The organism is Paenibacillus sp. IITD108 (assembly GCF_036541265.1).
Taxonomy (GTDB): Bacteria; Bacillota; Bacilli; order Paenibacillales; family Paenibacillaceae; genus Pristimantibacillus.
Genome location: NZ_JAZHCT010000035.1, coordinates 1 through 57,671 on the forward strand (window position 1 = coordinate 1; position 57,671 = coordinate 57,671).

Consider the following 57,671-nt stretch of genomic DNA (forward strand, 5'->3'; position numbering starts at 1 on the left):
TACTGTCGCGGGGTGGAGCAGCTCGGTAGCTCGTCGGGCTCATAACCCGAAGGCCGCAGGTTCAAATCCTGCCCCCGCAACCAAAAAAATGTTTTACCTTCGGACTTATCCGAGAAATGATGTGGAGCTGTGGTGTAGAGGCCTAACATGCCTGCCTGTCACGCAGGAGACCGCGGGTTCGAATCCCGTCAGCTCCGCCATTTATACCATCATCAGGCTCGGTAGCTCAGTCGGTAGAGCAGAGGACTGAAAATCCTCGTGTCGGCGGTTCGATTCCGTCCCGAGCCACCATTAAGTATGAAAGACATTGGAATATGCCGTTGTAGCTCAACTGGTAGAGCAACTGACTTGTAATCAGTAGGTTGGGGGTTCAAGTCCTCTCGACGGCACCACATGGAGGATTAGCGAAGTGGCCAAACGCGGGAGACTGTAAATCTCTTCCTAACGGTTCGGTGGTTCGAATCCATCATCCTCCACCATTTACCTAGGGGCATAGTTTAAAGGTAGAACAAAGGTCTCCAAAACCTTTGGTGTGGGTTCGATTCCTGCTGCCCCTGCCAGATTTACTTATATGTGTTCACATGGCGGTCGTGGCGAAGGGGTTAACGCACCGGATTGTGGCTCCGGCACTCGGGGGTTCAAGTCCCCTCGATCGCCCCATTTTAAACACATATGAAACTCCAGATTGTTGGGGCATAGCCAAGCGGTAAGGCAACGGACTTTGACTCCGTCATCCCTAGGTTCGAATCCTAGTGCCCCAGCCAGTGTGCGGAAGTGGCTCAGCGGTAGAGCATCGCCTTGCCAAGGCGAGGGTCGCGGGTTCGATTCCCGTCTTCCGCTCCATAAGTTTTGGCGCCATAGCCAAGTGGTAAGGCAAAGCTCTGCAAAAGCTTTATTCCCCAGTTCAAATCTGGGTGGCGCCTCCACAATCTTTAAAAATGTGCGCCCTTAGCTCAGCTGGATAGAGCGTTTGACTACGAATCAAAAGGTCAGGAGTTCGAATCTCTTAGGGCGTGCCACTTTTTCAACAAAGTGACATAGCAAGATCAATAATTAATATGCCGGTGTGGCGGAATGGCAGACGCGTTCGACTCAAAATCGAATGGGGAGACCCGTGGAGGTTCGAGTCCTCTCACCGGTACCACTAAAAAACAATGGTTCATCAGATAATTTCATCTGATGAGCTTTTTTTTATTCTAGGGAGATAGCTTAACTCCTAATAAAGAGAAACGGCGGTGCAGAAGCTTTTCTGTCCCGCCGTTTTTGTTTCTCCGCGAGTGAAGAAGCGCTGGGTCTATTGCCGACCTGACTTTTGATTGGAATGATGCAAGTCATGATAGTATTTTCTTGACTCGCTTGGTGTCATTTTGTACTCTTTTTTAAACTCCCGCGAAAAATGATTTCTTGTTGCAAATCCGTATTGATACGCAATTTCGTTAATGGAGGTGTTTGTTGCGCATAGCATTTTATAGGCCTCCTGAAGACGGATTTGCTTCCAATAGGCAATAGGCGACCTTTCGAATACTTTTTTAAATAATTGAAAAAGTGCAGTTCTGGACAAATGGAATCGGGATACAAGCGTATCCACATCTTCGGGATTACCTAAATTCTCGCTCATATAGGTTAGTATAGGCACAAGAATATTTGCTTCGTAAAAAAAATGTTCATGAAACTGATTCGGTTCGGAAATATCCAGCAATTCATTTAATATGCGATAGCCTATTTCTTTGCGTCTTGCTGCATATTTCCATTCAAACCCCTGCTGCGGGTGCATACAGTCCAACAATTGTTCTATCCATTCACCAAGAACGGCGCCCTTGGCTGAATCAGTTTTGGGAGGAAGCTGAAACAGCGCTGACAGATCAATCGTATCGCATATCATAAATTGAAGATGGGCGTAACGAAAATGCATAGGCGTTCCATCTTCAGCAGCATGATGGATAATTGATAATTCAATATCGGCTGGAGCTAGAAATGCTTCCGTCCCTTGCGTTACAATATGACCATTTTTGGATATAACCTCGTAACTGCCGTTAGTAGCTTGCGCTACAATGATAAACGGTATTCTTTTGTTATGAATCCATCCGCTAACCGGGATTCCTTCACCTGCTTCTACAAAGCGCAAATTCAATAATGAATCGAGCATGTTCAAGGCCGCCTCCTTCGTTTCTGTACGAATAGAACCCTATTCTGTATTGCTGGAGCTAGAACAACAACGAATTTTCCATATATACTCATATTAAGGTAACCTTTTGCAATTGTCATCAATGTATATGTTAAATTTCGAGGGAGGATTGCGGGCAATGGATCACGCCATACAGTTTACAGGGAAGGAACAAGCAGCGCTAGTTAAGCAAGCTCGTCCAGCTGCACCCGATAAGGGCCATATTTTAGGTACATCGCTGTTTTCGCTTATTAGTCCGGGCACTGAGCTGGAAGGCGGATTTTTGCGAGAACATGATCAAGCGGTGGAGACCGGTTATGCTACTGTGTTCCGAGTGGATCAAGTTGGTGAGGCGGCTGGAAATTTTCGGGCGGGGGATATAGTGTTTTGCAGCCGTTCGCACCAAAGTTATCAACATCTTCCGGCGAATGAAGCGATTTCCATTCCGGCTGAATTAGATCCTGCTCTGGCTGTATTGTCCAGACTTATGAATATTGGAATGACTGCTTTAATGACTACGCAAGCGAAGCCAGGTGATCATGTATTCATTACAGGAGCCGGACCGGTTGGCTTATTGGCAGCATTAATCTTCCAAAGATGCGGTTATAAAGTAATGTTATCCGATCCTAACGAAGCCCGTTTGGAATCGGCCAGAGCAGCAGGTATTATGTACACAAGCCCCAGTATCCCTGCTCACGACTCTCCATGGGTTGGGCAAACGGCTCTGGTGCTTGAATGTTCTGGTCACGAAACAGCGACGATTGATGCGTTAAAACTTATCCGCAAGGGCGGCGAGATCGTTCTGTCAGGCGTTCCATGGAAGCGGAATACAGAGCATTATTTACATGAGCTTTTATCGCTTGTATTTCATAAATATGCGATATTAAGAAGCGGCTGGGAATGGGAGCTTCCAATTACCCCGCAGGATTTTAGACCCTACAGCTTTTACGGCAATATTCAGACAGCGATGGATTGGTTGTCAGATGGAACAGCCCAGCTTGCACCGCTCATTAGGAAAGTGTCACCGCATCATGTGCAACAGGTATACGAAGAATTGGCGCAACGATCCATTCACGAGCTCTTTGTCATGTTCGATTGGAAGAAGGAGGTGGACCCGCAATGAGACTTGGCGGACCAGTAGTTTTTAATGACCCCGAGGAGTGGGTGAGGGAACATAGGCGGTTTGGCTATACGGCTGCATCTTGTCCGGAGCATTTGACTCTTGACCAATCTGAGGAAATTGAAGTGTATCGAAGGGCAGCGGCAGCGGCTGGGCTAATCATTGCAGAAGCAGGCGCTTGGAGCAATCCCCTTAGTTCCAATGAATCAACTAGAAAATCTGCGATTGCATATTGTCAGCAGCAATTGGCTTTGGCCGAAGAAATCGGCGCTCAGTGCTGTGTCAATATTACAGGCTCGAGAGGAGAGAAGTTTGACGGACCTGATCCGAATAATTTCTCTAATGAAACCTTTCAGCTGATCGTGGATTCGGTTCGTGAAATCATCGATGCCGTCAAGCCGAAGCGAACGTTCTACACGTTAGAGACAATGCCTTGGATATTTCCAAGCAGTGCGGACGAATACGTCAGGCTGATTCAAGCGATAGACCGGCCAGAGTTCGCCGTTCATCTCGACCCGGTTAATATGGTGAATAGTCCCCAAATGTACTATAATACGACTGATTTGTTGACGGAATGTTTCAATAAGCTGGGTCCGTACATTAAATGCTGCCATGCCAAAGATATTTTACTGTCTGATAAGTTGACCGTCCATCTTAGCGAAGTTCGCCCCGGGCTAGGCATTCTCGATTATCATCATTTTTTAAAGTTATTACGTGCGCAAAATCGGGAAATTCCGCTGATGATTGAACATTTGGAGAGCGCCGAGGAATACCAGTTGGCTGCGAAATATATACTGGGAATAGAAAACCAGCTATAAGTACAGGTTGAAATGAGAACTAATTTGAATAAAATGATTGTGAAAAAGACTTCCCCCTGTGAGACCCCCTGTGAGAAGTCTTTTTTCAATTGTTTAGGAAATTATGCATCAGATAAAATGTGGATAAGTATCGAGCTCGAATTGACCTAATGATGCGGACACTGATGTCCGTTAGCTGGAAAAAAGTTAAAGAATCAGACGGGATTTTCTTCTAAGGGTCATAAGTGTCCGCATACACAACAAAAAGACTGCTTTTTTGGTTCTAACGGTCATAGATGAACGCACCGCAAATAACATCGCATCGTTTGTTCTTTGCACACGATGACGGCAAGTTAGATCACCGATTGGTGATTTTGTTCTTTCCTTGCGCCAAAGTGCAGCTAGTTTTCTGGCGGCATATCTGTCGGAGTTGTTCTAAGCATTCCTGAGTGAGTCAATTTCACATTGACGTAAATGTTTTGAAGGGAATCCTGGCTGAGCAGGATTTGGTCTTTGGCACGAAGCTGCTTCCATGTGAAGTGGTGCTTTCGGTATAGGACATGCTTCAATGAATATAAATCGGCATTTTTTTTCAAGCCTGCCTCATAGGTGCTGCGCACTTCTTTTTCAATTTGTTTTTGCGCTTTTTCAACAAGCTCTGACTCTGATAACGAATCGATGCTTTCGATAATATTACCATTAATGTTAATGGTAATAGAGAAACGGGGCTGATCCTTGCTATTTTGAAATTTAATATCGATATCAGGCTTTCCCATTGAAATGACTGTATTAATTTTTCCATTCTCTTTAATAGATAATGGTGACCGAATGGTTTCAGTTTCCATCCAGCGCGAGCCATTTAAACTTTCCCGGCCAAACCAGCCTTTAAGAGATTGATTTTGAATGGCAAACACGCCATTAATAATTATTTTTCTTTCGTTTTTTTCATTTTTCTTCCACTGCTCTTTGTTTAAAGATATGGACGGGAGCAGAATCGTTTTATCGGGCTCTCTCGCTTCAGAAATAAACTCAACATATTTTATTGGCAGAATGAAGGAAGACTGCTCATAGTTCTCCATAGGTTCATTAAGAATGGTGCTTAGTGTAGTTAAATTAAAGAAACCAGGAGCAGAAAACAATTGTTCAATTGAATCGTGAGTTCCATATACCCAAGGCGTATAGCGAATGTCCCGAAAACGAAAAAAGGTATCGGTCATGCGGGTCGTTTCCTGCTCTAGATATGCTCTTGAGACCACGATAGATGTAATGTGGCTCCACAATGTTTTTTGCTGCATTGTGCTGTAGAGATCATTGATGGCGAGATTGATTGTTTCTCCGGTTCCCTTACCGACCCATTGTTGCGGCGGCTGACCAACCTTGCCCGACTCCTGTTTGGCAATCGAGGTAAAATCAAGCATTTGAGTGTAGATAATAAACTTTCCGTCCTTGTAGTCCAACCCGACTGAAGTGATGTAATTGATCGTTTGCAGATCTTTTATATCCCAACAGCCTGTCAACAATAGTAAAACAGCAAGACAAGCGGATATGCGCAATTTTTTCAAGATGCGTCCTCCTTCTTGCGGCTGGTATCGTTCGTATGCAAAATTTCGGGTCTCTTGTTCATATTATCGCGCGGAATTATTAGCAGCGCAGGCAGCAAATCGCGCAGCGACAATGGGGAGAGCGGCGCTAAGTAAGGAAGACCGAAGGATTCAAGTCTGGATACATACGTCACTAATGCGAGCAGGGCGATGCAAAATCCGTACATGCCAAAGACAGAAGAGCATACAAGAATAAACAGTCTGAATACCGAGACTGTACCACTAAGCGATTGATTGACTAGCGTAAATGTGGCCACTGCTGTAATCGCCGCTACAAAAAGCATAGTAGGTGAAGTGAGCCCCGCTCGTATAGCGGCATCGCCGACGATCAGTCCTCCGACAACAGTAACCGTTTCCCCAACTGCTTTTGGTAATCTTACGCCAGCCTCCCGGAATATTTCAAACAGTCCCAATATCAAAAAGGCCTCCATGGGCGAGGAGAGAGGGAGCCCTACTCGGGCATTGCTGACGGTAGCCAGCAACTGGAAAGGCAGCTGATCCATATCATAGGCGGTTAAAGCTACCCAAAGTCCGGGTGCAAAAATCGAAATGGAGATTCCAATCAGTCTAAAAAATCTTTCTAATGCAACATAGTAAAAAGGCATATGCATATCTTCAGGCGATTTAAGTAGAGCCGTTAGATTGATTGGCGCTATAATCGCCATAGGAGAACCGTCAATTAGAATGACAAATCGTCCTCGCAGTAAGCTGGAGCAAACGTGGTCCGGTCTGCCGATATAATCGAATAAGGGAAACAAAGAATGAGAATAATCAGCTAACCCTTCCTCTAGCTGTTCATTGCTCAGCAAGCCGTCAATATCTATTTTCTCAATGCGTTTACGCACTTCATCTATTACTTCCGGACGTGCCACATCATAAAGGTAAAGCAGCGATACCTTCGTTTGGCTTCTGCGGCCGACCCTGAACTGCTCGTGATAAAGTGACGGGGTTTTTAGCCTTTTCCGAATCAGTGCAATATTTGTGGATAATTCCTCGGTAAAGCCGTCTCTAGGACCTTTAATGGATACTTCCGTATTCGACTCTTCCGGTGTTCTTCCAGGAATATTAGCTACGTCAACGGAATACAACTGCTGCTGCTCTTCAAAAATAATGATCATATTACCTTCGAATAAATGATGCAGTAAATCCTGTCCCTCTTTTATTGAATGCAGCTGGAGAAGAGGAGTTTCTGTAAAGGAATCGTCTATTTGCTCGAAATTGATGAGCATTTTATTGAGCTGCGGGAGTATAACATCATTGATCTGCTTCAAATCAACCAATCCAATGCAATAAATCAAAATGCCTTTGAATTGCTGATTCGATCCATAGAAACAGGTCTGAATCGCAATATCCGCACTGAAACCGAACAATTGCTTGATGGTTTCTTCGTTCCACTTTTCCGGCAGCCAGCCCGAATAAACCGGCTCTTTCGCCGATTTGGATTTAAGAAATCGCTGTTGAAAATAGCGCTGAAAATTCAAGATTTCTTCCTCCTCCAGGTGCGTGATTTGAGAAATACAAGTCCTGCAAGCAGGCTTGAGGCAGCCAGCATGATAAACAGAGCGTACGGGTAGTAAAAACCTCTGATCCATTGTACGTATTTAATATCGCTGATAGGAGCGATAATGACCGCCATCAAGACAATAAAGAGCAGAGTAAGCAATGATCTTTTTGCTGCTTTGCGGTTTGGTTGAACCCAATCCAAAATAATATACAAAGCTAGAGCAATTCTTATAAATGCCCCTGACAGCCATTGGTACAGCGCAAGGAAATCAACATGGGCTATATATTTTCCGATTACTACAAGTCTCCATTGCTCGAATGCCGGGTATCTCTGATTGGCTGATTCAACGGGGCCGTAAGTGGCGATCGCTCCCATCAGAGGTCCTAATGTTAGCCCGCACAAAATAAAGGCGAGCAAAATCCAGGAGCGAAAACGAAGCGGCTTGGCAATATGCTGTCGGATAAATATGAGAATGAATGCCTCGGTAAATCCGCCGCCTGCATAAACCATTGCGTGCAAAATGGGGCTGACCCCTTGTGTAAAGATTGGAAATAACTTGGAATAATCTTTGTATGGAAAGTTAGCAGTCATGACAAAATAGCCAAGAACCCAGACAAAAGGCAGAAGAATTCCTGAAGTGATGGCAATGGATCTGATTCCAGAGCTGGCAATAAACAGGCATAAAAGTATAAAAGTTGCGGCCACTACCGTTTTTGGAGTTTGGGGCAAGTAGGTGATGTTTACCCAGTTGGTTGTCTCTTTAAGCGTAATAGCGGCAATTAAAAGCAAGTATATGGCAAATGGCCAAATAAATAAGCGTGCAGTCCATTTTCCAAAATTTTGTGTCAGCCAATCGGGCAATGAAAGCTTGCCAATCTTTTTAGCTATAAAGTAGGGGATAAAAATCCAAGCGTTAGACAGCAAGTAGGCACATATAACGCTAATCCAGGAGTCCCGATAGCCTATTTGCAGCAGTAGCGGAATAATCGTTACATGATTTGAAAATCCAACCGCCATTATTAAAATAAATAGTGCCTGGAGTACGCTTATTTTTTTAGTAACATTCATGCTAGCCCCTCCATAACTCTATAACATGCAAATGGTATTATATATTTTAACCAATTATGGAAAAGTATACTGAAAACTTGTGATAATTAATTTATACTTTAAGCAGAAGAATAGTCAGAGACGATTAGAGGTTGAAAAAAGTTTGCAGGAAGTGTTGCATATTCACTAATAAATATGTTACATTATAAGAGTCGCTTTACATGGAGGCTTAGCTCAGCTGGGAGAGCATCTGCCTTACAAGCAGAGGGTCAGCGGTTCGATCCCGTTAGCCTCCACCATATATGAATTGGGGCCCCGGAAAAGTATTCGGAGTAAGCATCAATGCCTATTCTTCACTTTTTTGGGTATAATGTCGCGGGGTGGAGCAGCTCGGTAGCTCGTCGGGCTCATAACCCGAAGGCCGCAGGTTCAAATCCTGCCCCCGCAACCAAAAAATGTTTTACCTTCGGACTTATCCGAGAAATGATGTGGAGCTGTGGTGTAGAGGCCTAACATGCCTGCCTGTCACGCAGGAGACCGCGGGTTCGAATCCCGTCAGCTCCGCCATTTATACCATCATCAGGCTCGGTAGCTCAGTCGGTAGAGCAGAGGACTGAAAATCCTCGTGTCGGCGGTTCGATTCCGTCCCGAGCCACCATTAAGTATGAAAGACATTGGAATATGCCGTTGTAGCTCAACTGGTAGAGCAACTGACTTGTAATCAGTAGGTTGGGGGTTCAAGTCCTCTCGACGGCACCACATGGAGGATTAGCGAAGTGGCCAAACGCGGGAGACTGTAAATCTCTTCCTAACGGTTCGGTGGTTCGAATCCATCATCCTCCACCATTTACCTAGGGGCATAGTTTAAAGGTAGAACAAAGGTCTCCAAAACCTTTGGTGTGGGTTCGATTCCTGCTGCCCCTGCCAGATTTACTTATATGTGTTCACATGGCGGTCGTGGCGAAGGGGTTAACGCACCGGATTGTGGCTCCGGCACTCGGGGGTTCAAGTCCCCTCGATCGCCCCATTTTAAACACATATGAAACTCCAGATTGTTGGGGCATAGCCAAGCGGTAAGGCAACGGACTTTGACTCCGTCATCCCTAGGTTCGAATCCTAGTGCCCCAGCCAGTGTGCGGAAGTGGCTCAGCGGTAGAGCATCGCCTTGCCAAGGCGAGGGTCGCGGGTTCGATTCCCGTCTTCCGCTCCATAAGTTTTGGCGCCATAGCCAAGTGGTAAGGCAAAGCTCTGCAAAAGCTTTATTCCCCAGTTCAAATCTGGGTGGCGCCTCCACAATCTTTAAAATGTGCGCCCTTAGCTCAGCTGGATAGAGCGTTTGACTACGAATCAAAAGGTCAGGAGTTCGAATCTCTTAGGGCGTGCCACTTTTTCAACAAAGTAACAAAGCAAGATCAATAATTAATATGCCGGTGTGGCGGAATGGCAGACGCGCTCGACTCAAAATCGAGTGGGAAACCGTGGAGGTTCGAGTCCTCTCACCGGTACCACATTAACTACAAGCAGTTCATTAGAGATAAATCTAATGAGCTTTTTTTATTTTGAAAACTTCACACATCGTGTTTGATAAGGTCGAATAATCGCTGTGTCCTAACCACTCTTGAACTTCCTTTTCACTTCTTAAAAGTGTATTGAAGATTTCGGCAGGGAAATGATCTGAAAAAGAAGAATTAACAAGAAAGTTAGGCTATGATAGTAGTATAGGAGTCTAGGGAGTTGATATGATGGCAAATGCTTGGAGTAAGAAGTACGTGCTGAAGCATAAAGATGTTGCGGTTGCGGAAATTGAGCTTGACGAAGCGACAGGTGCAATTTCGGATATTGGTAACGTCTATGATGAGCGCCATGTACCCGTTGGCATATCCGTCAAAAAAGGACGAATAGATCGTGCTGCACTCAATGAATGGTGGCGGGGCAGAGCAATTCCAGCAAGTCGAGATGGGATTAAAGAAGCATTGCTTGAGTTAAGGCTAGCGACTACGCAAAAATTACTAGATAAAAGCTTGGGACTTAGCTTGTCTGATCAATATTGGATTTGTCCACAAGGTTCGGATGCGAGATGGGGAAACTTGAATTTCTTTGACAATGATTTCTCTGAAGACGTGGGTAATATATTGCTTGGCAAAGGTGTCGCTAGCGAGGCGATTAGTTTAATGTCACCCGATAATACATCGGACGGTTGGTTGAAAAAGAAATGGGCAATCATCGAAGGCAAACGTTGCCTTGTTAAAGGTGGAAGCGGGGCGACTCAGCAGGAACCGTATAATGAAGTGCTTGCAAGCCGAATCATGGAGCGACTAGGTATTACCCATGTTCCGTATACATTAATGATACAAGAGGATTATCCATATAGCGTGTGTGAGAATTTCATTACACCGCAGACAGAGTTGGTTACAGCCTGGTATGTGATGCAGACCAAACAAAAGCAAAATCATATTTCAGTATATCAGCATTATGTCGATTGCTGTGAAGCGCTCGGTATATCAGGGATTGTCGATGCACTTGACCGTATGATTGTAGTCGATTACTTGATCGCTAATGAGGACAGACATCAAAACAACTTCGGTGTTGTGCGCAATGCTGAAACAATGGAATGGATTGAACCAGCTCCGATTTACGATAGTGGATCTTCACTATGGTTTTCCAAACCAACAACGCTTATTTCTGCAACAGGAAAACTAACATGCAAACCGTTCAAGCAGGACCATAATGAACAAATTAAGCTGGTTACATCCTTCGACTGGCTAGATTTATCCAAGCTGAATGATATTGAGAATGAGTTTCGGGACATTTTGAAAGGCTCTTTGTTTATTGATGAAACGAGACAAGATGTGCTCTGCAGTGCTTTACGTCAGCGAATTGAGATACTTGCCGAAATCGTCCATTCTCGGTCATCTAATGTTTGGGTAGACGATCGCAGCCATGATGTAACGGAGAATATTGCCTACAGTGGCGAGCAAGCTGGTGACGATTGGAAGCAAGAACCTTGAGCATTAGATTTGCATATTGATGTTCACTATTGATAGTAAACCAGCATGTGTTCCTTCAACTGTCTGCGTAAGCGAGAACGTTCAAAAAATAAAAATTTTTGAGAGATTTTTGAAAGTTTTGCTGGGTTGGAATTTTACAAAAAACCGCTCGAAACCTTGATTGTACAAGGTTTTGAGCGGTTTTTAAATTTCCTCTGACTTTGCGTGCCGTTGTTCGAGTCGGCTATGCTGATATTTGCTGCGTCGGTGTTATTGGCGATGAAATAATATCTGTCTGTAACCTAGCCATTCCTGAACTTCCTTTAAAGTAATTCCAAAGCATCAATTCTTTCATTTTTCTTTCATTGCGGCTTAATAGAATAGTTCCAGTACATTCATGAATGGAAAGGTGGAGGAAGATGTTACAGGAAGAATACAACAAATGGAGAAGGTATATTCGAAAAACCGGGATGATTGCACTCATGCTGTTGCTCATTTTGCCTCATATGCTAATGAACCCTGTATCGGAAGTATTTGCGGATGAGGCGGATTACGATATTTTGGATGTTGATGGAACGATAACGATCGTAAAGTATCTGGGAAATGATACGGACGTGGAGATTCCGGAACAGATTCAGGGAAAAGATGTTACAGAGATTGCTGCTCAGGCGTTTATGGGAAAAAAGTTGAATAAAGTTACGATTCCCGGAACTGTCACAACTATAGGAGCAGCAGCATTTATGTTATGCGAATTGGACGCTGTTATTTTAAATGAAGGATTATTAGAAATAGGAGCGATGGCGTTTGCAGGAAGTAAAATGGATAATGTGGACATACCCGGGACAGTGACTGCAATTGCTGAGGGAGCATTCAGTCAGGGAAACCTAAGTACGTTAACATTAAGAGAAGGTTTGAAAACAATAGCCGCTAAAGCATTTTGGGATAATGAGCTACGATCTGTAACGATCCCGCAAGGTGTAACTGCAATTGGAGAAGAGGCGTTTATTGATAACAAGCTAGAGGAAGTGACGCTGCCTGGCACAATTACTTCTATGGGCAAGTATGCATTTTTAGGAGAAGACGGTAAAAATAACATTCATACGTTAACCTTGCAAGAAGGATTAAGCTCAATAGGGGAAGGTGCTTTTAAAGATAACTTACTGGAGTCGGTTCACATTCCTGGCAGCGTATCGGTCATTGAAAAAGAAGCATTCATGGGAAATGCGCTGGAATCGGTTATCTTAAATGAAGGTGTGGAGGAAGTTGGCGAGCAAGCTTTTGAACAAAATAAATTGAAAGCAGTAGTAATTCCCGATACAGTGAAGCTTGTCGCAACAAAGGCATTTTTTCAGAACGAGATTAATACGTTAACATTGCCAAATAGTGTGGAAGCGATTGGCGATGCTGCATTTGCCTTTAATCCCTTAACAGAAGTAAAAGTATACAATGATGAGCTGATATTTGGGATGTGGCCTTTTATTCCAGCTCCACCTGCGACACCAGAGGATATAACGCTATTTGGTCGTAGTGGATCGACAACAGAGCAATTTGCAACGGCAAACGGCCACACTTTCCAAGTGCTGGAGGAGAGTGGTTCAGCGGCTTGTGGAGAAAATACCGATTTCGAATGTGTCGTTAATGAAGATGATACAACAATAACGATCACAGGATATACTGGCTCTGCCACGGATGTGCTCATTCCGGATACGATAGATGGTAAAGAAGTGACCATGATCGGTGAAGATGCCTTTTACGGGGAGCAATTAATAACGGTTGAACTCCCAAATAGTGTCATTAGCATTGGAAAACAAGCATTTTCTGCAAATGATTTAAATGCTGTAACCATCATAAATTATTTTGCCGGCATTGAAGGAAGCGCGTTTGAAGGGAATCAAACAAATCCAGCGGATCTAACGATCTATGGCTGTTTTGGATCTACTGCGGAAACACACGCTAACGATAAAGGTTATTCGTTCCAGGAATCATCCAAGGCCGAGTGTTTAGGAATGAGCTTGACGCCAAGTGAAACAAATCCTACAAACCAAGATGTGACGGTTTCTGTCAGCGTGAATAAGTTACCGGAAAGTATCAGGGAATTGAAATGGGCAAAAGGGAATCAAAACCTTGCTTATTTTCAAAATGGCAGAGGAGAGCTTGTTGTTTCCAATGCATTTACCGTTTCGGAAAATGATACGTATACCGTATATGTCAAAGACGTTCTCGAGAGAGAACGAATAGCAACGATACCAATCAGTAATATCGACAAACTCCCGCCTGAAGTTACTGGTGTGACGGATGGTGAAGTGTATGGTGATCCCGTAACGATCTCCTTCAATGAGGGGAACGCAACATTAAATGGACTCGCTTTCACAAGTGGTACGACGGTAGAGGTAAATGGCGAATATGAACTGATCGTTACTGATGCAGCAGGTAACGAAACAACTGTAATTTTTGAGATAAAACAATCAGATTATATCTATGTAAATAACGGAAGCGGTACTGTAAGAATCACAGGGTACAGGGGAACGGATACAAATATAGAAATCCCGGATACACTGGATGGGCAAACTGTTGCGGCTATCGGGAATTATGCCTTCAGTGAAAAGAATTTAGAGCGTGTGATTATACCAGATAGTGTTACGAGTATTGGAGAGTATTCATTTTATAAAAATACATTACAAGAAATTGAAATTCCAGGCAGTGTAACAACGATTGGCCGGAATGCTTTTGCTGACAATGATTTAGCTTCGGTCACCTTTTCAGAAGGGTTAGAAAGGATAGGGGCTAATGCGTTTTTGAAAAATAATATAACGGAATTGATCATACCAGATACAGTGACACATATTGATTACGGTGCGTTTGTACAAAATAACATAGCTGAACTAACTTTGGGTGAAAATGTTCAGACCATAGCTGAAAATGCATTTTGGATAGGTAATTTACAATCGGTAACTATACCGACATCTGTCAAGTTTATTGGTCGGGGTGCTTTTGGCAAAAATCAGATACGCGAATTTATCGTGTTGAGCAATGAGGTGAATATTGATCAGGGGGTATTTGATGGTGGGAATTCATCGTATCCTGAACCATTAACGATTCGCGGCTATTGTGGATCGACAGCAAATGAACTGGCAACCCAATGGGGGTATACTTTCGAGCAGCTCGAAGCGGATGAATGTGTCATGATCACACTAACCCCGAGCGAAACCGAATCGACGAATAAGGATGTAACAGTCTTAATTGATGTACTAAGCGATATAGCCAATGTAGTGGAGATGAAATGGGCAACAGGAAGTAAGGATATTGTTGATTTCCGTGATGGAGACGGTGACGATGTGACAGACAATCAGTTTACGGTTTCGGAAAATGGAACATACACCGTATATATAAAAGATAAGACAGGGAATGAAAAAGTCCAGAGAATAGCGATCAACAATATTGATAAATCCCTCCTAATCATTCATGTGCAAATAGTAGATGGGGAGACAATTACCCTTCATGCGTATGGCAGCGACTCAGTTCAGCAACTGAAACAAAAAATTCAAGATGCTGAGGAGATTCCTACTGAAAAGCAAAAAATAACTTTTGGAGGCACTGTATTAGAAAATGGCCGCACATTAGCAGACTATAATATTCCTGATCAAACAACACTGCAATTGACCGTTTTATCATCTGATGCAAGTCCAAACCCAGGATGGGGAGTTTATATACCTTCCAGTGACACAAGCTTGGACAGATTAGAAGCCATTGTTGATGGGGAAAATAGATTGTTATTTAATCCCGCTCAATTCGAATATGATTTGGGTGATACGGAAGCAGAAACTATAGAAATTATCGTGAAGACACATCATCCCAAGGCGAAGATCACATTAGATGGTGAAGGGTTTGTAGATAAGAGAACATTGCTATTAAACGAAGGCAAAAACATTTTCGATATTGTTACTGCCGCTGAGAACGGAAATAAACAAACTTATACGATTACAGTGAATCGATTGGAAAAGGTCCCATTCACCGATATTGCGGGACATTGGGCGGAAGGCTATATCAAGAAGACCCATTGGGAGAAAATGTTTTATGGTTATCCAGATCAAACATTCCGGCCGGATGACCAGATAAGCCGTATGGAGGTAACAAGTGTCTTTGCACGATTATTGCAATTGGATGAACAAAAGCAAGTGCCATTTACAGATGTTCAGTCGCTCGGGAAAGATGCCATGATGGAACTTGAAAAGGCATATGGAAATGGGGTAGCCAGAGGTTATCCAGACCATACGTTCAAACCCAATGCAAATATAACACGTGCTCACCTGGCCTTAATTTTTTACCGCACCTATGAGAGGGTAAACGGATCACCATACAAACCGAAACAGCCAGCTAATTTCCTGGATATCGCAGGATATGATCAAGAAACCCAAAATGCCATTGCGATGCTTGTTGATTTAAAAATTGCTGAGGGGTATGACGGGAATTTTATGCCTAACGAGCAAGCAACAAGGGCGCAGACAGCAAAAATGCTTGTACATTTTAAAGAAGTGTTAGGCCGTCTGGAAAAAAAGCAGCTATAGGAATGGAGACTCCCACAGAAATGGATATTTTGTGGGAGTTTTCACTTTCTAAAATATAAGAAAGCATAAGTTTTTGTATCCATATACTTGTTCTTATATTTCATCGGTAAACGCGCTCGTCCAAAGGACGGCGTAAGCCGTTTATCCTTGCCTTTAAAAACAAAGAAAGGAAGTGTTCAGGATGATATTCCTTGTTTGGGTCATTGTGTCTATCGTTGCTTTGGCCATCTTGGCCTGTCTTATTATCTCTTTTGTCGTGTCACTGAAACTAACGCGTAATCATGTAAGAAAACCGATAAACGAATCGCCAGAAGATTACGGTCTCGATTTTGATTTAATATCGTTTCAAAGCAGAGATGATATTTCTTTGGAGGGATGGTTTATTCCAGCGCAACAACCAAAAAACAAGACAATTATTTTTGCGCACGGTTATCGGGGAAATCGATTGGAACAGAAATTACCTGCATTAAAATTAGCAAAAGATTTAACGGAAAATGGTTTTCATGTTTTAATGTTCGATTTTCGCAGTTGCGGGGAATCCAGTGGTAATGTTGCTTCAATTGGTCTGTACGAACAAGAGGACCTATTAAGTGCAATTGCGTGGGTGAAAGCCAATCAACCTTCTTCGATCGGCCTGATCGGTTTTTCTATGGGGGCATCTACTGCTTTGCTTGCGGCTGCCCGCACGCCCGAAGTAGTTGGTGTAGTTGCGGATAGCCCTTTTGACGAATTATCTACCTATTTAACTGAAAAGTTTTACGTATGGACGAAGCTGCCCAGCTTCCCGTTTACACCACTCACGCTTGCCTTTATAAGAATGCATGTGGGAAATGCAAAGAAGGTAAATCCCAAAAAAGCCTTGAAGAAAATAAAACCACGCCCCGTATTATTTATTCATGGTAATCAGGATTATTCGATACCTTATGAAAACAGTATCCGTTTGCACGAAGCCTACAAGGAGCACTCGGAATTGTGGACGGTTTCTAATGCTGATCACGTTCAGGGGTACAGATTAAATAGAGAAGAATATACAAGGCGAGTTGTTCAATTTTTTGGTAACATAATGTAAAGGAATAACAATAGAAAGGAATAACAATGGATAATGCCATACTTTTTACAATGATTGTGTCAGCGATGATGATGTGCATGCTGCTCATCTATTCATTCTTACACTCGCAAAAACGTGGAGTCCGTTACTTTGCATGGGTCATGGTTTGTCGAGTTGCCTTTGGCTGCGGTGTCATTCTCGAATTATATAGCAATGATGTAGCTAGCAAGCTTTTTTTTCGACAAATAGAACAGACAGCACTTGCGATTACCGTCCCGTTGGTTATTCTTTGTGTGTTGGATTTATATGCTAGGGATGAGTGGCTAAAATGGTATAAACAGATCATATTGTTACTTTTATTTATCGGATGGTCGGTACTTATATGGACAAATGATAAGACCCATTTGATATTCGAAACAGCGACACTCATTAATGGCTACCTCGATGTGCCTAGGACCAGTCTGGCGATTGCATTTAATATATTCTGCTATTTCATTTTGCTGACCTGTGCTTATTTCTTTATTATGTATTTGCGAAAGGCAAGGCCGGAAGTTCGTAAACCAGGCATCCTCGTTATTTTACTTGCATCAACATCGGCTGTCATAGAAGTGGTTAAATTGGTATTCCCAGATTTATCGCAATGGCTGCTCCCCATTTCCGTTTATTGTGGTGTATTGGGCATTATTATGCTATGGGTGATCTACAAAAATAAAATATTTACCATCGTGCCAATGGCAAGGGATTTTATCGTTGATACGATCCGAGAAGGGGTTTTGACTGTCGATCAGAAAGGAAAGATCATTGACTGCAATATCTTTATACAGCCGTTGTTTGGCGAAAAAAACAGCAAATCAATCATTGGAAAAGACGTGTCTGAATTTCTAAAAGATTGGCCCGAGTGGCTGGATGCGTGCAACAGTATGGTAGAGAAGTCGATAGAAGTAAAGAAAGAAATGGATGGCGAAGGAAAATATTTTATGGTTAAAGTATATCCACTTTATTCCAAAGGCTTGCGATTACTCGGAACGGTCTCGATATTATTTGATATAACAGAAAAGCAACAACGACTAGAAGAAATTGCACATCTTAATTTTATGAAAGATCAGTTGTTTACTCTTGTTTCCCACGATATCCGCGAACCAATTGCTCTTCAGGTGAATTTGATAGAAATGCTGGAAGAAGAAAAGCAAATGTTTCCGCCAGAAACAGCGGAGCTGCTTGATTTTTTAAGTGCACAAATTCGTTCGACCTATATGACGGTTGGCAACGTGCTTGAATGGTTTCGCAATCAAAAAAATGACGTAGCGCTTAACCCTGAATCGTTGGCCTTAGTCGATCTTATTTATGAAGCTTATCGTATACTGTCTATTAAAAGTAAGGCGAAAGATATTGATATCGCTATTAAAGTTGACGAAGCTATCATTGTATATGTCGACCGAGAAGCGATTGTCATGGTACTTCGCAATATACTTTCCAATGCGATTAAATTTTCTAACCGGGGGGCAAGGGTTGAGGTTGCAGCCGAAAAGTGTCATGAAGGAAAAATCGTGATCACCATACGCGATCAAGGTATTGGCATGTCTAAAAAGTTATTGGAACAATTATTTAACGAAAAACAAGTCATCTCTACGATCGGAACCGAAGGGGAACGTGGGACAGGACTAGGTCTGCAAGTCAGTTGCCAATTTGCAAAGATGAGCGGCGGAGATTTATGGATTGACAGCATATTAGGGAAAGGCAGTGCCGTCTATCTTTCGTTAAGAGAAGGTGAAAAAAGTTGAAGGTGATCATCATCGACGATGAACAAGCGATGCTCGCAATTATGCAAAGAATGTTAAGAAGAATAGAAGATGTAGAAATAATTGGCGGATTTCAAAGTGTAAAGGACGCCCTGCTATTCACGAAAGATACATTGGTCGATATAGCATTTGTTGATATTATGATTGCAGACGAAAGTGGATTAGAGCTTGCTCGACAATTGCGCGCTGGACAAAAAAATATGGAAATTGTATTTGTGACTTCTCATCGAGAATATGCGGTGGATGCTTTCGATACATATCCGCTTGATTATATGGTTAAGCCGGTATCGCAAAAAAGATTGATCCAAACCATTGAAAGGGCAAGAGAGAAAAATAGTAAACCGCCTGAAAAGATGGATGTCAACCGATTAGTAGTGAAAGCATTAGGCGGTTTAGAGGTTAGCAGTGTGGAAGCGGGCAAAGTGAAATTCATTTCAAAAAAGAGTCAACAATTATTTGCATTTTTACTTCTTGGGCGAGGTCGGGCGGTTTCGAGGGATAGAGTTATTGACGAGATTTTTCCGGAAATGCCATTAGAGAATGCGGTGGCATACCTGAATACGGCAGTTTACCAGCTGCGCAAGGCATTGCAATCACATGGTTTAAAATCAATCGTCCATACTTTCGACGAACAGTATATGTTAGAAATGACTCATATAGATGCGGACTTTATTTCTTTCGAATCCTATGTTTACCGTGTTAAAGAATGGAATGAATTTACGGTGAAAGAAGCGCTTGAATGGGAAAAAAGATTTACTGGCGACTTGTATGAAAACAAATTTTATACGTGGTCCGTTTCAGAACAAGAAGGACTCGCAATACGCTATCGCGATTTTGCTATAAGGCTGGTTCGCTGGCTTCTTGCAAATAATCAGGTAACACAATCCATATTAATTGCCAGGAAGATCGTTTCGCGTAACGAACTGGACGAGGAAGCTAATATGTTTTTAATGAAGGCTTACCGTGCAGCAAAGGATTATCAATCGTTCCGAAGTCATTACGAGCATTTTATAAAAGTATATCAGAAAGAGATGGGAAGCCTTCCCGCCATTGGAGAGGAGAGTTTCCTCGATAAATAGATGATTTGGGAATACAGAACTTTTTGAGAGATTTATGCAAAGCCTTGCCGGGCTAAAAGTTTACGAAAAAAACCGCGAAAAACCTTGATTTATAAGGCTTTGCGCGGTTTTTAAATTGCTGCTGGATTTCACTTGCTTCCGACGAGTAACTGTTGCGACTGAAAATCGATCTGCAAACCGTAGAAGTATCGGGTCCTCTCATCTTTTCTTAAACGGAGCATAGCGATTTGCTGAAGGCCGAATCCTTTGACGAAAAAAAGCTTGTCACCACGATTCATAAGCGAGCGGAATATCAGAGAAATGGATTTTTTTATCCGGAAATGGCTATGTATTTAAAAAATCCACAACGAATAATGGGCAGTTTTTTTATTCGCCATCACTCATTTCGAGCGCGAATTGATGATGTAGAGCACAATCTGTCTGGATATTGTCAATACTATAAGCAATTCTATCAACAGGAGCAAGAATTACCGATTCGCAGTTTCCCGGAAGAGCTCGTAACCTAGCCAAATTCACGTTTAAGAAATCGGGTGAATTTATGAAAGCAATTATGAATATATTTGTCATTTTGGGGATAGCAGCTGTGCTAGTTTTTGCCTATAAATTATTCGATCAAGCACGGACCGAGCAGCAATCGTTAGTGCAGGCTGAGGCATATTTATTTAAGACGAAAGAAGATTTTATGGCGATGAAGAAGTCGAAAGCAGAAAGTATCGCAAACTTTGCGGCAGAGCATCACGAGCCTTTTGCTATTCTTGAAATTCCAAAACTGGAGAAATCGCTGCCTATTGTTGAAGGTGTAGAGGCAGATGATCTGAAAAAAGGGATAGGCCATATTTCAAACACTGCATATCCGGGCCAGGGGGAACAAATTGTCATATCTGGCCATCGCGATACGGTTTTCCGAGGGATTGGAGCTTTGGAAATTGGCGATCATTTTGTTGTAGACATGCCTTATGATACCTATACCTATGAAATCAGAGAGACGGAGATCGTCCCGGAGGACGACACGACTGTCATTAGGAGCATGGGGGAGGAAGTTTTAGTCGTAACAACCTGCTATCCTTTTAACTATGTGGGCAACGCCCCCTATCGATTTATCTATTATGCATATCCTCTCTAATAATTACTGGAGTTAATAGTTGTATTAATAAGCCGTTCGAATAGAACGGCTATTTTGCATTTCAAACCAACCATTTCAAAGTATCTTTTACAACGCTTTGCGACGGTTTTAAATTCCTCTTAATTGACCTAGATTCCAGTAGCAAAAGCTTAGGCAGTTCCGAAGAAGAGGGCTTCTATGATAGTATAATAGTATTTAGTCTACCGTAATGTCTCAGTTCGTAGAGCATGTAGTGTTTCTAGTTGTGATAATAAAATATTGTATTCCATAAACTGAAGTAGAAGAGAGGGTACTAGCATAAACATCCTAACAAAGCTAAAGCCAATCTCATATAAACAAAAGTTGATGCTTTTTGTTTTACTGATGAGCATCATTCCTGTCGTACTTCTAGGTATGTTTTCTGCATATTTTGCCTCAAACATGATTCAGCGGGAAGTTGATCATAATCATCAGATTATTCTTAGCCAAATAAAGTATCAATTCGATTCCATTATACGAAGTCTAGAAAAAAATTCAGTACAGCTGGCGAACAATACAACTATTGGCGAAACTGTAAAAACGACTCCTGATCAAAATATAACGCCCTTTTTAACTGCTATAGATTCTATACAGTGGCAGCGGGGACTTTCTGAGGTACCTTTTGATATTTCGCTAATTTCAAAACATTCCGGGAAAGTATATTCAACCATTTATGGCTATATTAACGAATCACAATTTAAATATAACAGCATGTTAAACAACACAAATATTAGCTATAACTCATCCATCGTTATTCCCCCAAACAGCAGCCAAGGCCAACACGAGCTATTGCTGCTCCGTCCGGTACCCGCTTTTTATAGTGATGAACCGGATGGGATTTTAGTTCTGCATGTTTCGCTAGAACATCTAACTAAATTATTTGAGCATGTACAGCTTGGAGGAAATCGCCAGCTGTTAGTTGTTGATAACGAAGGCAAAATAGTCATGAGTCAAAATCAAGATGAAATAGGAACTCGCTTGACAGTCTCCTCGGAGTGGTACGGGATTTGGGCTAATCCCGAAGGAGATTTAAAAAATATTACGAAGCAAGGTGTTTCTTACAGACCATCGATTCAAAAGTCTACATTTAATAATTGGACCTACATTGCGATGACACCTGACAAGGATTTAACGCGTCAAGCTCAAAGCATACAAGGGCTGACCTGGGTCGTAGTATTGTCTTTGATCGTGGTGTGGGGAATAATAGCACTATTTGGTTCTAATCGTTTATATATTCCAATTCAACGCCTATTGTATAAGTTTACAGGAGAATTTAAAGCAGATCACAACCACCGTGATGGTATAGCGGTGCTGGATACCTTTATTCAGCTAATGGTAAAAACGAACGAAAAGCTAAAATATGAGTTAAGTGAACAGTTGCCTTATTTAAAGGAAACGGTTTTTCAGCAAATGATCAGAGGCGAAATGTCCGAACAGGAAATTCATCGAAAAACGGAGCAATATGGATTTCCGCTCAAAGGAAGAGTATTTTATGTTTGTGTAGCGGATCTAGAGAGATTTGTTATATTTCAAGAGGAGTACAAAGAAAAAGATCGTTCGTTAATGATGCATGCTCTAAGAAGGATGATGGAGGAGCTGTGTGAAGAATCATTTTCTTGTGCTACTGCGATTCCTTTGCCCGGCCAAGTTGCCATGATTATCGGAATCGAAAAGCCGGGCGGGGCAACAGAGCGTGAGTGCGAGAGAATTGCTGGCCAAGTCCTAGTTAAAGCAATGGAGCTTTTCCAATTATCTGTTACCGTTTCATTAAGCTCTGTATATATTGGATATGACAAAATAAGCGATGCGTATCAGGAAGCAAATGAGCTGCTTAGCTATCGATTGCTGTTAGGCTCAGGCGACGTTATACTTCGGCGTACGATCGACCCTGTTACACGTCAATCGGGGCAGTCACTCGTGAAATGGCAGAAGAAAATTGTGCAAAGCCTCGCAATTGGTAATTTAGAGGAGGCCAAGGAGCATTTGGTGCAAATGCTTCGCTTAGTTCCCAAATATGCACATAATTCTGAAACCGTTTTGGGATTATTTGCTTATTTGTTAGGTGAAATTGACCATTTACTGCTAGAGTGGGGACAAAATGAGGCAGATAGTCAAGAAATCAGCTGGTATAAGGAATTGTATCAAATGAATTCTCTACAAGAGGTAAGACATTGGTGTGAAATGACTGTGTTTCCAAAGGTTATAAAGGCATTAGAGGAAGCGAATTTTCCAAAGCAGTCGAAGATTGTTCAGCAAGCGATCTATTATATTCATGAAGAATTTACGAAGGACTTGTCCTTGCAGCAGCTAGCAGATCGATTTGGAGTAACTCCTTCACAAATGAGCAGATTTTTTAAAGAAGAAACCTCGTTTACGTTTGGGGATTATTTAATTAAGGTACGTATGGAGCAGGCTCAAAAATGGCTTATTTATACGGATATGCCAATCAAAGAAATTGCTGACCGTTTGCGTTATACGTCAGTAACGAATTTCAATAGAATTTTTAAACAGTTTTCAAATGAACCACCAGGACAGTATCGTAAAAAAAATAGAGAAAATTCATAGCTGATAATGAAGGGCTGCAACAAGACCCTAACAAGACCCTATTGATAAGGCCCATATTGAGCGTATAAAAGATAACAATTCCGTGTATTTTGCGGGGTTGTTATCTTTTTATTCGGGAAATTATCTTTTTTCTGCTGTCTTGTATAAGAGATAATTGCCCTGCAATTTAAGTTGTGGAACTATTAGCTTATCGCTTAAAGAAAGAGAGGGGAACAATGAAACCATCAGAATCATTACAAGCGCTGCCAAGTGGAAAAATGAGAATGCTTACATCTATAAGAAAGCGTATGTGGAAGGATCGATACTTGTTAATCATTGCTCTGCCAGGTATTTTGTATTTTCTCATTTACAAATACTTGCCAATGGGTGGGTTAGTGCTTGCCTTTATCGATTTTAATCCATTCAAGGGTATGCTCAGCAGCCCATGGGTTGGATTTACACATTTTGAAAAAATATTTGAAGATAAAGAAGTTATCAGTGTTCTATGGAATACACTAAGTATTTCATTCCTTCAAATCGTATTTGCATTTCCAGCGCCAATCATTGTTGCATTAATGTTAAATGAAGTTAAAAATGCGTTCTTTAAACGTACGATTCAATCTATAGTCTACTTGCCGCATTTCCTTTCATGGGTAGTTGTTGTAGGGATCAGTGTTATTTTCCTTAGAGGAGAAGGGTTAGTTAACCGTTTTATTGTTGATTCCTTTGGATGGAGTGCGATTCCATGGTTAACCGATCCGGCGTTCTTCAAGCCATTAATCATTGGACAGGTCATATGGAAGGAGGTTGGCTGGGGAACGATTATTTTCCTTGCAGCACTAGCAGGAGTAAATCCTCAATTATATGAAGCGGCCATTGTGGATGGTGCGAATCGCTGGAGACAAATATGGCATATTACGCTGCCAGCTATTCGAGGAACGATCGTCATATTGTTAATTCTTCGATTGGGAAGTGTTATGGACGTGGGCTTTGAGCAAATATTTCTCATGCTGAATCCTTTTAATCGCAGTGTGGGCGAGGTTCTGGATACTTATGTCTATCTCAAAGGTATTGAGCAGTCGGATTATAGCTTTGCTACGGCAGTTGGATTATTTAAAGGCTTCGTCGGACTTATACTTGTAGTTGGAGCGAACTTCTTAGCTAAACGATTCGGTGAGGATGGTGTCTACTAATGAAAACAATCAAATGGTACCGTTCTCCCTTTTCGGTCGCTAACCATATTGCCTTATGCTTACTTTCTCTTGCTATGCTATTTCCATTCATGTATGTAATAAGTGTTTCATTCTCATCCTATGAAGATTTTCTTCGAAGTGATTTTATGTTTTTTCCAAAAACCTGGATTCTGACATCCTATGAGTTTATTTTAAACTCCAAGCCTTTTATTAGAGCGGTCTGGGTAACCGGGAAATTAACTGTGATTGGAACATTTGTTAACTTATTATTCACGGCTACGTTTGCTTATTCGTTATCAAGACCTATGATTGGGCGGCGTGTCATCATGCTTTTCGTAGTGTTTTCTTTACTTTTTACTGCAGGTATGATCCCAACCTATTTGGTCGTTCTGGAAACGGGGTTAATGAACTCGCTCTGGTCTTTAATTATCCCTGTTGCTATTAGTCCTTATAACTTGATCGTTATGCGTCAGTTTTTCTTGAGCATCCCTTCTGAATTGAATGAAGCGGCAACTATCGATGGCGCCAATGATATTCAAGTATTTACAAAAATCATTTTGCCGCTGTCTAAGCCTTCACTTGCAGCTTTTGGCCTTTTTTATGCCGTTGCTCATTGGAATAACTATTTCACCGGGGTTCTGTATTTGAACAATCCTAAGGACTGGCCTATACAAGTTGTACTCCGCCAAATGATCATTATTAACGAGCCGAATACGACACTAGGCATTTTGTCTGAGCATGCGCCGCCAGCGGAAACGATCCAAATGGCAGCCATTATTGTAGCAACATTGCCTATTTTGTTCGTCTATCCGTTTCTGCAAAAACATTTTGCCAAGGGGGTGATGTTAGGTTCAGTAAAAGGCTAACCGCCCAAAGCATGGGGAAGCAGGATAGAGATTCGACAATTAACTTAATGGGGTGAGCGTAATGTCATTTAAAAAGAAGGCGATTTCTGCGGCAGCAATGATTATGTCCGTATGCATGCTGGCGGCATGCTCCAGTAACTCGAACAATGGACCAGCTAGTCCATCTCCATCAACAGCACCATCTAACACAGCGTCTCAAGGAAATGCAACGGATGCAAGCTCTAAAAAGTTCACAATTACATCAATTGATTATCGTTATGCAGGAAATGTCCCGGCAGTTGACGGTAAAGGCATTAGTATGATTAACGAGAAATTTAATATCGACTTTCAGCCGCAAATCGTGGTTGTTACCGACTATCTTCAAAAGCTGAGCGCCGTTGTCGCTTCCAATGAGCTTCCAGATATTATTACACTAGAAAATCATCAAGATGCCAACTATGTAAAATGGGCGAAGCAAGGTGCGTTTTTACCGCTTGATGAGTACATGGATCAATATGAAAGCTTTAAAATGATTCCAGAGGATATTCGCAAGTCTGTAATGGTTGACGGGAAAATGTACGGTATTCCGCGTTACTCCCCAGAAAACTATTCCTTGACTCCAATGATCCGCAGAGACTGGCTGGATAATCTTAATTTGAAGATGCCTACTACTTACGAAGAGCTGAAGGAGGTTGCTCTTGCATTTACATTCAACGATCCGGACAAAAACGGTCAAAATGATACGTATGGTCTGGCCATGTCAAGCAACATTAACCCGCCATATTCTATGGGCGCCTATTATGATTTCCTTGCTTGGTACCATAAGGATGAAGAAGGCAACTATGTACCAGGCATCATTACTGATGTCAGAAAAGAATTGCTAATGTGGATTGCTGACATTTATAATCAAGGTGCAGCAACTCCTGACTTTGCAGTATTGAACTGGGGCCAAACCAACAATGAATTTTACGGTTCAAAAGCGGGTATCTTTATCGGGACACCTCGCGGTATGAGTGATACAAATTCACAGGCATTGTCAGATATTGCACCTGGGGCTGTTCTTGAGCCGATTCCCCCATTCGCAGCACCAGATGGCTCGCAAGGCTACACATCGGGCCCGGGCTTTTCAGGTATTACATTAATTAATGCAAAGCTTGCTAAGGAGCCAGAAAAATTGCAACGTATTTTTGAGTTCCTGGACTTCGGCCGTCAATTCTATACAAGCGACCAAAAGAATTCTTCTAACGCAGATTTTGACTGGATGCATGGCAATGAAGGTTCAGGCTATACAATTGAGGATGGCCAATTGAAGCTTGAAAGTGGCGAGTTGGGCTTGAAGCCTCGCGACTACTACCCGGATTCCAATGGTTGGGCGCCTAGTGATGAGGCTAACGAATATTCAAGCACCTATAAAGTGCCTATTTTGAAGGAAGCTGCTAAGAAGTTTGAAGAAATGCATGCAAGCACCCAGCATTACTTTAATCCAGTAAATGCAGTGTTCTCAGAAGTGAGACTTGCTAAGGAAGCTGAGCTTTGGAAATACATGTATGATGAGCAAACGAAAATGATTTATGGTCAACGCCCATTCTCAGACTGGGATAAGCTAGTTGAAGAGTGGAAGAGCAGGGGCGGAGCCGAAATGATTAAAGAAGTGAATGATGCGATTAAGGCGGCTGGCATTCAAGGATACATGAAGTAATTTGGATATTATGCAAATAGTAGGTGTTAGCCATGAAATTTTATGTTAGCGCAGATATGGAAGGGATTTCTGGAATTATGCTTCCGGATCAGCTATTACGCGGAGCACCGCTCTATGAAGAAGCGCGTCATTTACTAACAATGGAAGTGAATGCGGTTACTGAAGCGTTAGTAGAAGCCGGCGCAACTCAAATTATTGTCAAAGACGCACATGGCAGCGGCTTCAACTTCATTCCTGAGTTGTTGCATCCTGCAGCAGATTATGTAATGGGGGCAACTCGGGTTGAACAGCGCTTTCCAGGTCTCGATAGCAGCTTTGAAGGCGCTTTCTTAATCGGATACCATGCAATGAATGGAACTCGAGAGGCCGTAAGGGATCATACCATGACATCGCAAGGATGGCAATCCATACAATTGAACGGTCGAATGATTGGTGAGATTGGATTGGATGCTCTGATATTTGGGCTATGTGGAGTTCCCGTATCCTTAGTATCTGGTGACGATAAAACCTGTTCCGAAGCGGAAGATGAGTTGGGCGACATAGTTGTATATGCAACAAAAACAGCAACTGGCAGGCACTCCGCTATAATCAAGCCTCCTTTACGTTCTCGTCTAGAGCTGAAGGATGCGGTCAAGCAAGCAGTGCAGCATACTGCTTTCTGTAAGCCGTATTCATTACCTGGACCGTATGAATTGATGATGCGGTTTCTTCATACGGAACAGGCTGATGCTAGAAGATATGATAATGTGAATGCGCAACGAATGGATGGCTTGACAGCCGTGTACAGAAGTGAAAACTTAATCGATCTTTTGGCTGCAGCGTTTTAATAGGAGTACTGTAATTTATACATCGATTTATGAAAGTCATTGGAATGTTAATTCAGAATTAGAGGCTTGCTGATTGCAAGCCTCTTTTTTGAAAAGAACTCAAATGAAACTTTATTGAGATTGAAGCGGCAGGCTATTAGCCAAAGCAAATGGTTTTGGAAAGGATGCTTTGCAGCTCACGGTATCATTAATGGGATGGGGGACAATGGGAATGAAGCAAAAAATACTCCCGATTAGCGGGACATGGTTTGATTTTCATCATTGCAATCCTTATGAAGGAGATTATTGGAATCACGCTACAAACCAATTTACTGCCCAAGATTGGGATAGCAAAATGGAAGAGATGGTAGAAGCGGGGATGGACACCTTCATGCTGCTATCCGTTGCCCTTCATGGCAAAACCTTTTACCCTTCCGAAATTATTAAGTATCGCTGGAATTTAATATGCGAGGACCCGCTCGAGGCTGTTTTGAAAGCTGGTGACAGGTTAAACGTTAACATTTACATCGGCCTTGGTTTTTTTACAACGCCTGCATTTCATGATTTTATTGACGAAAATAATGCCGAGCGGTATCGCCTAGATATCATCAGCGAATTAGTGGAGCGTTACGGACATTATCGATCCTTTGCAGGCTGGTATTTGCCAGTAGAAGCTGGTATTAGAGGATATTATCCGGAAGACTATACTCGTTATGTTAATAAAATGTCGGATCAATGCCGAAAAATAGGACCACAAACGGTCATCATTGCACCTTACGGCACACGAACGATCCACTTCGACGGGAGGTTTGTAGACGAAGTTAAAGCACTTGAGGTTGATTTCATTGCCTATCAAGATCAAGTTGGTGTAAATGCATCTCAACCAGAGGAATTGCACCACATTTACTCTCAATTAAGGGAAGCACATGATAAAGCAGGCAAGCCATTATGGGCGGATCTGGAGATCTTTAAGTTTCAAGGGAAGGTATTGGTGCCGGCTCCATTCCAGCGAGTCCGCCAGCAAATTGAAGTATTATCTAATTATGTGGATAAAATTGTATGTTATCAATACCTTGGATTAATGAATAAGCCTGGAACCTTAGCCTTTGCAGGACACGAAGACTCGACGAAATTATATCAGGATTATGCGGATTTTATAAAGGAAGCGAATCTCTGATAAGAGGCTTGCGATTATGAGAGGATATACTATCTGTCAATGGCAAGGGCAAGAGGAATGATCTTTTTCTTGGCACGCAGGCGCCCGCTGGCACCAGCGCCTAGAAGTCAAGACCACCCGCTGAGCGGGTGGTCTTGACTGGATATATAGAGTTGTTTCTTTGTATTATCACGTGCGTTTCAATATAAAGTTGAGGCTGTTCGAGCTTCCGGAGTTGTACCACATCAGGATATTGGCTCCTGGCGTGACTGAACTGGAGCTGATGTCCAGGAACAAACCCTGTGAGCAACATGGAGATCAACCGATCGTTAGTAATGGTAAAACCCTCCTTGTATACGATTTTCTTGAATGCAGATTTGGGTTAAATGCTAGCGTTCTCTACTGCCGATATATCGGACTTGATTCCTCTATCTTCTCAAAACTCTAGCAACACCCGCCGGGTGGGGCGGCCATGGTTGCGGGTGCTGTCGTATACGGCGGCGGTCATGCCGCTGGCGCCCACCTCCACCACCCAAAAACAGGTGCGGGTCCGCCCATTTACCACTGATCGCAAGGTGTGATAGCCAATGCCGTTCTTCACGCTTCTATGCCCGGTGTGCATATGTCCTTGAAGCACCACTACACGTTTATTGCAGTTTTCCAGTATGCTCCGCACCGCAGGAGCGTTTCGGATGACATGGGGGTCCTCGAAGTCATCCAGAAGGGCATGGACCATCACCACCACGATGTCCGGCTGTGCCGCCGCCAGATCGGCCTCGAGCCAGCTCAGTTGGGATTGGGGCAGGTAGCAATTGTCCCATTCCCCGATTCCCGGCTGGTGGGGCATGCCTTCGGCGTCGAAGTTGCAGTCCAGCGCAATGAAGTGCACACCCTTGTGGTCAAAGGAATACCAGGTCTGTCCACCGGGCATCTCCCAAAGCGCAGCCAGTTCGTTGCCAGGCACTGAGTCTACATCGTGATTTCCCAACAGATAATACATGGGGCCGCGAAACTGGCGCATGATCGGCATGATGGCGGTCAGCGCCTCCCGGCCCTTGTCCGGCTGACCGGGCCAGTCGATGAGGTCTCCCATGTGTACGCAAAAATCCACTGGCACACCGTTGAACGCGTCAATACATTGCCTCGCTTTGTCTAAGGTGTTTCGATAATAACGCCCTATCCGCATGGGGCGGTCTGCATAGTGCATGTCTGTCATCAGACCAAAACTGAAATGTTCCATCTCAATGCTCCTCCGGTCGTGGGTTTGTGATTGAGCCATGTGCAATGATAAAAACCAGCCCCGAAATCTCGGGGCTAGCTTCCGTCAATGGAAATTGTAGATCAACCCGCTGGTATTGTTGTTCAGCCCAAGTGAGAACAGGTGTGAGGTATCGCCGATGCACACCAGCCTCGGGTTGATCCGGTGCTGATCATATTGCTCCAGAAGTACTGTGGACACCGAGGAGGGCGGCAGCCATACCGAACGCCAGAGCGCTGCCACCGGTATGTCCATAATTAACGACAACAATGCCAGCCCGACGCCATGGTGGCAGAATATCGCCACATCTTTGTCCACAAGCGGGGTATCGGTCGTCCAGCCCTCGTCGGTCACCTGGATGTGAGCCTGCCGCAACCATTCGAGCCAGCCGGTGCGCAATTCATGGAAACGGTTGGCGGTAAGTGGCTGAGGGAAAAGATCGCTATTCGCTGCGTGCTTTCCTTCCCCGCCCTCGGCCTGGCGCAGCTGATGCCCCGGCAGGTTCCAGATCACCACCGGGTCCGGCAGCACGCTTGAATCGGGGCTGGCTGTCAAATCATTCATCTCCCGCATCCATTCCAAGATTTGCACGGGTATCCCTGTTCTCTCGGCGGTATACCCGGCTGTGGCCTTGGCCCGCCCCATAGGTGACGAATAGATTTGCGCTAGAGGCAGACGCTCCATGCGCTGAGCCAGCACATGAGCTTCTCTTTTGCCCAGGTCTGTCAGGTTGTCATTCTCGTAGTCCGGGTCGCCGTGTCGAATAATATGCAGCCTCATTTTCCGTTGTCCAATAAGGCTTGAGCTTCTTTTTGTGCCCGCTGCAGCGTAGCGGTGATGTCGGCATTGTTCAGATAGCTCTCATCCAGTGCCAATTTGAAGGTGTTGGACACATCCCCGAAATTCTGCCGGATCATGTAAGGGCTCTGCAGGATCGGAAGGAGCTCTACTGTCGTGGCATACTGTGGCTTCTCGGCGAACATGGCCTTAATCTCGGGCAAGTCGTAGGAAGAGTGACGCACTGCGAAGTACCCGGTAGCAATCATCCACTCGGCGGAAACTTCCGGGCTGGTCATGTATTTCACAAATTCCCAGCTGGCGTCGATCTTCTCCTGAGGGTGCTCGTCGATGATAATGAAGCCGCCGCCGCCCAAGAGGGAAACAGGGTCTTTGCCATCGCCTGCGGGAAGAGGGGCGATACCCCAGTCGAAAGTAGCGGTCTTGGACACATTGCCCAAAGAGCCACTGGAGTTTGTCATAATAGCGGTGGTCTCGGCCAAGAAGTTCTCCGCCGCGCCGCCATAGCTGGTGTTGTCCTCTGCCAAGCCAGCGTCCATTAAACCTTTAAAGAAGTTGACGGTCTCGATGAGTTTGGGATTGTCGAGGGACATGGTGTCCATATCCGCATGGATGGCGCCGCCATTGGAGAGCGCCAAGGCCTCGGTCATCCACACGTCGCCCATAAACTCAAGCGGTACAAGTTTGGCATCATAAGCCTTGAGGGTTTCGGTAACCGTTTTCAATTCGCTCCAGGTTGCTGGAGGATTCTGAGGGTCCAGACCGGCGGCCGCCAGTATATCTTTATTATAATAAAGAATGGTGCCGCTGTGCTGGAAAGGCATACCGTACAGCAAATTGTCAGGGTAGCTGAACAGCGTGAAGAAGCCCGGTACATAGTCGTCTAGGAAACCAGCGGGTTCCTTGGCGATCAAGGTGTTCATATCCACCAGTGCGTCAATGCTGAGCAGGTTGGAGAGGTTGTAGCCGCTGAGGACCACGTTAGGGGCATTGCCGCCCGAGATGGCCGTCAGAGTCTTTTGCAGCGTTTCATCGTAGTTGCCAGTGAAGGTCGCGGTCACGTGGATGCCTTTGTTCGCCGCATTGAATTTTTCCACAATTTTCTCCATAGCAACAGCCAAGGGACCGGAGGTCTGGGTTGGAAAATAATAGACCAGCTCAACCACCTCGCCCTTACTGGCTGGTGCGGAGGCTTTGGCGGTTGGTTTGGCTGACGTCTGGGAGTCCGGCGGAGTAGACGAGTTGCCACTGCAACCGGCCAGAAAAACGAGAATCAGGGATAACGCAGTACCAAGCAGTGCAAACCATTTTTTGTTCTTCATAGATCATTTCCTCCGTTCAATATATTATTACACACGAAATTCGCGTATAATATAACGTTACAGGCATTGCTGGTCCAAGGTCAGGAACGTGGCCGGCTATTTGATGCCTGAGGTGACGAAGCTGGCCACCAGTTGACGCTGGAAAAACACCAAGGCGATCAAGAGCGGTAAAATGACCAATATGGCCGCCGCCATTGTCAGCCCCCATTCGGAAGCGCTTTCTGCCTGAGTGCCAAAGTAGGCCATGCCCACGGCAAGGGTGCGCTTTTGCACGGATTCGGTGATGACCATGGGCCAGAAATAGGAGTCCCATTGATACACCAAGGATGTAATTGAAAATGCGATTATACGTGATTTTATCATCGGAATGCCAATTACCATCATGTATCTAAAATCACCACAGCCGTCGATGCGGGCACTGTCTTTCAGTGCGGTGGGGATCTCCATAAATGCCCCGCGGAATATGATGATAGATATAGCCGAGGCAAAGCTGGGAAGGGCGATGCCTAGCAGGGTGTTGTACAGGTTAAGCCCGTTGATGATGAGGTAGTTGGGCAACAGCAGGCTTTCTGGGGAAACCAGCAGCCGCGCCAGTACAAACAGGTAGAAGAAGCTCTGGAACTTGAACTTAAAGTTGGAGAAAGCGAAAGCAGCCGGAATGCTGATACAAAGCTGGGCGACTAAAACTCCCACTGCAACGATGATGGTGTTTTTGTAAAAAACATCCCAAGGTGCGCGGCGCAACACTTCTTTCATATTCTCCACGAACATAAACTCCGTTGGGATGATGGCCATTGGATGCTTCAGTATGTCCACCTGGTCCTTCATGCTTGTGATGAAAATCCATGCCAAGGGGAACAGGAACACAATACTGGCAAGCAGAATAATGGCATTAAAAACCAACGTGGACGTTATTCTTTTGCGTCTGGCAGCCATGCCGCTTTTGTCTCGGATATACCCTCTTGCTTCAGCGCTCATATTCTACCCTCCGCTCGCCAAGTCGTAGATAAACAATTGTGAAGATAAATAATACCGCTAGGAATAACGTGCTCATTGCACTGCCGTAACCAATTTGCCGGTTGATAATGCCTTCCTGATAGATGTAATACATCAGTACATTGGACGAATGGCCCGGACCGCCCTGGGTCATGATGGCGACGAGATCCATGGATTGGAAGCTGCTGGTGACGGATAGAAGACAAACCACAAACAGAGTGGGCATCAGCATGGGCAGCGTGAGCTTGAAATAACGCTTGATATGGCTGTTTGTTTCCAGCGCCGCGGCCTCATAATAGTCCTGAGAGATATTCTGCATCCCCGCCAAAATCAGCAAGAAGCTGAATCCTAGTGATTTCCATACCGAGACGACGATGAGTGCCAGCAAGGCGTAGTCGTAGCTATTCAACCACTGAATACGTTGGTCCAGCAGCAGGTTAATGGCGCCGCGGGAAGGGTTATACATGTAGATCCACACCATTGCGGCCACTGCGATGGGTAACACGAAGGGGTAAAAAGCGGACATCCGGAATAGTGTGCGGAATTTAACGATTTTGCTGTTGGCTATCGCGGCAAACAGCAACCCCAGCACCACGGTGAGAATGACTTGGGCAAAGCCGTAAATGGCCGTGTTCCCAACAATGCGCCAGAAGTGCCGATCCCCGTTGATGGCCTCATAGTTTCCAAGACCGATAAATTGCATTTGGGTAAAGCTGACGTTAGTATCCATAAAGGATAGATATACGGTTCGCAGCATAGGGTAAACACTGAACACCCCAAAGATGATCACCATGGGCAAAATATAAAGATACGGTTTAACCGATCTAATGGCCAAGGATCCTCTACTCAATAGCTTCCCTCCGTTCCAAATCGAATAATATGAAAATTAATTAAAAAAAGTAATAAAATGTAATTTCGAAGACATGGCGAATGGAACCGCTTCCACTCGCAGTCTAGATTGTTAATGATTCAGTTGGAAAAACTAAGGACAGGATTGACGTATAATAAGTTCTGGCTTGACGATATAATGCTTCTCTGGGCTAGGGTCGAAACCATCTTTGATTATGGAAACGATTCTTTCACTCGCCACTTTTGCGTGCTTATCTATAAAGGTACGCACCGTGGTAAGGTGCGGAGAAAACCACTGGGCCATGGGAATGTCGTGGCTGCCCATCACCGATATCTGGCCTGGCACCGAGATTCCGTTGTCCTGTAACGCACTGATGACCCCCAGGGCCATGGTATCGTTATAGGCAAATATGGCGTCGTATTGGCGCATCCGATCCAGATTGGCCACAACGGTGTCGTAGCTCGATTTGAAATCAAACTGGGTGAAATAGATGTCTTCTTCCAAGATTCGCATATCTTTTTCCGCCAAAGCATCCATCAAGCCCTGCGTGGTTATATCGCCGGACTGGTGATTTCGGTTGCGAATATACGCAATACGCTTGAATTTTCGCTTTGCGAAGTGTTCGCCCACCAGATATCCCATCGTATAGTTGTCGAAAGAGACGCTGGGAATGAATTGCATCTTCTCGTTGCATCTCGTCATGGAGAACAAATGGATGGAAAGGCCCTTTAGATACTCGATCACAGCGTCATTCTCGATTCTGCGGAATAGGACCAGTCCCGCCAGCTGCCGCTTTTTGATGACCCTGTCCAAAGCGTCTACATCTTCGGTTAAAGTCACGTCGTTCAGGAAAATGGGGTCGAAATCATGCTTGGACAGTTCAGCCTGAATATAGCTGAATTGAAGAGCGCGAAAATCGTCTTCCATGAAGCTGTTAAAATAAGTGTGCATCAATAATCCAATGGAATTGGACGTTTGTGTCCGCAGGTTCCTGGCATTCTCATTGAATTCGAAATTGTGTTTTTTGGCGAGTTCAATTATTTCTTGCTTTCGGCGCTCCGATATTTGATCGGACCCGTTAAGGGCGCGCGATATGGTGGATTGTGAAACGCCAATGAGCTTGGCTAATTCCTTTGATGTCATCCGCATTTCGCTATTGTTACATCTCCTTTGTCACATGCATCTTCTCCGCCAGTGCACTTGATGGAAAAGCCTGCTACATTTACGCATTCGTATGAGTAAACACATTTGCTTGCGTGTTACGCATTCGTATGCGTTAATTATTTTTTATCATACGCTGGGTTTTCTTGTCAAGCATTTTGTGCAAAATCGTGTTGTGCAACTAACTCTTTTAAAGGATAAAATTGGCCTACAAAGGCGGACGCTGCCGCTTCTCCATTCCCAATCTTACTCTCCGAGCCCTATCTTATTGCTTTTTCATAGTTGTCCACAATTAATCGACACCCTTCTGTGAGGCGCTAGAACATATGCTTATTGGCTCCCCTTGTAGCGGAAAAAGTTTTTGTGGAACGAGCACTCGCGCGTTAAACTAACTGCATTTCCTGTACTTAGTTTTAAGAAATTTGGCTTTTTTGTGATTCTAAGGGGAAAAACTGCACTTAGTTTGGCGCGTTTCGCAATATATAGAGGAATTCCTTGAAACTAGATGCATGAAATCCATGTAGAACCGTTTATTCGATAAAAAAGCAGAATCTAGATGTATAAAATGTACTTAGCTACCGCGAGCTGGACGAGATGGATGTAGACTGGGTCGATTCTTCCTTGTATGCATTATTGACAAGCTCATATTTGCAGAGTTCGAGATATTCTCTGATGAGCTTTTTTTTGTTGTGGATTATTAAGCGTTTGGGTTTGTAAAGGTTGTAATAAACTTCATACTTACCGTTCTATACCAATTTGGATACGCTTACAAGTAAAGAGTTTGAAAAATATGTTAAAAGAACTTTTGAAATCATCTAATCAGGAGGTATTTTTAATGGGGAAAAAAATGAATGCCAAGAGTAGGCTTAATAAGCTAAATTCAACAGTATTAGCAGTGATTTTATGCATAACAATGTTATTTTCAAACGTTATGCCAGTAAATGCATTTGTGCCGCCAACAGATGATAGTATTCCTACATTGTTAAAAGAAGGATTTTCTGACTATGCAGACAAGTACGAAATTTATCCTGTCCCGCATTCTACTACATACTTAGGGGGGGAACGTTTTACTCTAGGAAATGGAGTGAATCTGGTCTTTGAAGACGGTGAAAATGGTATTGATGTGTATACCAAAAACTTTCTAAAAGAGATTCTGGAAAAATATAATGTAGCCTATACGGAAAGTGACCAGATTGATAATAATAAAACAAATATTTTAGTAGGAATATCAGGTTCAGGTGACATTGTTGACAGCTACGTTAATAGCGCTATTACTATGAATAATGGTCCTGATTTATTTGATAAAATTGACTCCTATATGTTAGATGCCCAGGAAGATGTTATTACTATTTTAGGGAAAGACACAGATAGCGCCTACTATGGCATTGCCACTCTGCAGATGATGTTTTCTTCATTTGCAGGACTGTATTTCCTGCCAGTTCATATTGAAGATTGGGCTGAAATGAAGTACCGGGGTATTGTAGAAGGGTTTTACGGCGCTTGGGAGCATGAAGGGCGTGCCAGCTTAATGCGCAGCTCCCGAGATGTAAAAATGAACAGTTTTGTATATGCCGCAAAAGGGGATGAATACCATAGGTCAAAATGGGCAGAACCATACCCCGGGAATCAAATAAACCAGATAAAAGAGCTTGTGGAAGTAGGGAAAGAAACAAAGGTTAAATTTGTTTGGTCTGTGCATCTGGAGTCCTTTTTTAGAGGAATAACGATAGACACACATCCGCAAGAGTATGAGAAACGTTATAATCTATTAACTGCAAAGTTTGATCAGCTCTATGATGCTGGTGTTCGGCGTATCGATGTACTAAACGATGATTTTGGGTCTGGCAGTAACGAAGATGTTGTAGCGCTGCTAAATCGCCTAATGACAGACTACGTTGATCAAAGAGAAGGTTTAGAACCGATTGTTTATTGTCCACAGGGATACAACGTTAATTGGTCAGGGAATGGAAAAGAGCTTGAAGCTTTAAGCAAGCTTGATAAACGTATTATGATTTACTGGACGGGCCAGGATGTGAATAGTCCTATTGCCCAAAGCAGCATTGATTATCTTATTAATAAAACGGGCCTGGAACCTATGTTTTGGATCAACTATCCAGTAAATGAGCATGCAAAATCAGGAATTTACCTGGGAGAGATTAGCCACTATGTCCGTGATGGTGTAAATGGACTTGGAGGTGCTGTATCTAACCCGTCTCAATTTACAGAAACAAATAAAGTAGGATTATTCCAGCTGGCTAGCTTGTTTTGGAATAACCAAAACTATAGCGAGTATGCCGTAACGCTTTGGGAAGACAGCTTTAAATATCTGCAGCCAGAAGTATATGAGTCTTATCTGACGATCGGAAGAAATGTTGCTAACGCACCTAATTCTTCTCGTGTAGCAGGCTTTCCAGAAAGTGAATATATAAAAGACAGTCTAGAGAAAGTGTTAGCCTATGCAACCTCCGGTAAGCCTATATCGCAGGATGAACAAACCTTGGAATTACTAAGGGAATTTGATAACATACTATTCGCTGTTGAAGATTTTCGGAAAAATGGCAATAACCTTATCTTGATCGAAGAGCTGGATCCGTGGCTTAGATCATTAAAGGATGTTGCGACTGCTGGCAAGGAGGCTATCCAAGCAGTTATAGCACTGGAACAGAAGGATGTGGACACGGCTTGGCGAAGTCTATCGACTGCCAGCAGAGCCCTTTCAACTTGGGACAGTTATACGACCTTTCCTAATGAGACGCGTGCTAAAGCAGGTACTAAAAGGCTGCAGCCTTTTGCTGCAGGGTTAATTCCCTTTGTAACCAATAAACTTACTCCTCTCCTTAATCCTGACAGCACGGAGTTTCTCGCTTCTTTTTATGGGGTAATGGGTGGACAACAAGTAAGTGACTCTAGTAATACAGCCAAAATATTTGATGGCAATTTAAGCACCTATGCTAGTTTCCAAACAGTACAGAAAAAAGATGACTATTTCGGAATAGACATTGGAAGGGCTATATCCGTCAATAGTATCTCCATTTTACAAGGAAAAAATGATACAGATCACGATTATTTTCATAAGGCTGCATTAGAATACTCCACTGATGGTGACAAGTGGAGCACCTTAGTGCCGCTTGTGGATTCACGCAGCATCGAAATGAAGGAGCTTAACATTAAGGCTCGGTATATACGAGTTCGGCTTGTTGAAACTGGAACCCCGGGAAAACCGGATTATTGGACCTTTATCCGTGAATTTAAGATTAATGGAAACGCTTCCCCGTTTGGTGTATTCACTAATGTAGATGAATTAAAAGATAGTGCCATTGCAGTAGATGGTACTGACTATACGCTTACTGCAGCATCAGATAAAATAACCTTGCCTGCTAAAGGATATGTGGGAATTAGCTTGTCAGAGATTGTGGGAGTTCATGCTATTTCAGTAAATCCTGCGTTACCAAATGGAATTATGCTGGAATATTCCTTAAATAAAGCCCAGTGGGAAGATGCCTCTGCTTTATCTGGAAATACTACCCTGCGTTATGTCAGGCTATATAATACCAGTGATGAGCCCATAACCTTTGATTTTGATCGTTTATCTGTTTCTTTAACCAGAGTAGACATGAAACCTAAGGTTATTGAAACCAATTTAAAGAATGCTTTAAAGGAAGGCAGCTGGGAAAATCTTTTTGACGGAAAGGAAAACACTTTTGCCTGGACCAATGAGGCTCAAGCAATGGGACAATACATCACGGTAGACCTTGGTGTGCTAACAAAAGTATATGATGTAACCCTTTTAACGGATGATGGAAATCCACAAGTTTATAATGGAACCCTTTCTATATCAGAAAATAAAAGTGATTGGACGACAATTGCCACTGTTAATGATGGTGGAGGTGATAGTCGTTTAGACCCTCCGTATCGTTATGTGGAGGGGAATGGCAATGGAATGATGACCAGATACATTAAATTGGAGATTACCAAAAATAATGGCTATTACTTAAAGCTTCATGAATTAGAAATAAACAAAAAGGCAGAAGAAGAAGAAACAATCAGTGCTTTTTCTGGAATACCCATGGGTCAATTTGAGAATATGGTAGATGGAAATTTATCCACCATGTTTGCTCCTGGCCTTATAGATATTGAAGATGGTTATTTTGAATATATACTCTCCGACAATGTGAACGTAGATAGTATTAATATTTTACAAGATCCTAATAGCATTTCTAAAGCTGTCGTTAAAGCACAGTCCTTAGATGGTAATTGGACCAATCTTGGGATACTTGATAAAAGCGCCACTATGTTTGACACCAGCCATTTGAATGGCATACAAAAGCTGCGTCTGGAATGGGGTAAGAATACGACACCTGCCATTGCAGAAATTTTCTTTTCTACTTCAGGAGAAAATGGAGTGGATCCAGATGACGAGATTTCAATCGTTTATCCTAGTATCTTTAGCGTACCGCCCATTGAAGATGTAACTGTTAATAATGGTACCCCATGGGAAATGGTAGGACTGCCAGAAAAGGTGAGCGTAACACTTAGTAATGGGAAGACAGCTCTGCTGCCTGTAAACTGGAGTGCTAGTAAATACGATTCTTTAACTAAAGGAGAGTATACAGCAACTGGAAGATTGGTGCTTCCTTCGAACATAACAAACCAAGCTCAAATAACACTGACTGCTAAAGTAACCGTTAAAGCTGGAATGGGAGAAACAAAAGAAGGAAACCTTGCTCTTAACCAGCCTGTAGAAGTTTCAGGTTTAGAGATAGCGGGATCTTGGTCAGGTGAAAACATAGTAGATGGGAATTTAGATACCCGTTGGAGCGCCAATAAGATGAAAGAGAAGGATGATCTAAATCCGGCTAATCAAATATCTGGAGCTAACTGGGTTGTTATTGATTTAGGCGAAGGTAATAATACAATTGAAAGTTTAGATATTTATTACCATGCTAAAGCTAGCGGTACAAAATATGAAATTCAAGTTTCAGATGACAAGAGTACGTGGACAAAGGCAGCAGAAGTAAATAAGGAGCCTACTGACGTTCAAAATGAACAGCACACTATACCAGTCGATTCGAATGGGGAAGGCAGATATGTACGCATATACTATAAAGAGATGAATATTAATGCAAAAGCTGCTAATGGTATTAGTATTAAAGAGATTGTGGTAAATGGCAAGAAGACGTTTGGTACATCATCTGAACCAGAAAACCTTGCATTGCAGCGACCAACTTATGTATCGGGTACAGAGACTCAGAATTTCCCGGGCTCTAACGCAGTAGATGGGACAAATAGCCGCTGGAGCAGTAATCTTATGAAAGAGAAGAAAGATCAGCCAGTAGGTCAAGAACAAAACCCGGCCTGGATTATTGTAGACTTAGGTGATGATGTAGATAAGATTAGCTCAGTTTCGGCAAAATATTACAACCTCGTTTACGGTACAGCATATGTTATGCAGTTATCTGATAGCAAGGAAAGTGATGCTAGCTGGGAGACAATTCACACCATTAGCAAGCCACATGGGGGTGCCGGTAATCCTACTGATGTAATTACTTTTGATCAGCCGATTGCAGGAAAACGTTTTATTCGATTATACTTCACCCAAATGAATGTGGCTGCAGCAGGTCACGCTATCGGGTTAGAGGAATTAGTAGTAACAGGCACCCGTAAAGTAGATGAGGATCCAAATGTTATTAAGGTAGAACAACAAACTGCTTTCGGTATTTTAGGGACGGAATTTAACAATCTCACCTTGCCTAAAAGGACAGTAGTAGAGTTAGCAGATGGCAGTTCATTAAGCCTGCCAGTGGTTTGGAATAGCGAAGGGTATGATGCTAATGTTAAAGAACAAAATTTAGCTGGAATATTATCCTTGCCTGACAACGTCTCAAATACAAATGATATTAAAGCTACTGTTCGTTTAATCTTGGAAGATACGCCGCAAATCACTTCTGCCGTTGCCAAAGGAATCACGGTTGCTTTCGGTACAGATTTTGATGAACTGCCGCTGCCTGGCAAGGTTGTTACTGAACTAGATAATGGATACAGCGTACTGTCTAGCGTTAATTGGATGGAAGGTAATTATGATTCAGAGTTTGAGGGAGATCAAACCCTTGATGGAACGTTGATTATCCCTGAAGATGTTGCAAATACACAAAATATTAAAGCTAAAATTACTATTACTATTCTACCTGCTATAGTAGAAACTTCTGACCTCGAGATGGAAATACAAGAGATAGAAGAAAAGATTACAAATGGTGACCTGGTCGAAGCAAACTATACAGCAGCAAGCTGGATTGCTTTACAAACAGCACTTGAAAAGGCTAAAGAATTACTTCAAGGTGAGCCTACACAGGCAGAAGTGCGAGATATTTTATTAAATCTTAAAAATGCACGGAGTGGACTACGAATAGACGACAAGGAAGAAGATGGAGGAACTAGTGGAGGTCCAATTATTACAGGCCCCAATAAACCAGCCATAACGATCGATCAAAACGGCACTAAATTAGATGTGGATAAAATTGACAAAACAAAGCCTTCTGTTGTGCTTGAGGTTACTCCAAACCAATATGGCATCGTATATGTCAATATAGCCGCCAGCATTTTAACCGATATTGAGAGTGAAAACTCTAATTTAGTTTTTGAGGTTAAAGCCCCATATGGCAGTTATCAGGTGCCTGTAAATCTTGCATCCTTGGTTTCAGAGTTTGACAGCATAATTGCCGAAAACCATTTAAAAGCTGAGGTTATAGACTTTTCCATAACGATAACTGATAAATCAAGTGATAAGGAAATTCAAAAAATACTAAAAAATGCATGGCCAAATGGTAAGGTTATGGGTGCCGTATTAGACTTTTCTATCGATATAATTAATAGAGAAACAGGGAAGTCTGTGGGTAAAGCAGATTCATTTGCAAAAGATATTAAAAGGGTAATCTCAATGCCGGAAGGTATGAGAAACATGCCAGAAACATGGGGAGCTTTTTATTACAATGAAGCGCTTAAAGCATTAGAATTTGTTCCAGCCAAAGCCACTAAGATCAATAATGCATGGTATGTAACGATTAGTTCAAACACCAACAGCATGTATGTAGTAGTTGAAAATAACATTAAATTTGCAGATGTAAATGCAGACTATTGGGGAAGGGCTGCTATCGAAAAGGCAGCAGCTAAAGGACTTGTTAAGGGTGTCGGAAATGGATTGTATCAGCCTGATAAAAAAGTTACCAGGGCTCAGTTCGTGCAAATGATTGTCAATGCAATAAAGCTGCCAGCGATACAAGAGGATACAAAAATGTATACTGATGTAACGCAAGATGAATGGCATTACAATGCCATTATGAAGGCAAAGTCTGCAGGGCTATTGGCATATTTTCAGTCCAGGAGCTTTATGCCGAATGCTCCTATTACTCGAGAGGAGATGGCAAGTATTTTAGCAGAGGTTTTAAGATATGAAAAGATTGCTATTACAAAGGATCATATTGATTTAGGCAATAAGTTTAGTGATTATGATCAGATAAATACAAACTTACAAACAGATATTGAGTTAATTTATAAAATGAAGATTATGCAAGGTACGTCCGCAACAACTTTTGCTCCTAAAGGTGCAGCTACAAGAGGACAGGCGGCAACTGTACAAATGAATTTACTCAAAGCATTAGATATGATTGATTAGTAATATAGATGGCAGGGAGCGGGCTGGTTCGCTCCCTTTTTTTTATATTTTAAGTTAGTTGTGGTGCTTTTTTGGGCCAAACAAAATAGGCGATGGTAATTAAAAGATCGATGCCCAATATTCTTGACCACCAACGTATTGTACTCGCAAGAGCCTCGGTTCTTTCTGGATCCTGAACGATGTAAATGAGTCCGAACAGACAGCCTATACCAATTGCGTAGGCAAGAGCATGTTTAAGCCAGCTTTTTAAATAATGTCGTGCATAGTCATAGCCATAGCGTTTAATCGGTTTATCACCCTGCTTGAGGATGTAAAAGCGGAATCGTTTATCTGCCCAAACAATTATGCTTTTGCCGAAAGCGATGGATACACCGATATACACGGCAGAAATCGCATGCGCGGATGTTGCAGTAGCACCGCGATACAGGTCGAGCCCTGTAATGATAAGCAAGATTAAATCAATGACCGGAGTTAGCGCAAGCAGAAGAAAGCCTAATCGTTCCTTTCGCAGCAGGTACACAATGAAGACATGACAAAAATAGTAGATCATGATCAAAGAAGATTACTGATTGCCGAGGCTGCTTTACGTGTCATAAGACAGATGGGCATGAAAGGAGCGACTGTAAGAAATATTGCCCAGGAGACGGGATTGTCGCTTGGTGCTTTGCGCCATTATTTCTCGACTCAGGATGAGCTGATTGACTTCTCGATGAGGTTGGTGAAAGAGCGGGCCACAGCCCGTATTAATGAACTGATCGACTTAGACATGCCACTTTTTCAAAAGGTGCTGCGGATATTGCTGGAGCTTTTGCCAACAGATGATAACAAGCTGGCAGAAATGGAGGTTTGGTTTGCATACACCGCTCACTATAGAAGCGGCGGAACTGCATTTGACGCGCAGCACGATGGTATACTGGATCTAGTGGAGCGTATGCTTCGCAGCATGAAAGAGTCAGGAATACTGCGGCCTGAACTTGACTGTGCACTGGAGATCGAACGGTTATATGCTTTGATTGATGGCATAGCACTGCATGCATTTCTAGATACGAAGCGGGTAAATTATGAACAAATCACAAATTTGGTTACCTATCATATGAAATCTATTTGTACGGAGGAATCTTTTTCTTAATTGAAAATGGCATCTGTAACGGAACTTAAACACGCTATTGTACGGAAATCAGCTTATTCTAAAATCTAAAGGAACTGAGAAACTTTATTTACTCAAAATCACTACCAAAACGGTGAAAAAATCACCTATAGTGCTCCACAGTTCCGTTACAGTTTTAAAACACCTTTTTATTGCTAAATAGAGCCTTTCAGTTCCGTTACAATTCTAAACAGATGATATTACGACTTTTGCTCGGTTATTAAACTTTTGACAAAATGCTTATCATGAACGCCGTGAAGATATTTGCAATTCGATAATCACAGGTCTGCGGCTATGTCTCGACATACCAGAAATATAATAAAAAAGAGACTGCCACGCGCATGGCAGTCTCTTTTCTGATGTATCCCATACTAAATTATTTTTGCTCAAAAAAGGTTAGCCGCTTTTTTTGCAAGTGCGGCTACCTCGAGCCACTCCAATGTTTTGCAGTATTCAATCTTAATCTCTCCATCCATCATTTCTAGGTCATCGTCTAAATAATCTACCACGCTTATATCATGAAACCAATCTCCCGGTTCTGCTTCCGGCTGGCTGACATTTTTCCAGACATGTTCAAGCTTTGGGCTGTAAATTCTCCTCGCTCCCTTGCGAAGCTGGCACGATTTTAACCTTAAGGGATAAGCAATTCCCGGTACACCTTCATTTACATCATTAAATAAATGCGGCCAATAATCTTTCCTTGATCCGGTATGCGGATGACATTTGGCCCAATCCAGCGCCTGTCTATGAAAATCTGTATTTTTAAATAAAACGGCATATAGCCTTTTTCCAAGTGAAATTCGCTCATGGAGCAACTGGAATTGTTGAAGAGTCTGTCCCTTTACATGGGTACCTTCCGAAGGAAATAAAATTTGATTAAATGGCAGCCAATTCTGTAAATGAAACTCGATTTTGTTGAATACTTCTTTTTGATAATGGGGATGTTGAACAACCCTCTGTTCCAGATAGCTTTGTTCATTAATGATTGACGCTATACATAAAATATACGTATCTCGATCGCTCCAAAAATAGTCCCAAATCGTTTCCAAAAACATAGAAATATTTAGTTGAGGAAATAGATAAAACATCGGTCTATTCTGCTTTAAACTCTCCTCGTAAAGTAGAAATTGCGGGTATATATCTTGAAAAATCAGCCAGTTGCCGCGTTCCAAAAAATGAAAAAATGATTCCTGCTCCTTGCGTGAGAGCAGTTTGCCCAGAAACTCTCCCTTGAGATCGGTCATGTTCCATCCGCCGTTCCGTGATACCATATGGCCTAAAAATGCCCAGTGGATTTCAGGGTGCCGCAAATAAAACTCAAGATAGGCTTTTGTTCGGGTTACATTATTTAGGTTGTGCTCCTGGGTCATCTGCCTAATTTGATTCAAAAGCTCCATCTCTGGAAAAGTTAGCTTATTCAAGACGGAAGGGGAGTGGTTCATTTTTTTCTTTAATTGCTTGCGAATCGTTTCAAGCGGTGTTATTTGGCGTTTTCTTGTAAAAAAGATAGCAGCTCCCTCCCTTATGAAGACGGATGTCTATATGATTATTTTATGGAGGGCATTAGAAATTGATGACGAGGAAAAGCAAAAAAACGCGAAAAGCCTTGATTTTACAAGGCTTCCCGCGGGTTTTTAGATTCTTCTTCATTACAAAAGGAGAAGCATTTTATACAGATTAAGTCGTCCTGTTACACGTTGGAGACCTTACTTATTGTGCCCGTAAAGTTGACCACATGCTGCATCAATATCCGTTCCGAATTGAGTTCGCACAGTGACTTTGACTCCATTTGACTTCAAAATATGGGTAAACCTTTGAACCCGTTCTTTGTCAGATTGACGAAAATTATTTGGTGTCACGTCGGTTGAATTGTAAGGAATCAAATTGACATGATATAAATGTTCCCAAGGACCTCGGTTCTTTAATAAAGCAACAATAGCTTCTGCGTGCTCATTTGAATCGTTCTCTCCTCGAAGTAATATATACGCAATGTATACCTTCCTGCCTGTATCACGAATATGATGATCAAGCTTATTCAATACATCATTGATCGGAAATCGATTATTTATAGGCATTAGTTCACTCCGTTGTTCGTCGAAAGGAGAATGAAGTGAAAAGGTAAGATTAACTTGTGGAAATTCCTTTGTTAACCGATCGATTCCTGGCAAAATTCCAATGGTTGAAACTGTAATTCTCCGATGCCCCAAGCCAAAGGTTTGCGAATCTGTTAGAAGCTTAAGCGAATCAAATATATAAGGACTGGCTAAAGCTTCCCCCATACCCATAAATGAAACACTGTCTAAAGCCTGACCATTTAAATGAAAATATAACAGTTGATCAGTAATTTCATCTGCTGTTAAATTTCGTTTCAGCCCGATTGTTCCAGTGGCACAGAATCGGCAACCGTATCCACATCCACATTGGCTGGATATGCAGTATGATTTCCAGCCGCGCTCATAGCTTAGTTGAACGGCTTCCACATGTTCGTTGCCTTCAATGGCAAAAAGCACTTTATTGACTTGATTGGAAGTCTTTTTCATAACAGGTGTTAAGTTCAAAACATGTTCGCCAAGATTTTGTATTAATTCGTTCCTTATACCTTTAGGGAGCATTGTCATTCGGTCATATTCACCAATTCTTTGCTTGAAGATCGCATCTGCAATTTGCTGGAACCGATATGCCGGTTGTTTCATATCTGACAATAAGTGTTTAATTTTTTCGTACTTCGAAATTGATTTCATATTTTTTCTCCTCTTGAGCCGGAGAAAATGCCATTAGCACCTTTATTCGTGTTTCAAGCATGTGCATTAACCATAACCAAGATAGATTAATACTCACGAAGCTTGTAGCTAGAGTCGCTACGTGCATCTATCGATAGATGGATAAAGCCCCGGCATCCGTTTAATTTGATCGTGAACCGTACCAACGGACAATGAACGATTCACATAAACATTTACAACTTCAAACATTCATTTCAACCTCCTGATATAAAATAATCTTTGTCTATTCATTAAAATAAAAAAGAGCTGCAAGAAAGTTACCTTTCTTGTAGCCCAAATAAACAATGTTTAATCTAACCCAAATAATAGGGGAGATAAAATGTTTTTTATTCGAGTGAAAAGAATAAGTAACTTTCTTGCTCTACAAAGAATAAAACAATTTTTGTTTTATCTTTCGTAATTTAAGCAAGAAATTTACATTGTTCCCTTCAACTCCCTAGTCATATTTGACTGTATTCTAGCATATTTAAGTTAACATTTCAACTTAAGCCCCATACAATCAGTGCTGGAAGCTTGTTACTAATTGGAGGTAAACGATTCGATATCCTGACTTTATCCTATTATTTTCTTATCTAAGAGCTTCCGCTAAAAGAATCAGGGTTAGTCCCTGTCCATACTGGCTAGGATAGCAAGGGATATGATTATAAGCTTCAATGGAAGGCATCACAGGTGTGCCTCCTGAAACACCAGCCACCGTGCCATCAGCATCAATTTTGTCGAGAACGGCCAGAACAGTCTTTTTGACCGGTTCTATCATATTTTCATCCAGCAGACCTATACGCCATGCCTTTAGTAAGCCGGCTGCGATTCCTGCGCTGCCGGACGTTTCAGGATAGAAATCAACCTGGTCCATAACTGTATTCCATAATCCGTTTTCTTGCTGATAATTTAGAAGAGCTTTCATCAAAATCTTGTAGCGATCAATAATCTCTTCGTCCGGTGTTACTATTTTTTCTAGCTCTTGTAAAATCATAGGTGTTCCTACAGCAATCCACGCATTGGCTCTAGTCCAACGTGCTGCTGACATATGATCGCCTGCCATACAGTTCCAGCCATGAAATAAAACACCGGTCTGCTCATCTTGCAACAGTGCAAGATGTAATTTTAACTGTTGCAAAGCTTCTTGAGCATACGAAGTGTTTCCGGTTAAACGGCTCAGTCTTGCGAGAAACAAAACTGCCATGAAAATGGTATCTGCCCAAACTTGTTCCGGGAAGCTGGCATCCTCCGTTACCGTATGCTCCAATGCGCCTTCACGTGTTCTAGGTGCTTCGTTCACTATCCATTGACCGATTTTCTCCGCCGTCTGCAGCCATTTTTTATCGCCAGTTTCGTTATATAGCACAGGGAAAATGGCGAAGGGAGCCATGGAGTTAATTACTTTCTGATTCTCAGCCTTGTGCAAATTTTGGTTAGCCCAATCCGTCAAGTGCTGAAGGATTTCTTTCTTACCGCGTTGTTCATAATACTCCAAAATTGAGATTACACCTACACCAGGTACCCAATCCCAATGGTTAATATCCATTCCCCAATTACCGGTATGGTCCTCAAGCATTTTCTGATATACGGCCTCTGCTTTTTGTAGTAAAATTTCCTTTTGAGATGTAAATGGCATAGGAAGCTCCTCCTAAATAAATAATTGTTATACTATTACTATAAGGTTGATAAGAGTAAAATTCTTGGTCAATTCTCTTATACAATTGAATTATTGTGAACTGAAAGTGGGGGGTTGTATGGATATAAATGAGAAAACACTGCGGGAAGATTACGTTGTGGATGAAGTAACTAACAGCGCTTTGATGGTTTATCCCGTTAACTGTGTATTTCGCACTCAAGAAATTCAACAACCGTTTCTTCATGCTCATAGCGGTTATGAGTTCTATATGTGCCTGGCAGGACAGGGAAAGCTTCTTACCGAACGGGGGGTTCATGAGTTAACGGCTGGAGTTTTGACAATAATCGCGCCGGATGCGCTGCATATGCCACGCTCAGCGCCTGAAGAACCGTTTCATCGTTTTATTTTATCCATCGATAAGACTTACCTGGAGGGACTGGGTGGAGAAAAACAGTTGAACGAAGAATATGAAATTGATTATTGGCTTCCAACCGAGGAGGAAGCGTCGCTATGCTGGCAGCTTAATGCACGTCAGATTTTAGTGGTACAGGATATCTTCGTTCAACTGGAGCGAGAACTTATTGAGCGTAAAAAATGTTTTTCTCTGGCGGTGCGAAGTTTAATTTTACAGCTATTCGTTAATCTCGGACGATACCAGGGGATACAGCCTGCTCTTTCTTCAAGTAGTGGAGAACGTAAGCAAATTGTGGAAGGAATTATGGATTGGGTAGCGGAGAGATACGCTGAGCCGTTGAGAATTGAAGAGTTGTGCAGTAGATATCATTTGTCTCGTTCTTATCTTCATCGGATATTCAAGCAGGAAACCGGCTTGACGATTATGGACTATCTGATTTCTTATCGGATTAACAAAGCTAAAATACTGCTCAAAAACGATTCTATGTCAATAACTGAGATAGCACATTGTTCAGGATTTCAAGATTTATCTCATTTTAGTCGCATTTTTAAACGCCAGAATGGTATTACGCCAAGAGCGTATCGCGATAGCGGAAGAAAAACTGAAGCCTACTACTACTAGAATTCGTAATCAGTTTCTTTAGATAAAAAAGAAGAACCTTGATTGGGCCATTTTTAAACGTCAAGGTTCTTTTGCTATTTCACTATTGATTTTCTGACAAGTTGAACAAAATAATGCTTGTTCGATCTATCTACTGTTGGCACATCGAAGATTCAGACATTTTGTTATTAATTGCCTGTTTCAGTTCTGCTGAACTATTCTTTTGCTCCTTTGAACCGTGTCTCATTTCTCTCTGTGTAATTTCTTTGTATGAAACCTCATCTGTATTGCCCCATTTCGTCCAAGGGACTTTATCAAATTGGTGATGCAGGTAATACTTCCATGGGTTGAAGCTGCCAGGGGCATAATTATACGTGCCCATGTTTACCGGATCGGTTACGATCAGCCCGGTCTGTGTATGATAAACAACTTCAAAGCGGCCATTAGCTGATATGAATTTCACATGATAGGCAGCGTCAAGCTCCTCTACTTCATATCGATGATATCTTGCGCTGAACAGCTGCCATTTGCCGCATGCTGCAAGCTCAATCATCTCATCTAGCCGCTCAGGGGCCTCTCCATACTGATTCAGCACATTTCGAAAATAATGAAGCTCTTCAGTGATGTACGCGAGCTGCTTGACATTTCGGTCAAACGTATCAAAAAACAAATCAAATTGCTTATGTCCGTGCAGAATTTCAGGATTACTCTCCAAATCATGCATCATTCGAGTAAGGATCGCGTGAGCTGCAATCGCTTTGGAATGATCAAATACATACCATTTTTGATACTCTGAACGAATTTGTTTGTGCTGTGCCGAGAGCTCGGAAAAGTATGCCTCTGTTAAAAAATCAGCTTTGATATCAACAGGCACAATGGGATATGCCAAGTTTTCTTGATAACGATGATATCCAAACGTAGATACTGTGATTGCGATAAATAAGAGTACGATGATGGCAGTCCTTTTTGGTATCCGTTTTTTGATTACTGTATTAATTTTTCAACCCCACCTTTATGCGGTTATATTGTTGGATTTCTCTTTATTGTATTTTTTAAGAGATATCACCAGTGTGTAATATATAAACCATAGGCTTAATGCTCCTGTAATCATGAGTATTCCTATCGCTAGATCATAGGGATAGCCGTAAAATCCTATGCTTGTCGGCCTTACTTTGAGGAGCAAAAGCCAGAAAGCAGCCGCAGCCGCGCCATAACCCATCCAAGATAGGATAGATCTTGAAAGACTCTTGGCATAGAATGATTTTTTTCGAAATCTCCTTATTAGAAAACCAAGAAAAACGATCCCTGCCAACAAAAGTGCAATGGACAAGATACCGAGTGTTTTTCCAAATGTGAACGGTGCGGAGTTGAAGTCAGGTTCATATCCCAAAAGAATTGCTGAGATGCCCTCGACGATTGTCAGCTGTATTTCTGGATGAAATTCACCGAGCAATAGCGTAACACCCAGGTCTTGCTCGGGTATAAACAGGATGGCAGAAGCTGATCCGACACCATCTCCGGTTTTATAAAAGATTTTATTTTGGTGCAATGGTTTGGTTTCAAAACCGCTGGCTGTATATAAGGCGTCAAAGAGCTCCGTGGAAACATGATCTGTTCTGGAATCTGCGATGCTTTGAGAATTCATGAGAGGGTGCTCTGTAAAACCTAATTGAGCGGACAGGAACTTGCTGAGGTCCTCAATTGTGCTATATAACCCACCGTCCGGATCTTGCGCGCTGCCAAACGCTTCAAAAGACCGGTTGATGTGTACTTTTTGTGTGAAAAACCACGTATATTCTTTTGCTAGTCGCGAATCTGCAAATTGATTAAGCTTGGTTCCGAAGACCGTTTCTTTCATCTGAAGCGGATCGAGAATGTTTTGTTGGATATAGTCGTAATAACTTAGACCAGATACATATTCAATAACAAGTCCTAATATATCATAGCAGCCATTACAATAGTTTCCTGATTGGCCTGGTTTCTGTTGAACCTCGATTGTTTTAAACAAACGTACATAGTCTTCCAGTGAATCCCGAGCTTTCCGTTCCGCAAAAATAAGGCCATCGGTTTGAAAGGAGCCAATCCCACCAGCTGAATGGGTTAAAAGATGTCGCAAAGTTATTTGGTCGCTAAGTTTTTCTTGTTTAAAGCGGAACCAAGGGATATAGGTGCGGATAGGTTCATCCAAATGTAATAGCCCCTCATCCTGCAGTTGATAGATGGCTGATGCTGTAAATGATTTAGTAACTGAAGCGATAGAATATACCGTTTTCTCATTAGGCATTTGATTCGTCTTCTTGTCAATTTTTCCGTATCCTTGCGATCGGATCAGCTTATCCTGATAGGTAATTCCGAATACACCACCAATTATGTTGTTATTCTGCATTTGCTCGTTGAAATAATCTTCCGCCAACTTCAATCTCTCTTCACTAATCCTTTTTTCATCTAATTCCCGAGCTAAAGCATTTGAACTAAAAGGGTTTATTAAGATAAAAAGCACAACACCTAACAAGATTGATTTGATCCCTCTCATCTTATAATATCCTCTCCTTGTTGTGTTTCTATTGCATTTGACTATGTAATACGAACAGTCATAGCTTATTGTTTCAATGTAATTCCAATACTGGTTATCTTTTTCAGATTTAGCTGATGGAATTGATGGTGCAGAAATCGAATTACAGCAGATTGTAGTTTATTGACAATGCTGTATATTCTGTGTATGCTGTTAATGTATCAGATACACAGTTTATTTTCAACGTGATTTTGGAGGTTTTATGAAGATCATAATTACCAATACTTCCGATTTACCGATTTATCAGCAAATTAAAAATCAAATTAAACAAGCGATCCTCCAAGAAGAATTGCCAGAAGGCGAAATGTTGCCCTCGATTCGTGCATTAGCCAACGATTTGCAAGTTAGTGTACTAACTACGCGAAGAGTTTACGATGAATTGGAGTCAGAAGGGTTCATCACTACAAGAGCGGGCAAAGGATCATTTGTTGCCAGAGAAAATGTCGAACTATTATTGGAATCTAAACGGCGTATGGTCGAAGTAAAACTGGCTGAAGCCTGGGAAACAGCGCGTATGCTTGGTATAGGGAAAAGTGAGATTTACGCGATGATGGATTTGTTGTTCGAGGAGGAAGACGAATGAAACCTATTCTGGAGGTTGAAGGATTAACGAAGCAATTGGGCGGATTCAAATTGGAAAACGTTAGTTTTTCAATAATTGAGGGATGCATAACCGGTTTTATAGGTGTAAATGGTGCTGGAAAAACAACCTTTATTAAACTTTTACTAGGATTAATTCAAAAGGATGCAGGAGATATAAAGTTTTTTGGGCAGAGTATTCAAAATAATGAGCGAGATTTCAAAAATCGAATCGGCTTAGTGTTAGATGATGGCTATTTCTATGATGATTTAACATTAACAGAAATGAAAAATGTGATTGCTGCCTCTTATAGCAGCTGGGATAATCGTTTGTTTAACAGAAATATCGAACGCTTTGGTCTGCAATTGAATCAAAAGATTGGCACTCTATCTAAAGGGATGCGCATGAAGTATGCTATTGCACTCGCTATTTCCCATCAGGCTGACTTATTGATTATGGATGAGCCAACAAGTGGATTAGATCCGCAAATTAGAAAGGAGCTTATGGATATTTTACTCGAGTATGTCGGAGAGGGCAAAAGTGTTTTCCTATCTTCTCATATTACCTCCGATCTGGATAAGATTGCAGATATGATTATTTTACTTCATGATGGCCGGATTATTTTGAGTGAGGATAAAGATCTTTTACTAGATATGCATGGATTGGTTAAAGGAGATAAGAATGAACTGAATGATCAAAGCAGATCCTTGTTTTTAACTATAAATGAAACTGGATATGGATTTACCGGCTTGACTACGGATAAAGAAAAGGTAAGGCGACAAATGAAAAATGTGTTGATAGAAAGGCCATCCATTGAGGATATTATGTTGAGTTACATTAAGAGGTGATGATATGATATATCATTTGGTGAAAAAAGATTTATTTTTAGCAAAAAAATACTGGATCGTATTGTTTATTGCAGCGTTGGTACTTCCTGTTTTTATCCAAACAAAGCTGTTGGCTGGCAGCGAATTCCTTTCCTTTTTTTTAAGCACGTTATTTATCGTATACTTGCTGTTTAACAGTGTATCCATGGCGGAAGATAAATTTCGGGGTGCCGCTTATTTATGTGCAACTTCCTATACAAGAAACAAGCTAGTAATCTCCAAATATATACTCATTGTTGTACTTTTTGGAGGATGCTTTATCCTCTACACGCTCACAGCTTTATTATCTCCGATTGAGATGCGATTTCTAAATCTTTATGATATCGGGTTAGCGATGCTTATCCTTCATATTGCATTCGGTATTATTATTCCTGTCCAATATCGTTTTGGGTATGAGAAGTCCAAATATATTTTCTTTTTCATGATTTTTCTTACTCCGTTCGTCATGCCGAATGTTGTCAAGGTACTACAAAATAACAGTATTGATTTTGCTGCAATTCCGATTTCCCAACCTATGCAGGGGCTTCTCTTTGTTCTGCTAGCATGTGCAGTAGGTGCAATATCTCTTTCTTTATCGAGTAGAATTTATGCTTCCCATGATTTGTAAAAAAGCACTGGGAGGGGAGGAGACTTAGATGAAAGAGAAGCATACTTTATTTGGAATCATTCTTGCAATTGTGTTTATCGGGCAGGTGATGAACAAGAGTTATTTAGCCGTATTTCCGCTTATTGGGGCTGTTGCTTTTTTTATTAGTGCTTGGAAGCTGAAGGAATAAGAATGGTTACATGACGTCTCAAACAGGAGGCGTTTTTTTTCTTTTTATCGATTGATTTTTCAATTAGTTGGGATGAACCACATCAGGAATGTATAATAGTGGTATTCAAACATTACGGACGGAATGGAAGTGAGTACGTGCCAAACAGTATTTTGCTGGTAGAAGATGATAGTGATATTAGTAAGCTGGTTAAAAGTCATTTGGAGCTGGAAAATTTTAAAGTGCTTACTGCGTTTGATGGCGAGGAGGCTATCGCTCTTCTTCAGAAAAATAAAGTGGATTTGATTTTGCTGGATTTAATGCTTCCTAAAATAAGCGGTATGGATGTATTGAAACAAATAAGAGTAAATAGTTTAATTCCTGTACTGATTATTTCAGCGAAAGGAACTGACATCGATAAAGCTTTAGGGCTCGGGTTTGGAGCCGATGATTATATAAGCAAGCCTTTTTCCATGATTGAGCTGACCGCCAGGGTGCATGCTGCTATACGGAGGGCAACGCAATATGTTCCGAGAGAGGAACAATCCAAACCTGCTCCTCTTTACTTCAAGGAGCTCTCCCTAGACCCTGATACTTTTTCTGCCCAAGTTAAGGGGAAGTCCATCCAGCTCACTTCGAAGGAATTTCATATATTAAAGCTCTTTATGACGAACCAAAAGAGAGTGTTTACAAAGGAGCAGATTTATCATTTTATTTGGGAAGATGACTATTATGGAAATGAAAATGTAATCAATGTACATATCAGAAGGCTTCGGGAAAAAATTGAAGAGGATCCGTCAAACCCCCAATATATTCAAACGGTTTGGGGAATCGGATATAAATTGGGTGAGTAGCTTATGATCGTTGTATTAAGTGCAATTACTGTATGCTTAGTTATCCTTAATGGCTGGCAATACCTTTCCAGAAGAAAATTGAACTTGAGTCTTCATGAAATTAGTGATAAATTAACTGACATTTTGGAAAAAGAGTCCTCAGAAAAAGTGTTTCTTCAAACAGACCAAAAGCATATTCAATTTTTCCTTATTCAAATTAACCGTCTCTTGGATTATAACCAAAAGGTAATTGCAGACTATGCAAGGACAAAGGACAGTTTAAGAAAAATGCTCTCCAATATGTCTCATGATTTAAAAACTCCACTGACTGTTGTTCTAGGGTATACGGAAAAATTAAAAATGGATCAAAGCCTGGTGGGGAAAGAGCGGCATGAAGTTGTTTCAAACCTCCATCAAAAAACGTTAAGTGTCATAGCCCTAATGAACAAATTTTTTGACCTGGCCAAAATTGAATCAGATGATTATGCCATTCCTCTAAGCAAAATATCGATCAATGAAATTTGCCGGAAAAATGTTTTGGGATTTTATGAATGGTTACAAGCAAAAAATCTTCAGGTGGAAATTGAAATTCCAGAACAGCCTTATTATATCCTTGGGAACGAAGAAGCGTTAAATCGCATCCTTAACAATTTAATTTCTAATTCCATTCGGTACGGAAGTGATGGCGGAGTATTTGGTTTGACGCTTCGAGAAGACGGGAAAAACATAGCGATAGACATTTGGGATAAAGGAAAAGGAATATCCGAGGTCCATCAAGCCCGGGTTTTTGATCGGCTATATACGTTAGATGATGCAAGAAATCCACAATTTCAAGGCAGCGGCCTAGGGTTAAGCATTACAAAACGATTAACAGAAGCTATGAAAGGTTCGATCCATCTAAGCAGTAAGCCGTATGAAAAAACGGTTTTTACTTGTGTATTAAAACGAATTACATATTAATTAACGGAAGTCAAACTTGATCGCAGTGCACTCCTTTTCTATTGCTGGTTACCCTCTCCCCAATGAATCGAGTGCTTAAGAAATTTGTAAGGAATGAGAAAGAAATAAGATAATGATGTTCCTTATGATGATACTAAAGGGAGGGAATGCAATGAGCGACGTAGTTCGAACAATTGGGTTAACAAAAATAACAAAAGGCAAAGAGCTCGTTTCCAATATAAATCTTCATATTAAAAAAGGAGAAATATATGGATTTCTCGGACAAAATGGAGCAGGGAAAACAACTATTATGAAAATGCTGACTGGCTTGATGATTCCGACAAGTGGAGAAATACAATTGTTTGGCCGCTTGCTTACTGAAAAATCGAAGGCTGCTTTAAACCGGGTCGGCAGTATTATTGAATATCCTATCTTTTTCGATCATTTAACAGCATTTGAAAATTTAAAGCTTCATTGTGAATACTTAGGTTTTTACGATGATAAATCGATAAGAGAAGCCTTGGATTTAGTTCACTTAAAAGGAATTGATAATAAGCAGGTGAAGGACTTCTCGCTCGGGATGAAGCAGCGGCTGGGGATTGCCAGAGCAATCATTACGAAGCCGGAACTTATTGTTCTGGACGAACCAATCAATGGGCTTGATCCGATAGGAATCAAGGATGTGCGAGATTTAATTTTAATGCTGAATAAGGAATACGGCATTACGTTTCTGCTTTCAAGTCATATTCTAGGCGAGATGGAGCTGGTTGTGGACAGAATTGGGGTTATTCATAACGGAAGTTTAATAAATGAAGTCACTTTGGCTGATATTCGAGAGCAGCGAACGGAATATATAGAGCTAATAACTACGAATGTTGAAAAGACCGTTTATTTACTTGAAACTGAATTGCAGATTTCTAATATGAAAATTATACAAGATCGCAAAATCCGAATTTATGATAAGACACAATCACAAAATGCTATTTCTAAATTGCTAGTATTACATGACGTAGAGATAGAAGGCATCCAAAAGCATACGAGTTCATTGGAAGACTATTTTTATAAGCAAATTAATGGGGGTGGCAATAGTGAATAGACTGGTAAGACTGGAATGGAAAAAGTTAAAGCAAAAATCTATTATGGGCGAGGTCATTATTTACTGGTTTATTCTTCTGGGGCTGCCGGTTTTTTTTGTGAAAGTTGTAAGTGCTGATTTTGGTCAGAGCTTTGATTCTTTATTTGAGCTTATCCAATCGATACAAAGAGGAATTGTCCTGCTTGGAGCGTCGCTAATCAGCCAGGTTTTCATAGATGAATATAAAAATAAAACGATCTCGCTTTCCTTCGGATATCCGATTAGCAGAAAAAAACTGTTCACGGCAAAAGTAATCTTTATCGC

Annotated in this window: 41 protein-coding genes, 25 tRNA genes and 1 pseudogene (1 of these 67 running past the window's edge); 51 read left to right on the forward strand and 16 right to left on the reverse strand. The window is 42.0% G+C overall.

Features of this window, described 5'->3' with window-relative positions; all coding sequences use genetic code 11:
- Window positions 1-6 precede the first annotated feature (6 nt).
- From V1L65_RS23250 to V1L65_RS23305, 12 genes are all read left to right on the forward strand, one after another.
- Window positions 7-83 (forward strand) — tRNA-Met (locus tag V1L65_RS23250).
- A gap of 40 nt (window positions 84-123) precedes the next feature.
- Window positions 124-200, forward strand: a tRNA-Asp gene (locus V1L65_RS23255).
- 15 nt (window positions 201-215) lie between these two features.
- Window positions 216-291: transfer RNA gene (locus V1L65_RS23260), tRNA-Phe, on the forward strand.
- Window positions 292-316: 25 nt separating this feature from the next.
- A tRNA-Thr gene (locus V1L65_RS23265) sits at window positions 317-392 on the forward strand.
- Between the two features lie 3 nt (window positions 393-395).
- Window positions 396-479: transfer RNA gene (locus V1L65_RS23270), tRNA-Tyr, on the forward strand.
- A gap of 7 nt (window positions 480-486) precedes the next feature.
- Window positions 487-560 (forward strand) — tRNA-Trp (locus tag V1L65_RS23275).
- Window positions 561-584: 24 nt separating this feature from the next.
- A tRNA-His gene (locus V1L65_RS23280) sits at window positions 585-660 on the forward strand.
- Between the two features lie 29 nt (window positions 661-689).
- Window positions 690-764 (forward strand) — tRNA-Gln (locus V1L65_RS23285).
- A 4-nt stretch (window positions 765-768) separates the two neighbouring features.
- A tRNA-Gly gene (locus tag V1L65_RS23290) sits at window positions 769-843 on the forward strand.
- 8 nt (window positions 844-851) lie between these two features.
- A tRNA-Cys gene (locus V1L65_RS23295) sits at window positions 852-926 on the forward strand.
- A gap of 16 nt (window positions 927-942) precedes the next feature.
- Window positions 943-1,019 (forward strand) — tRNA-Arg (locus V1L65_RS23300).
- A 41-nt stretch (window positions 1,020-1,060) separates the two neighbouring features.
- A tRNA-Leu gene (locus tag V1L65_RS23305) sits at window positions 1,061-1,144 on the forward strand.
- A 150-nt stretch (window positions 1,145-1,294) separates the two neighbouring features.
- Here V1L65_RS23305 and V1L65_RS23310 read toward each other — a convergent pair.
- On the reverse strand, window positions 1,295-2,146 hold the full coding sequence (locus tag V1L65_RS23310) for a helix-turn-helix transcriptional regulator (protein WP_331701662.1): 852 nt from the start codon (window positions 2,144-2,146) through the stop codon (window positions 1,295-1,297).
- Between the two features lie 157 nt (window positions 2,147-2,303).
- Between V1L65_RS23310 and V1L65_RS23315 the strand changes: the two genes are divergently transcribed.
- Entirely contained in the window at window positions 2,304-3,287 is a 984-nt protein-coding gene (locus tag V1L65_RS23315) for a zinc-dependent alcohol dehydrogenase (RefSeq protein WP_331701663.1), read from the forward strand.
- Window positions 3,284-4,102: a sugar phosphate isomerase/epimerase family protein gene (locus V1L65_RS23320; RefSeq protein ID WP_331701664.1), complete on the forward strand. Its 819-nt coding sequence runs from the start codon at window positions 3,284-3,286 to the stop codon at window positions 4,100-4,102. Before V1L65_RS23315 ends, V1L65_RS23320 begins: the two co-directional genes overlap by 4 nt.
- A 380-nt stretch (window positions 4,103-4,482) precedes the next feature.
- On the opposite strand, the gene V1L65_RS23325 is transcribed toward V1L65_RS23320, so the two are convergent.
- The 3 genes from V1L65_RS23325 to V1L65_RS23335 are packed head-to-tail and all read right to left on the reverse strand — an operon-like array spanning window position 4,483 to window position 8,254.
- The gene (locus V1L65_RS23325) at window positions 4,483-5,643 is read right to left on the reverse strand and encodes a Ger(x)C family spore germination protein (RefSeq protein ID WP_331701665.1); all 1,161 of its coding nucleotides are present in this window, start codon (window positions 5,641-5,643) and stop codon (window positions 4,483-4,485) included.
- Window positions 5,640-7,163, reverse strand: coding sequence for a spore germination protein (locus tag V1L65_RS23330; RefSeq protein ID WP_331701666.1), 1,524 nt, complete (start codon window positions 7,161-7,163; stop codon window positions 5,640-5,642). The genes V1L65_RS23325 and V1L65_RS23330 overlap by 4 nt, the downstream gene beginning before the upstream one ends.
- Window positions 7,160-8,254, reverse strand: coding sequence for a GerAB/ArcD/ProY family transporter (locus V1L65_RS23335; protein WP_331701667.1), 1,095 nt, complete (start codon window positions 8,252-8,254; stop codon window positions 7,160-7,162). The genes V1L65_RS23330 and V1L65_RS23335 overlap by 4 nt, the downstream gene beginning before the upstream one ends.
- Before the next feature lie 202 nt (window positions 8,255-8,456).
- Between V1L65_RS23335 and V1L65_RS23340 the strand changes: the two genes are divergently transcribed.
- The 26 genes and pseudogenes from V1L65_RS23340 to V1L65_RS23465 all read left to right on the forward strand — a co-directional run bounded on the left by V1L65_RS23340 (window position 8,457) and on the right by V1L65_RS23465 (window position 29,116).
- Window positions 8,457-8,532 (forward strand) — tRNA-Val (locus V1L65_RS23340).
- A 75-nt stretch (window positions 8,533-8,607) separates the two neighbouring features.
- Window positions 8,608-8,684: transfer RNA gene (locus V1L65_RS23345), tRNA-Met, on the forward strand.
- A 39-nt stretch (window positions 8,685-8,723) separates the two neighbouring features.
- Window positions 8,724-8,800, forward strand: a tRNA-Asp gene (locus V1L65_RS23350).
- A 15-nt stretch (window positions 8,801-8,815) separates the two neighbouring features.
- Window positions 8,816-8,891, forward strand: a tRNA-Phe gene (locus tag V1L65_RS23355).
- 25 nt (window positions 8,892-8,916) lie between these two features.
- Window positions 8,917-8,992, forward strand: a tRNA-Thr gene (locus V1L65_RS23360).
- Between the two features lie 3 nt (window positions 8,993-8,995).
- Window positions 8,996-9,079 (forward strand) — tRNA-Tyr (locus V1L65_RS23365).
- A 7-nt stretch (window positions 9,080-9,086) separates the two neighbouring features.
- A tRNA-Trp gene (locus tag V1L65_RS23370) sits at window positions 9,087-9,160 on the forward strand.
- A 24-nt stretch (window positions 9,161-9,184) separates the two neighbouring features.
- Window positions 9,185-9,260, forward strand: a tRNA-His gene (locus V1L65_RS23375).
- Between the two features lie 29 nt (window positions 9,261-9,289).
- Window positions 9,290-9,364, forward strand: a tRNA-Gln gene (locus V1L65_RS23380).
- Between the two features lie 4 nt (window positions 9,365-9,368).
- A tRNA-Gly gene (locus V1L65_RS23385) sits at window positions 9,369-9,443 on the forward strand.
- An 8-nt stretch (window positions 9,444-9,451) separates the two neighbouring features.
- Window positions 9,452-9,526 (forward strand) — tRNA-Cys (locus tag V1L65_RS23390).
- Window positions 9,527-9,541: 15 nt separating this feature from the next.
- Window positions 9,542-9,618: transfer RNA gene (locus V1L65_RS23395), tRNA-Arg, on the forward strand.
- A 41-nt stretch (window positions 9,619-9,659) separates the two neighbouring features.
- Window positions 9,660-9,741, forward strand: a tRNA-Leu gene (locus V1L65_RS23400).
- Window positions 9,742-9,972: 231 nt separating this feature from the next.
- Entirely contained in the window at window positions 9,973-11,241 is a 1,269-nt protein-coding gene (locus V1L65_RS23405) for a HipA domain-containing protein (protein WP_331701668.1), read from the forward strand.
- Between the two features lie 398 nt (window positions 11,242-11,639).
- Window positions 11,640-15,785 (forward strand): leucine-rich repeat protein, encoded by a 4,146-nt coding sequence (locus V1L65_RS23410; protein WP_331701669.1) that lies wholly within the window; start codon window positions 11,640-11,642, stop codon window positions 15,783-15,785.
- 205 nt (window positions 15,786-15,990) lie between these two features.
- Window positions 15,991-16,854 (forward strand): alpha/beta hydrolase, encoded by an 864-nt coding sequence (locus V1L65_RS23415; protein ID WP_331701670.1) that lies wholly within the window; start codon window positions 15,991-15,993, stop codon window positions 16,852-16,854.
- 56 nt (window positions 16,855-16,910) lie between these two features.
- On the forward strand, window positions 16,911-18,614 hold the full coding sequence (locus V1L65_RS23420) for a sensor histidine kinase (RefSeq protein WP_331701671.1): 1,704 nt from the start codon (window positions 16,911-16,913) through the stop codon (window positions 18,612-18,614).
- Window positions 18,615-18,616: 2 nt separating this feature from the next.
- Entirely contained in the window at window positions 18,617-19,711 is a 1,095-nt protein-coding gene (locus V1L65_RS23425; RefSeq protein ID WP_331701707.1) for a response regulator, read from the forward strand.
- Between the two features lie 248 nt (window positions 19,712-19,959).
- Window positions 19,960-20,217, forward strand: a pseudogene (locus tag V1L65_RS23430) (hypothetical protein); the annotation flags it as partial.
- A gap of 32 nt (window positions 20,218-20,249) precedes the next feature.
- On the forward strand, window positions 20,250-20,834 hold the full coding sequence (locus V1L65_RS23435; RefSeq protein ID WP_331701673.1) for a class D sortase: 585 nt from the start codon (window positions 20,250-20,252) through the stop codon (window positions 20,832-20,834).
- Window positions 20,835-21,179: 345 nt separating this feature from the next.
- A complete protein-coding gene (locus V1L65_RS23440) occupies window positions 21,180-23,417 on the forward strand; it encodes a helix-turn-helix domain-containing protein (RefSeq protein ID WP_331701674.1) in 2,238 nt (745 codons plus the stop codon).
- 215 nt (window positions 23,418-23,632) lie between these two features.
- The gene (locus V1L65_RS23445; RefSeq protein WP_442955715.1) at window positions 23,633-24,589 is read left to right on the forward strand and encodes an ABC transporter permease; all 957 of its coding nucleotides are present in this window, start codon (window positions 23,633-23,635) and stop codon (window positions 24,587-24,589) included.
- Window positions 24,589-25,455 carry a carbohydrate ABC transporter permease gene (locus V1L65_RS23450; RefSeq protein WP_331701675.1) on the forward strand — a complete coding sequence of 289 codons (867 nt, stop codon included), beginning with the start codon at window positions 24,589-24,591 and terminating at the stop codon, window positions 25,453-25,455. The genes V1L65_RS23445 and V1L65_RS23450 overlap by 1 nt, the downstream gene beginning before the upstream one ends.
- Before the next feature lie 61 nt (window positions 25,456-25,516).
- A complete protein-coding gene (locus V1L65_RS23455) occupies window positions 25,517-27,133 on the forward strand; it encodes an extracellular solute-binding protein (RefSeq protein ID WP_331701676.1) in 1,617 nt (538 codons plus the stop codon).
- Window positions 27,134-27,165: 32 nt separating this feature from the next.
- Window positions 27,166-27,960, forward strand: a complete 795-nt coding sequence (locus tag V1L65_RS23460) for a M55 family metallopeptidase (RefSeq protein ID WP_331701677.1) — start codon at window positions 27,166-27,168, stop codon at window positions 27,958-27,960.
- A 211-nt stretch (window positions 27,961-28,171) separates the two neighbouring features.
- The gene (locus V1L65_RS23465; protein WP_331701678.1) at window positions 28,172-29,116 is read left to right on the forward strand and encodes a DUF4434 domain-containing protein; all 945 of its coding nucleotides are present in this window, start codon (window positions 28,172-28,174) and stop codon (window positions 29,114-29,116) included.
- A 415-nt stretch (window positions 29,117-29,531) separates the two neighbouring features.
- Here V1L65_RS23465 and V1L65_RS23470 read toward each other — a convergent pair whose 3' ends face one another.
- The 6 genes from V1L65_RS23470 to V1L65_RS23495 form a co-directional block, all read right to left on the reverse strand.
- A complete protein-coding gene (locus tag V1L65_RS23470; RefSeq protein WP_331701680.1) occupies window positions 29,532-30,335 on the reverse strand; it encodes a metallophosphoesterase family protein in 804 nt (267 codons plus the stop codon).
- Window positions 30,336-30,419: 84 nt separating this feature from the next.
- Complete coding sequence (locus tag V1L65_RS23475; RefSeq protein ID WP_331701682.1) at window positions 30,420-31,133, reverse strand: histidine phosphatase family protein; 714 nt, start codon at window positions 31,131-31,133, stop codon at window positions 30,420-30,422.
- A complete protein-coding gene (locus V1L65_RS23480) occupies window positions 31,130-32,473 on the reverse strand; it encodes an ABC transporter substrate-binding protein (protein ID WP_331701684.1) in 1,344 nt (447 codons plus the stop codon). The genes V1L65_RS23475 and V1L65_RS23480 overlap by 4 nt, the downstream gene beginning before the upstream one ends.
- Window positions 32,474-32,569: 96 nt before the next feature.
- Complete coding sequence (locus V1L65_RS23485; RefSeq protein ID WP_331701685.1) at window positions 32,570-33,451, reverse strand: carbohydrate ABC transporter permease; 882 nt, start codon at window positions 33,449-33,451, stop codon at window positions 32,570-32,572.
- The gene (locus V1L65_RS23490) at window positions 33,441-34,199 is read right to left on the reverse strand and encodes a carbohydrate ABC transporter permease (protein WP_331701686.1); all 759 of its coding nucleotides are present in this window, start codon (window positions 34,197-34,199) and stop codon (window positions 33,441-33,443) included. Before V1L65_RS23490 ends, V1L65_RS23485 begins: the two co-directional genes overlap by 11 nt.
- Before the next feature lie 252 nt (window positions 34,200-34,451).
- Complete coding sequence (locus V1L65_RS23495) at window positions 34,452-35,462, reverse strand: LacI family DNA-binding transcriptional regulator (RefSeq protein ID WP_331701687.1); 1,011 nt, start codon at window positions 35,460-35,462, stop codon at window positions 34,452-34,454.
- An 853-nt stretch (window positions 35,463-36,315) separates the two neighbouring features.
- Between V1L65_RS23495 and V1L65_RS23500 the strand changes: the two genes are divergently transcribed.
- Entirely contained in the window at window positions 36,316-43,149 is a 6,834-nt protein-coding gene (locus V1L65_RS23500) for a beta-N-acetylglucosaminidase domain-containing protein (RefSeq protein ID WP_331701688.1), read from the forward strand.
- 49 nt (window positions 43,150-43,198) lie between these two features.
- On the opposite strand, the gene V1L65_RS23505 is transcribed toward V1L65_RS23500, so the two are convergent.
- Complete coding sequence (locus V1L65_RS23505; protein ID WP_442955716.1) at window positions 43,199-43,699, reverse strand: hypothetical protein; 501 nt, start codon at window positions 43,697-43,699, stop codon at window positions 43,199-43,201.
- On the opposite strand from V1L65_RS23505, the gene V1L65_RS23510 reads away from it, so the two are divergent.
- On the forward strand, window positions 43,679-44,278 hold the full coding sequence (locus V1L65_RS23510; RefSeq protein ID WP_331701690.1) for a TetR/AcrR family transcriptional regulator: 600 nt from the start codon (window positions 43,679-43,681) through the stop codon (window positions 44,276-44,278). The two genes, V1L65_RS23505 and V1L65_RS23510, sit on opposite strands and share 21 nt — an antisense overlap.
- Window positions 44,279-44,682: 404 nt before the next feature.
- Here V1L65_RS23510 and V1L65_RS23515 read toward each other — a convergent pair whose 3' ends face one another.
- The 3 genes from V1L65_RS23515 to V1L65_RS23525 all read right to left on the reverse strand — a co-directional run bounded on the left by V1L65_RS23515 (window position 44,683) and on the right by V1L65_RS23525 (window position 48,691).
- Window positions 44,683-45,804, reverse strand: a complete 1,122-nt coding sequence (locus tag V1L65_RS23515; protein WP_331701709.1) for a DUF2515 family protein — start codon at window positions 45,802-45,804, stop codon at window positions 44,683-44,685.
- Between the two features lie 198 nt (window positions 45,805-46,002).
- Window positions 46,003-47,037 (reverse strand): Cfr family 23S rRNA (adenine(2503)-C(8))-methyltransferase, encoded by a 1,035-nt coding sequence (locus tag V1L65_RS23520; protein ID WP_331701691.1) that lies wholly within the window; start codon window positions 47,035-47,037, stop codon window positions 46,003-46,005.
- 607 nt (window positions 47,038-47,644) lie between these two features.
- Window positions 47,645-48,691: a glycoside hydrolase family 88/105 protein gene (locus V1L65_RS23525; RefSeq protein WP_331701692.1), complete on the reverse strand. Its 1,047-nt coding sequence runs from the start codon at window positions 48,689-48,691 to the stop codon at window positions 47,645-47,647.
- A gap of 118 nt (window positions 48,692-48,809) precedes the next feature.
- On the opposite strand from V1L65_RS23525, the gene V1L65_RS23530 reads away from it, so the two are divergent.
- On the forward strand, window positions 48,810-49,727 hold the full coding sequence (locus V1L65_RS23530; protein WP_331701693.1) for an AraC family transcriptional regulator: 918 nt from the start codon (window positions 48,810-48,812) through the stop codon (window positions 49,725-49,727).
- A gap of 130 nt (window positions 49,728-49,857) precedes the next feature.
- On the opposite strand, the gene V1L65_RS23535 is transcribed toward V1L65_RS23530, so the two are convergent.
- Together V1L65_RS23535 and V1L65_RS23540 are read right to left on the reverse strand one after the other, a co-directional pair.
- The gene (locus tag V1L65_RS23535; RefSeq protein WP_331701694.1) at window positions 49,858-50,580 is read right to left on the reverse strand and encodes a hypothetical protein; all 723 of its coding nucleotides are present in this window, start codon (window positions 50,578-50,580) and stop codon (window positions 49,858-49,860) included.
- Between the two features lie 138 nt (window positions 50,581-50,718).
- Complete coding sequence (locus tag V1L65_RS23540; protein ID WP_331701695.1) at window positions 50,719-52,239, reverse strand: serine hydrolase domain-containing protein; 1,521 nt, start codon at window positions 52,237-52,239, stop codon at window positions 50,719-50,721.
- 241 nt (window positions 52,240-52,480) lie between these two features.
- Here V1L65_RS23540 and V1L65_RS23545 point away from each other — a divergent pair, with 241 nt between their 5' ends.
- From V1L65_RS23545 to V1L65_RS23580, 8 genes are all read left to right on the forward strand, one after another.
- Window positions 52,481-52,861, forward strand: coding sequence for a GntR family transcriptional regulator (locus V1L65_RS23545; RefSeq protein ID WP_331701696.1), 381 nt, complete (start codon window positions 52,481-52,483; stop codon window positions 52,859-52,861).
- On the forward strand, window positions 52,858-53,706 hold the full coding sequence (locus V1L65_RS23550) for an ABC transporter ATP-binding protein (protein WP_331701697.1): 849 nt from the start codon (window positions 52,858-52,860) through the stop codon (window positions 53,704-53,706). The genes V1L65_RS23545 and V1L65_RS23550 overlap by 4 nt, the downstream gene beginning before the upstream one ends.
- 4 nt (window positions 53,707-53,710) lie before the next feature.
- A complete protein-coding gene (locus tag V1L65_RS23555; protein ID WP_331701698.1) occupies window positions 53,711-54,352 on the forward strand; it encodes an ABC-2 transporter permease in 642 nt (213 codons plus the stop codon).
- 28 nt (window positions 54,353-54,380) lie between these two features.
- Entirely contained in the window at window positions 54,381-54,521 is a 141-nt protein-coding gene (locus tag V1L65_RS23560) for a hypothetical protein (protein WP_331701699.1), read from the forward strand.
- 137 nt (window positions 54,522-54,658) lie between these two features.
- Entirely contained in the window at window positions 54,659-55,354 is a 696-nt protein-coding gene (locus V1L65_RS23565; RefSeq protein ID WP_331701700.1) for a response regulator transcription factor, read from the forward strand.
- A 3-nt stretch (window positions 55,355-55,357) separates the two neighbouring features.
- Window positions 55,358-56,293 (forward strand): sensor histidine kinase, encoded by a 936-nt coding sequence (locus V1L65_RS23570; RefSeq protein WP_331701701.1) that lies wholly within the window; start codon window positions 55,358-55,360, stop codon window positions 56,291-56,293.
- Between the two features lie 151 nt (window positions 56,294-56,444).
- Window positions 56,445-57,368, forward strand: coding sequence for an ABC transporter ATP-binding protein (locus V1L65_RS23575; protein ID WP_331701703.1), 924 nt, complete (start codon window positions 56,445-56,447; stop codon window positions 57,366-57,368).
- Window positions 57,361-57,671, forward strand: partial view of an ABC transporter permease gene (locus V1L65_RS23580; protein WP_331701704.1) — the start only. Its footprint extends 367 nt past the window's final position; 311 of the gene's 678 nt are visible here — the first part of the coding sequence; it begins with the start codon at window positions 57,361-57,363; its stop codon lies off the right edge, out of view. Before V1L65_RS23575 ends, V1L65_RS23580 begins: the two co-directional genes overlap by 8 nt.

Coding starts and splice junctions, on each gene's coding strand:
- V1L65_RS23470 (WP_331701680.1), bottom strand. CDS start 30,335: ATGGAACATTTCAGTTTTGGTCTGATGACAGACATGCACTATGCAGAC.
- V1L65_RS23320 (WP_331701664.1), top strand. CDS start 3,284: ATGAGACTTGGCGGACCAGTAGTTTTTAATGACCCCGAGGAGTGGGTG.
- V1L65_RS23485 (WP_331701685.1), bottom strand. CDS start 33,451: ATGAGCGCTGAAGCAAGAGGGTATATCCGAGACAAAAGCGGCATGGCT.
- V1L65_RS23495 (WP_331701687.1), bottom strand. CDS start 35,462: ATGACATCAAAGGAATTAGCCAAGCTCATTGGCGTTTCACAATCCACC.
- V1L65_RS23520 (WP_331701691.1), bottom strand. CDS start 47,037: ATGAAATCAATTTCGAAGTACGAAAAAATTAAACACTTATTGTCAGAT.
- V1L65_RS23560 (WP_331701699.1), top strand. CDS start 54,381: ATGAAAGAGAAGCATACTTTATTTGGAATCATTCTTGCAATTGTGTTT.
- V1L65_RS23475 (WP_331701682.1), bottom strand. CDS start 31,133: ATGAGGCTGCATATTATTCGACACGGCGACCCGGACTACGAGAATGAC.
- V1L65_RS23490 (WP_331701686.1), bottom strand. CDS start 34,199: ATGGATACTAACGTCAGCTTTACCCAAATGCAATTTATCGGTCTTGGA.
- V1L65_RS23440 (WP_331701674.1), top strand. CDS start 21,180: ATGCTTTTTGTTTTACTGATGAGCATCATTCCTGTCGTACTTCTAGGT.
- V1L65_RS23455 (WP_331701676.1), top strand. CDS start 25,517: ATGTCATTTAAAAAGAAGGCGATTTCTGCGGCAGCAATGATTATGTCC.
- V1L65_RS23545 (WP_331701696.1), top strand. CDS start 52,481: ATGAAGATCATAATTACCAATACTTCCGATTTACCGATTTATCAGCAA.
- V1L65_RS23530 (WP_331701693.1), top strand. CDS start 48,810: ATGGATATAAATGAGAAAACACTGCGGGAAGATTACGTTGTGGATGAA.
- V1L65_RS23555 (WP_331701698.1), top strand. CDS start 53,711: ATGATATATCATTTGGTGAAAAAAGATTTATTTTTAGCAAAAAAATAC.
- V1L65_RS23525 (WP_331701692.1), bottom strand. CDS start 48,691: ATGCCATTTACATCTCAAAAGGAAATTTTACTACAAAAAGCAGAGGCC.
- V1L65_RS23310 (WP_331701662.1), bottom strand. CDS start 2,146: ATGCTCGATTCATTATTGAATTTGCGCTTTGTAGAAGCAGGTGAAGGA.
- V1L65_RS23465 (WP_331701678.1), top strand. CDS start 28,172: ATGAAGCAAAAAATACTCCCGATTAGCGGGACATGGTTTGATTTTCAT.
- V1L65_RS23335 (WP_331701667.1), bottom strand. CDS start 8,254: ATGAATGTTACTAAAAAAATAAGCGTACTCCAGGCACTATTTATTTTA.
- V1L65_RS23510 (WP_331701690.1), top strand. CDS start 43,679: ATGACAAAAATAGTAGATCATGATCAAAGAAGATTACTGATTGCCGAG.
- V1L65_RS23500 (WP_331701688.1), top strand. CDS start 36,316: ATGGGGAAAAAAATGAATGCCAAGAGTAGGCTTAATAAGCTAAATTCA.
- V1L65_RS23410 (WP_331701669.1), top strand. CDS start 11,640: ATGTTACAGGAAGAATACAACAAATGGAGAAGGTATATTCGAAAAACC.
- V1L65_RS23480 (WP_331701684.1), bottom strand. CDS start 32,473: ATGAAGAACAAAAAATGGTTTGCACTGCTTGGTACTGCGTTATCCCTG.
- V1L65_RS23450 (WP_331701675.1), top strand. CDS start 24,589: ATGAAAACAATCAAATGGTACCGTTCTCCCTTTTCGGTCGCTAACCAT.
- V1L65_RS23575 (WP_331701703.1), top strand. CDS start 56,445: ATGAGCGACGTAGTTCGAACAATTGGGTTAACAAAAATAACAAAAGGC.
- V1L65_RS23570 (WP_331701701.1), top strand. CDS start 55,358: ATGATCGTTGTATTAAGTGCAATTACTGTATGCTTAGTTATCCTTAAT.
- V1L65_RS23405 (WP_331701668.1), top strand. CDS start 9,973: ATGATGGCAAATGCTTGGAGTAAGAAGTACGTGCTGAAGCATAAAGAT.
- V1L65_RS23435 (WP_331701673.1), top strand. CDS start 20,250: ATGAAAGCAATTATGAATATATTTGTCATTTTGGGGATAGCAGCTGTG.
- V1L65_RS23540 (WP_331701695.1), bottom strand. CDS start 52,239: ATGAGAGGGATCAAATCAATCTTGTTAGGTGTTGTGCTTTTTATCTTA.
- V1L65_RS23550 (WP_331701697.1), top strand. CDS start 52,858: ATGAAACCTATTCTGGAGGTTGAAGGATTAACGAAGCAATTGGGCGGA.
- V1L65_RS23315 (WP_331701663.1), top strand. CDS start 2,304: ATGGATCACGCCATACAGTTTACAGGGAAGGAACAAGCAGCGCTAGTT.
- V1L65_RS23505 (WP_442955716.1), bottom strand. CDS start 43,699: ATGATCTACTATTTTTGTCATGTCTTCATTGTGTACCTGCTGCGAAAG.
- V1L65_RS23460 (WP_331701677.1), top strand. CDS start 27,166: ATGAAATTTTATGTTAGCGCAGATATGGAAGGGATTTCTGGAATTATG.
- V1L65_RS23445 (WP_442955715.1), top strand. CDS start 23,633: ATGAAACCATCAGAATCATTACAAGCGCTGCCAAGTGGAAAAATGAGA.